Origin of the sequence: Treponema sp. UBA6852 (assembly GCA_002449305.1) — a bacterium.
Classification (GTDB): domain Bacteria; phylum Spirochaetota; class Spirochaetia; order Treponematales; family Treponemataceae; genus Treponema_D.
The window spans coordinates 1-56,157 of record DKDI01000044.1; the positions used below are offsets into that span (position 1 = coordinate 1).

Sequence of the window (56,157 nt, forward strand, 5' to 3'; positions counted from 1 at the left end):
AGTCTCTATTGTACCCCCCCCCGGGATTTGTCAAGTACTTTTATAAATTTTTGTTAATTTTTTTCTGCTTATTCATTGGCATTAAACAAAACTTTTTTCCTAAACATCCGCTTTATTTTTTCCGAAAATCAGAACAAGGGAATCTTTTTATTCAGAGGGTGCAATATGAAGTCTATTGGAATAAAACTCGCAGACGGAACTTTCTATCCGCTTTTGGAAGAAGGAAATCCAGAAAAGAAAACTATTGACCTAACGACGGTCATGGACAACCAAACAAAAGTTCAGGTTGACGTATATAGAACAGAAACTGGAACGCTCGAAGGCGCAGAATATGTGGACACACTTGAAATTACAAATTTGAATCCGCATCAAAACGGAGAGCCGACTTTGTGCCTTGCAATCGACGTGGACAAAAACAACGAGCTTTCCGCAGAAATCCGTGACCTTGAAACTGGAAAGAAAAGCGAAATCCAAGTTACCCTCGCATCCCGCACTCATTCAGAGGCAAACCAGATAGAAAAAATTTCCCAGGAAGAAGATGCGCCAGTTACAATTTCTGACAGCGATCTTGCAAATGCCGGACTTGCAGATTTTGTTGCAGAGCAGGCAAAAAAAACAAATGACGACGACTTTCACTTTGACGACCTGAATAATTCTGAGCCGCAAACTTCACCAGAATCTTCTGCGGACGAAGAAATTTTTGGCAAGGACAGTTTGGACCTTCCAGAGTTTCCTTCAGATGCAAATGAAGAAATTTCTGCGGATTCATTTCTTGATGAAGAGGACGACAAAACTTTTGTGCCGGACAACACAAAGCTTCATCCTGAAATTGAGGAAATAGAAAATTTCGACACAGAAGTTTTTGAAGAGCCGGACACAAGCATTCAAGAAGAATTCACAGACGAGCCAATTGAAGCAGAAGAACAAGAAATTCCAGAGCAGGAAATTTCAGAAGCTCCTTCAGAAGACAATGTGATTGACGTTGACCACACGGAAGTTGAACTTCCAGATGACCAGACAGAAATAAACGACCTTCCGGATTTTGACAGCACAGAATCAGTTGAAGATGAAGAACCGAAAGAAAATGAAACTCAACTTTCAGAAGAAAGCAATGAGCTGCCTGATTTTGATGACACAGAATTTTCACTTCCAGATTTTGAGGATGAAAAAACAGAAGAGTCTCTTTCCGATGAGGATTTTTCTCTTCCGCCGGAATTTGACGATGAGTCAGAACTTCCGCAAGAAAACGAAGAGCAGCCAAAAGATCCAACGTTTCAGCCAAACACAAATATGTTCAGCAATCTTTATGACAAAGAAACAATGCAAGGCTCGTCATCTTCATATAGCGAGGAAGACGAAATAAAAAGGAAAACAAAAGCGCCTGTAATAATCTGCGTGGTCTGCGCAATAATTTGCGTGATTGCGGCACTACTTGTGCTTTTTGTAATTCCATCCAAGCTGAATATTTTTGGAAAGCACACTGAAAAAATTTCAGAACAGGAACAAGTAACAAATCTTCCTTCTGAAGAAATTAATCAGCAAACAGAAATTGCAGAGCTTCCGCCTGAACCAGAGCCAATTCCTGCGAAAGAAGATGAAATTGTAATTGCAGAAATTCCAGAAGCTGTTGTGCCAGAACCGCCAGAACCGGCTCCAGAACCAATTGAAGACATTCGCTACAAAATTGTCTGGGGAGACACTTTGTGGGACATTTCAAATGCCTACTATAAAACTCCTTGGAAATACAAGCGAATTGCAAATTATAACGGCATAAAAAATCCTGACCACATTATTTCCGGGCATTGGATTCTTATTCCGGCGGAGTAATTTTTTGGCATTTAGTTTTTTATATTATTGATGAAAAAAGTACGTGTATTTATTTCCTGCCTGATTGTCTTGGTGAGCTTTACAGGATTTGGATGCGCACAAAATAATTCTCTGCAAAAAAAATATGGACAAGATTCCGCATATTTTATGGCGCTTCTTTCTCTTGAAAACGGAAACCAGCGTCAGGCGGAACATCTTTTAAAGCAAGCTGAAAAAAAAGCGTCTCCATTAATTGCAAGACGTTCAATGGAAAAACTTTCGCAGCTTGGAAATGTTCAGGAACGCATAAACAGAAGCTACAGTTTGTACAAAAAATTTCCAGATGAAGAGACAAAACTTGCAGCCGCAAAAGAATTTTTTGAAAACAAGGAATATGCAAGAGTAATCCGCTTTACAGAAAAAATCGATTTAAAAAATTGCCTGAATGAAACCGCGTACTACAGGCTTTCTTCAATGCATAAAAAAAGCGACTCAAGATTCAGCAAGGAATTTTTTGAATGGTGCGTATCAAGAACATTTACAGATTTGCATTACAAGCTTTTTTGCGAAACATTCAAATCCGAAGAAACGGAAGAATCAAAAGTTATCCAGCTGCGTGCCGATGTCTTTACAAAAAATTATGTCGCCGCATATTCAAATGCAAAATCACTTCTTGAAAATAAAAAATTTCTTTTTCCGCAAATTTTAAGCGATGCAGGAAAATCATTTTTATACGGCTCAAACAGTTTTTTTTCAAATGCGATTTATCTTGATTCCATAAAAAACAGTTTGCCTGACGATTGCAAATTCTACGCAGACTTTTATTCAGGGCGGCTTTATGACAAAGCAGATGCCTACAAAACAAGAGCTTTAAACAGATTTGTTCTTGCAATGCAAGAGTCTTTGTCGGACGCAAATTTTGACAATGCGCTTTGGTATTATTTAAATTGCCTTTTAAGAATTTCAGTTCCAAAAACAATCGATGCGATTTCTCAATACAAAGATGAATGGAAAACCCCATCTTACTTTGATGATTTTTTTGAGACACTTTCTGTGAGGCTTCTTTCGCTTCATGCTTGGAATGATTTTTTTAAAACTGCAGATCTAATTTATGGAAAAGCAAGCCCGGAAATTTCTGCAAAGTATTCATATATTTCTGCCCGGCTCATTCAGGAAAATTTTATCAAGCCTTCAAAAGAAAAATCAGAAGAAGAACATAGGCTTTTTTCGCAGGCACTTCAAAGCGGAAGCGATTTATACTACAGATTTCTTGCAATAGAAAAATTGGAGTTGGACAAAACAAAAGCAGAAGAAATTATTTTTTCAGTAGGAAACAAAAAAGAAATTCAGCCGGACATTCAAGCTGAAAAACTTTTGCTTGGATATGCAGACTTCGGACTTAAAGAATTTATTTATCCTGAATACCAAAAACTTCAAGATAAAATCGGAATCGAATGCGCAGAAAAAATTGCAGAATTTCTAAGTCAGTGCGGAAAAGGACAAGAAAGCATCCGAATTGCTTCCAGACGATTATTTTCAAAAGATCAGCCTTTTCAAAAAAAACTTCTGGAACTTTCATTTCCGCAGTATTTTAAAGAGAGCGTTCAAAAATCTTGTCAGGATTTTTCGCAGCCGGAATATCTTCTTTACGGATTAATCAGAAGCGAAAGTTTTTTTAATCCAAATGCAAAAAGCAACGCCGGCGCAAAAGGACTTACTCAGCTTATGGAAGGAACCGCCGCAGACGTTGCACGAAAACTTAAAGTAGCGCAATTTGATTTAACAGACAGCGAGACAAATATAAGATTCGGCTCATTTTATCTTGAAGAACTCAGGCGCAGGCTTGACGGCTCTTCCATACTTGCAACTTTTTCTTACAACGGCGGAATTTCAAGAGTGCGTTCCTGGGTAAAAAGCGCGAACCTTGAATTCGGAACTTCAAATTTGCCAAAGGATTTATTTTTAGAAGCGATTCCATTTTCTGAAACAAGAGAATACGGACGCAAAGTTGTTTCCGCGGCGGCGATGTACGGCTATCTTTATTACGGACTAAGCACATCGCAAGTTGTTGAAGAAATTATGAAATGAAACTAGAATACATTGCGCTTTAAAAAGCTCTAAAAATATTTTTATTCTTTTTAATTTTATAAACGGAGACAAAATTATGACTGACCCGTTTGCACAAGTTCTGCCTCAGGCATTTCATTTTTCACATTTGCAAGGAACGCAGTTTGTTCTTTTGCTCGGAATCATCATGTTTTTTGGCGCGCTCGGCGGACGCATTTTTCAAAAGCTGAAAATTCCGCAAGTCGTAGGATATATTGTAATCGGAATTTTAATCGGCTCTTCTGGCTTTCAAATTTTGCGTCTTGAAACAATAATCGCATTGAATCCCGTAAATACAATCGCGCTTTCTCTAATAGGATTTTTAATCGGTGCGGAGTTAAAAATCGATGTAATAAAAAAATACGGCAAACAGTTCATTGGAATTTTAATCGGCGAATCTGTAACTCCATTTTTTGTAGTTGGAATTTTCGTCACGTTGGTCGCATACATTTTTATGAAAGATTTCAAGACCGCTGTTTCTTTCGGACTGATTCTTGGTGCAATATGCGCCGCTACAGCTCCAGCCGCAACAACTGATGTTTTAAAGGAATACAGAACGCGCGGACCTTTAACTACAACGACTCTTGGAATTGTTGCAATGGATGACGCAGTCGCACTGATTTTGTACGCAGTCGCATCTACGGTTGTTTCGCCCTTGCTTGGCGGACAAGGACAATCGTTTGGAATGCAGATGCTGAATATTGCAAAAGATATTTTTGGTTCTATCATAGCCGGAAGCATTTTTGGCGCGCTTGTAACTTTTGTTGTAAAAAACCTTATGAAAGATGAAGGCAGAGTTCTTTCATTCGGGCTTGGAGGACTTTTTCTTTCCACAGGAATCTGCATAATTTTAGGGCTTGACAATATTCTTGCTGCAATGTCCTTGGGATTTTTTATGGTAAATTTCGCACCTGCAAAAACACGCCCGATATTCAGCCTAGTTGAAAAATTCACGCCTCCGATTTACGTCTTATTTTTTGTGCTTGTGGGCGCAAAACTGAATATTTGGGTTGTTACGCCGGTCTTGGGAATTCTTGCAATTGTCTATGTTGCAGGAAGAACTTTAGGAAAATCAATAGGCGCACGTCTTGGTGCAAAGATAACAAAAGCTCCTCAGACAGTCCACGATTTTTTGCCATGGTGTCTTCTAAGCCAAGCCGGAGTTGCAATCGGACTCAGTATTGCAGCAAGCAACGATTTTGAAAATTCAATTGGTCCGTCCGTAATATTGATAATCACGGCGACAACTTTTATCGTACAGCTAATTGGTCCAGTCTGTGTAAAACATGGAGTTACAAAAGCCGGCGAAGTTGGTCTTGCCATAACAGAAGACGACATTTTAAAATCCTCAAAAGTAAAAGATGTTACTTGGGGAAGTGAAAAAATATGTTGCGCCGACAGCCATGCAATTGTCAGTGAAACAGAAAAAATTTGCCATATTCTTAAAAATTTTGAAACTCACCACAATCAGTCATTTGCAGTCGCTTCAAGTGAAACTGGAAAACTTTCAGGTATAATCACGCTTGAGCATTTAAAAGAAACTCTAATGATTGGAGAATTTGCAGACACGCTTCTTGCCATTGATATTATGGATAAGCCGATTTGCACTTGCAGCCCTGAAGATTCACTTCCTGATGTCTATAAAAAATTCAGCGACGCAGACACAGAATCAATGCCAATTGTAGACAACGATGGAAAGCCTCTTGGCATTATGGAAAAATTCGCCGCTGATCATTATCTTCACACAAGAATTCTTGAAATAAACCGCAAGCTCGAAAACATGGCATAAGCAAAAAAAACGAATCATTGCATAAATCTGCCAAATTTTGTATCTTTAGAAAAATAAAATTTTAGAGGTAGAAATGGCAGACGAAGCTCTCATTGCAAAAGTAAAAGAAACTTTGGAAGCATTCCGCCCGCAACTTAATGCAGACGGTGGCGACATGGAATTTATAAATATCGATGATGAAAATAAAGTTCATCTAAAACTCACTGGAGCCTGCGGATCATGTCCAATGGCAACAATGACTCTTAAAATGGGAATTGAACGCTACTTAAAAGAAACCTGCCCCGAAATTTCCGAAGTTGTACAGGACTAAGCAATGACAGTTGAAAATGACAAATATGTTTCTATCCATTATGTATTGAAAAATGATGAAGGAGCAGTCCTAGATTCTTCCACTGAAAAAACTTTGGATTATGTTCACGGACGCGGATACCTTCTGCCTAAGCTAGAAGAGCAGTTAACAGGAAAAAATCCCGGAGATAAATTCAGCGTAGTTCTTGAACCAAAAGACGGCTACGGAGAATACAGGAAAGAACTTGTTACAGATGTTGACCGTTCAAATTTTGAAGACGGAGTTCCTATAGAAGTTGGAATGGCTTTTCAGGCAATGACTGCTTCCGGACCGCAGATTGTGCATGTTACAAAAATCAGTGATGACAAAATAACAGTTGACGCAAACCACGAGCTTGCTGGAACACGGCTTCATTTTGAAGTTGAAATTGCAGACGTGCGCAACGCAACAGAAGAAGAACTGAATCCACCATCTTGCGGTTGCGGCGGAAATTGCGGTGGCGGCTGTGGAGGCGAATGTTCTGACGGAGGATGTGGCGGCTGCGATGGAAACTGCGGCTGCGAAAATTAAAATTTAGCAGAAACAGTTTCGATTATTTTTGCAGCGTTCGCTTCTTTTGAAGAGCCGGACATATCAATAACAACATCAGCTAGCTGTTCGTAAATAAGTTCACGTTCAATAAAAAAGTCATGGAAAATTTTTTTTGCATCGACTATTGAACGTGGATTTTTTTTTGCTATAAAAGCAGGAACATTTAAAAGCATTCCGTCTTGAGCAACAGAAATTTCCCTTAAAACACGAAAACTAGCAATTCTTTCTGGAGTCTTTAAAAAAACAAAAGTTCCTATTTTTTTTAAAATATCGAGAGCTTTTTTATTTGTGCAAATTCCACCGCCAGTCGCTATAACTGCATTTTTTTTAGCGGAAGAATTTATTTTTTCCTGCAAAAGCAAGCAAGCTTTTTGTTCAGCTTCCTGAAAACCTTCATTTCCAAGTTCTGTATAAATTTGCCTAGGAGTTTTTCCTGTCATTTCAAAAATCACATCGTCTGTGTCAAAAAATGGCACTGAGAGTTTTTTGCTTATTATGCGACCTTGAGTTGATTTTCCGCAATGCTTAATGCCCATTAAAATTATGCTCAATTTTTATCCCCGGTAAATTAAAAAAATTGCTGGGACTTTGTTTATAGGCGGCTCATTTGTTTTTTTCCATTCAGCAACAGAAAGCGTCCTGATAAATTCCTGCTCAGTTGTAAGACCGGCGGCGACACAAACCCGGGTTTCATTCCGGCAAGAATTTAAAATGGATTCCAGCATCTTTAAATTTCTATACGGAGCCTCTATAAAAAGCTGAGTCTGTTTTTCATTCCAAGCGCGGTTTTCAAGCTGCCTTATTTTTGCAGCACGTTCATTCGGCTTAACAGGAAGATAGCCGTTAAAAGCAAAACTCTGTCCATTCAGTCCGCTTGCCATTACAGCCATAATCATCGAAGACGGACCGGAAAGCGGAACAACTTTCAAGCCTTTTTTCTGCGCAATTTCAACAACAGTAGCTCCCGGATCGGCAACAGCAGGACATCCAGCCTCTGAAATAATTCCCATCGGCAGTTTTCTCTTTAAAAGCGGATCAAGATAATTTGAAATTTTTGCAAGGTCTGAATGCTCGTTTAGTTCAAGAAATTCCAGCGAATCAATATCAATAGATGAATCACTAAGCTTTAAAAAACGGATTGCAGAACGCCGGTTTTCAACAATGAAATTTTTTATTCCGAGGATAATTTTTCTGTTATATTCAGGAAGAACTTTTTGGTATTCAGTTTCACCCAAAGTTACAGGAATAAGATAAAGTGCAGGCTCAATTTTTTCCATTGCAAATCACCGTGTAAAAATTGAAATAAAACTTGCGCCGCCAATAAAAGTTCCAATGCTGCTTCCAATTGAAGACAAAAAGAAAACAAGCAGAACGCGAAGAATTCTATTTTTATAAAAGCCTTTTAAACTCGAAGCATCAGCCTGCAAATTTTCCATGTCTTCAACCGCCGGCTTTTTTACAAGAGCCTGAACAATTCCAGAAACAAATCCAATTCCAATAAACGGACAAAGCGAAGTAAACGGCGCTCCAACAGCAGAAGCTAAAATTGCAAGAATGTGTCCGCCTGCAACAGCAGCTCCAATAGCCGCAAGAATTCCATTCCACAAAACCCAGCTTCCAATCAAATCCGCGCCTTTTTCAATTCCGCCTACAATAAAGCCAGCAGCAATAAGTCCCAAAATCAAAATCGGAATTATCCAAGAAGCAACTTTTGCTCCAGCTGATTTTTCTGGAACTTTCTCAATTGCACTTACATCAGGAATTTCTTTTCCAGCCGCAATTTTTTCAAGATGAGAAGAAACTCCAGGCAAATGTCCTGCTCCTAAAACCGCAAGAATATTTTTTTGGGGACAAGACCAAATTTTTGAAGCAAGATAAAAATCACGTTCGTCAATCAGAACTTCTTTTACAGCCGGAAGATAAGACGAAAGTTCCTGCATCATTGTATCCATTTCGCTGGACTGCTTTAAATTTTCAATTTCAGTTTCTGAAACTTCTTCCTTGGAAAAAGCAGTGGCAATAAGCAGAGAAAGCAGTTTGCATTTTCCCATAAAAGAATTTTTTGCCCAGGCACGGCGCAACGTAACTGTTACAGGACGGTCAACCATTATTTGCGGAATTCCAAGCTCCTTAGCTTTTTTGATTGCGGCCGCCATTTCGTCTCCGGGCTTTATTCCAGCGTCTTCTCCCATTCGTTTCTGATAAGCTGAAAGGACAATGTTTGCAAGCAAAAGAAATCCTTGTTTTTTCTTGAGAATTTCAATTATGTCCATTTTTTTCCAGGACTCTTTATCCTCCATGTTTTTCAAGCGGTTTTCGTCAAGCTCAATTGCAACAGAATCCGGCTTCTGCTCTTCAATAGCTTTTTCAACTTCTGAAATACTAGCTTTTGAAACGTGCGCTGTGCCAATGAGAATAAATTTTCTTCCATTAAGCTCAAGAATTTTTTGTGTTGACTTGTTTTCTTCCATAAAAAATTATTTTAAAGGAACTTTTCCTTTTGTTCTCCATTCTGCCAAACGAAATTCAAAAAACATTGGGCTGTTCATGCTGACAACCTTTGCATAATATTCATTGGCAAGTTCTGTTCCACCAAACATATCATAAAAAAGCGCAAGATAATAGTACATTTTTCCCTGCAAATTTCTATTCGTCATTGCTGAAATTCTCTGCGGCAAAGGACGCTCTCCAGCCCTATCATGGAAAACCCGGAGCATAGAATATTCAATCGAATTTCTGTCCATTTTTCTAAGAACCTGATTGCTGAAATTTTTTGCTTCAGTTCCGTTGCCTTCTTTGTAATAGCAGTAAGTAATCATTAGCGGATAAGAAATATTATTCTTGTTGGAATCATAGCACTTCATAAAAGCTTCGCGCGCAGTTGTCCAATTTTCTTCGTGAAGGGCAAGAATTCCAAGGCTTTCGTAAGCGTAGTAATAATTTGGATTCAACTCAATGACTTTTTTGTAGTCTGCCATTGCCTTTGCAAAAATATCCTGCTCATCATAAAGCCCCGCTCTGTATGCGTAAGCTAAAAAATAATCCGGTTCAATTTCGATTGCCTTTGTCCAGGCAGCTTCAGCATTTTTATAGTGCCCAAGATAACGCTCGTACATTCCGTAATCCATGTTGCATTCATAGTTTTCAGAATCTGTATCGAGAGCCTGCTTTGCATAATCAGAAGCGATTTTATATTCATTTGCAGCGTATGCAAGTTTTCCTAAATACAAAAAAGCCTGAGTGTTTTTCGGGTCAATCTCAAGAATTTTTTTGAAAGTTTTTTCAGCTTCATCATCATTTTCAAGATAATAGTCGCATTGTCCAGCACCGCGCAAAGCATCAATATTTTCAGGCTCGCGGACTAAAGCTCTTTTATAATAAATTTTTGCCTGCTTGTAGTTTTTCTTTAAAAACATATCTTCGCCAAGCTCCACATTTGCGGCGGAATTCAGCTTGTCTTTTGCCAAAAGCGAATTGACTTGTTTTGCACGCTCGGCATTGTCGCCTTTCATTTTTGCAATTGCAACCGCAAGAGACGCAACATCATCATTCTGTGGATCACGTTGTGAAAGTTCATTGCAAAGAGCCTGAGCCTCATCAAGATTTTCCGCGCTCACATTTATCGCAGCCTTTAAAAAAAGCAAATCAAAATCATCCGCATATTTCGCCGGAAGCTTGGTTTCATAAAGGGAAAGAGCCGCTTCTGGTCCGTCTTTGTTCAAAACCGACTGCAAATCTTCCATAAAATCAGTTTTTGAATATTCAGCTTTTTTCTTTGTTTCTGATTTTTTTTCAGTTTCAGCAGCTTGAGCCGGCTCTACAGGTTTTTCAGTTGAAGCGCAAGAAGAAAGCCCCATGCTCAAAATAACAGCAACTGCCACAACAAGAACAACCGCAGCCAAAAGCTCCGTCAATGTAGTTTTTACCGAACTTTTCATAATTCCTCATATTCCAGAATGCTTATTGCCTTTTACACTTTTTAAATATAAAATAGCAAAGTTATGCGTAAACATCCTGTAAGAAAGTTTTTTGGACTTACACTCCTTTATTCAGCTATTATTGTCGGCATTTTTGTTATTCAATTTAAGTCCAACTCTGTATTTTCCAAATCTTTGGGAGACTTGAATTTTTCAATTTCCCAGATTCAAACAGAAAACAACGGGACAAGTTTAAAAAATCAAATAAAAGTATCTTTTAAAGGCATCACATTTTCAGCAGACGACAAAAATCCGGTGACTGCAAAAGATTCTAACGGAAACTTAAGGCCTCTTTTCCTTGAATCCTATGAAGAGCTGGCTGATTCCGTGGAATTTTCGTTTAACGGAGGCGCGCACATAATGTTCCGCCAAATTCAGGATGAAGAAAATTCAGCTGCGCTTTCGATTCTTGCAGTTCCGCCTGAAAACTGCACGGAAATTTTCCTTCCATATAAAATTGCGCAAACTTACAGCACAGAAAATGTTTCGCCGACAAACATTCTTGTTACTTCAAAAGACGGAATTTTCAGTTTTACCTCCCACGGATTCAGCGCGGAAAAAATTGCATTTACAAAAAAAGATTCCGCGGCGCAATATTCGCATTACAATCCTACAAAAAAATTCACATTTGATCTTGTTGCCGACCTTAAAGGAACCAACGACAGCGAAATCAAGGAGCTTACAACAAAAATCCGCTACAGCCTTGTTGAAAAAATTCAGTCTGCATTGGCGCAGGCAAAAATCGACTCGCTTTCGGAAATAGACATAACGGCTTATGTTGCGGAACTTGCTTCACAAGGAAAATACAATCAGGCAATCGATTCAATTCCAGACTCGTTCAAAAAGGGAAACAAACGCACTTACATTTCTTCTCCGTATTTTGACAATCTCGTTTCAATGAGCAGAAGCCTTTCAGTTCAAACTGAAAAATATGCGTCTCTTGTGCAGTCGAATTCGGCGGAAGTTTTTACAGTCGAAGGAATTTCCGATTATATTTTGCGCGAAAAAAAATCTCTAGCAATAAAAAATCTCATAGAAACTGTTTCAAAGGCAAGCGAATTTTCTCCGTTTCAGGCAGCCGGAATTATAAGTGTCTATGCAAACCTCAAAAACAAAGACTCCGCGCTCGTTCAGCCGCTTGAAGCCGTACTAGAAAACTGCGTAAATTCAATTCAGGAAAACTGCAAAATTGAAAATGGAATTATAAAAATTCAAAAAGATGCAGAAAATTCAATGGATATTTATGAAACGGTCTTTACTGGAGACGCTTTGCAAAAACTTGGAAACTTGCAGAAAAACAAAGTTCTGGTTCAAGCCGGAAATTTAATGATTTATTCAAGCCTTTCTGGAGCAGACGCAAGCATAAGGACAATCGCAAATATTTATCCTATTATAGTAAAAAATAATTATTTTTATCCGCACACAGAAATTCTTGGCTGGTACGGAAACACTTGTGTTTGGGCATGGACTTGCGCGAAATCGATTTTTTACACGCAGGAACCGGCAAACACAGCAAATATTTTTATAGACTTCCCGTTGTCGCTAACGCATTACATTATGCTGAATGGAATTCCTAATTTCCACGGAAAAATTGAAATCCAAAGCCAAATGTTCAGAACTGACCCGCGTTTTGAAACTTACAATTCATCTGGCTATGTTTACCAGAATTCTTCACGCTCGCTATTTATAAAATCGCGCCATAAGTCAAAAATGGAACTTATAAGGCTTTTCTATGATGTCCCAAGAACTTTTGAGACAACCGCAGATTTGTCAAAAGTTCCACAGCTGCCAAAACCGCCAGCACCAGAGCCTAAAAAAGCAGAGCCACAAGCACAAAATCCAGTTTCCGCAGAAGAAAATCCACCGGAACTTTCAAATTCTGAAAGCAACGCGGCGAATTTAATTTCCGAAGAACAGTAAAAATTCTTTGCCAATCTAAATCCTCGAAACTGAAGCGAAAAAAAATAAATTTTTTCACTATTTTTTGTCATTTTAAAGAAATATGTGCTATAATTACCCAAAATGCCGTTATATCAACTTTTTGAAAAAAAGCAGCAGGAGCAATTGTGAACAAACGTGATTTCCCTAAAATCCATTTTTATGATCAGGATTTTGTAGATATTTATGATAAAACTTGGAACTGGCTTTCTGAATATTGGATTAACACAGAAACAGGCGAACAAGACAGCGAAGGGCTTTTTGTTTATCCTGTAAATGGAAAATATATATTAGATCAGCTTGAAACAATTTTTTCATCGTTTTTCCTCGTTTACTCAAATAGAAATTATCCGGCAAGTAAAAACATAGATTATTTTTACGCGCGCCAAGAAGAAAACGGAGCAATCAGATGGAAATATGACGCGGCTACAAACAGTCCCATTATTGACAAAAAAAATCCAGAGGGAATAGGACTTCCGCTTTTTGCCTGGGCTGAATTCAATTTGTATCACAAAAGCGCAAACAAACGCCGCATAAAAGAAGTAATGCCGGTACTGCAAAAATACATGGAATGGATTGACAGAACTTTCAAACAGCCAAACGGACTTTATTCAGTTCCTCACGAATGTTCAACAATGTTCAATTCTCCGCGGAAAGGCGCATTTTATCCGGTCGACTTCAACAGCTGCATGGCAATCAATATGGCGCACATGTCAGCTCTTGGCGATATTCTGAATGACAAGGACTTGAGCTTTCAGTATAAAAAAATGTATTTCAGCCTAAAAACCAGAATAAACAGCCTTATGTGGGATGTAGAAAGCGGTTTTTACTACGATTTGGACAAAAATGAACAGCGTCTTTCGCAAAAAACTATAGCCGGATTCTGGCCTTTGCTTGCGGAACTTCCTAATGCGGACAGAGCGGACACTCTTATTGCGCATTTGAACAATCCAAAGACATTCGGCACAGACCATCCATTTCCTACTTTAAGCGCAGATAGTCCTGATTTTAAAGAAAACGGAGAAGGATTCAAAGGCTCTGTTTTGGCTCCATTCAATTTTATGGTTATAAAGGGCCTTGAAAAATACCAGCGTTACGCATTTGCACGCGAATGTTCAATCCGGCATTTGTATTATATTCTCGAAGCATTAAGTCCAGCGGATTCAAAGCGGAAAGGCGACTTGTACGAAGCATATCTTCCATGCCAAGAAGGTCCTGCAACCTGCCGAAGCGAAAAAGATTTTCCACGCAAACGTTTTTTGCATTTTACCGGACTTTCAACAGTTGCTCTCATGATTGAAAACGTAATCGGACTGAACATAAGCCTTCCTAGAAAAACTGTAGACTGGATTATTCCAAATCTTGAAATCATGGGAATTGAAAAGCTTTCATTAAAACGAAACCTTATCACAATTCTCAGCAACAAAAGCAAACGCGGCTGGGAAATTCAGATGGAAAGCGAAAAACTTTACTATTTTACAATCAATATTTTGGATCAAAAGAAAAAAACGCTTCCTATTCCAAGCGGAAAATGTTCGATGCTTATCGACAAACTGTAACATATTCCGCTCTGAATGTTTTTAGAGCTAAAAATGCAAAATAGTTTTTAGAAAACGCTGAATTTAACATTAAATTAACACAAATCAAAGCGTTTCTGAAAATTAATGGAATAAGGTAATTTTTAAATGAACACACCTCAAGCTGTAATTGAGATTGGCTCAACAGGAATAAGGCTTCTTGTTGCAGAACCAGTTGAAGTCCAATCGCAAAAAAAATTTAACATTCTCGACCGAAGCGATCAGCCTGTAAATTTGGGACGCGATGTTTTTACCACACGCTCAATAAGCCGCGAAACTCTTTTAATATGCCTTCATATTCTTGAACGTTACGCAGAGCAACTGGCAGCCTGGGGAATCAGCCGGGAAGAAACAATTGTAATTGCCACAAGCGCAGTCCGCGAGGCAGAAAACAGAGATCCATTTGTTGACCGAATAAAAGTAAAAACAGGCTTTATTATCCACGTAATCGACGGAATTGAAGAAAACAGGCTCATGTACCTTGCCGTAAGCGAATGCATAAAAGAAGGAAGCGTTGCAATACGGCAAAACGACTCTATTTTCCTAGACATTTCCGGCGGCGCAACAGAAATGATGCTCATGGAAAAAGGCAGAATAATCGGAGCGCACAGCATGAGGCTTGGAACTGTAATCATTGAACAGATGATTCATTCCATGATGGGAAACCTTGACGATGCCCGAAGATTCATTTCAGAATTTATACGTAATACAAAAAACACGCTGAACGCAGAAATAAATTTGGACAAAATCCAGCAGTTTATTGTTCTGGGCAACGACATGAAAATTGTTTCACTTTTTGTCGGAAAGCCAATTTCACCTTTTTTGTGGGAAGTTGAGCGCGGAGCATTTGAAAATTTCGTGGATGAAGTTCAGCATTACACGCCTGAAGAATGCATTGCAAAATTCAAAATGAGCTACAATGAAGCTCAGACATTTCAAATTTCTTTGGTTGCCTACAAACTTTTCATTCAGCTTACAAATGTAACAAAATTTATTGTTCCAGATACTTCAATCCGCGAAGGAATTCTTTTAAGCCGGAATCAACTTTCCAATCCTGAAATTCAAAACGACTTTACTCAGCAAATTTTAGCAGGCGCAAGGGCGATTTTGAAAAAATATCAGGGCGACGAAAACCACGCTGAATATGTTCGCAAAACCAGCCTTGAAATTTATGATGCGCTCCAAAAGGAACTTGGCTTTGATTCCCATGTCCGTGTGCTTCTTGAAATAAGCGCGATTCTTCACGATGTTGGAATGTTTATCAGGGCAGAAGATCACAATATCCACGGAAAATACATTGTAAACAATAGTGAAATTTTCGGACTGAACCGCGACGACAAATCCATTGTTGCGCAGATAATAAGTTTTCACCGCGGAAGCAAAATGCCGCAGGAAGACGAGGAGTTCAGGCTTTTATCCAGAAGCAGAAGAATGACCGTTTTAAAGCTAAGCGCAATTCTCCGTGTAGCAGACGCTTTGGACAGAACGCATAAACAGCATTTGTACAACTTCAACATTTCTTTTGCAAAAGACAGCATAACATTCAGAACAAAAGGACATAACAATCTTTCCTTGGAAAAACTTGCCGTTTCAGAAAAAGGCGACTTGTTTGAAAATATTTTTGGCTACAAAATAGTATTGGTATAGCTTATGGCAAAAACAAAATTTTTTAACAGAGAATTAAGCTGGATTGAATTCAACGCAAGAGTTCTAAATGAGTCATTAAGAAAAGAAGTTCCGCTTTTGGAGCGCCTTCGATTTCTTGCAATAACAGAAAGCAACTTTGACGAATTTTTTCAAGTAAGAGTCGCAAGTATAAAACGCCGCCTTCAAAATTCCCAAGGAAAAAATTTTGCTGACTCAAGCGGACTGACTGATTCCGCTGTGCTCAAAAAAATTTCAGAAAAAACACGCGCGCTTATAAAACTGCAATATTCAACGCTTATGAACGATGTCTTGCCGTCTCTTGCAAATGAAGGCTTTGTTTACGTTCCTTCAAAAAACTACACGCAGGCGCAGGAAGCATTTGCAGAAAATCTTTTCAAGCATGAAATTTTTCCGCTTTTAACGCCATTAAGAACTGACACAGATGTTTTTCCTCACGTAGGCGCGCTTTGCCTGACCGCGGCATTTCTTCTTGAGCCAATGGAAGGCGTAAGAAAAATCAAAAATGCGCTTTCAACTTCGCAGGAATCAGATATTGTTGCGCTGGTTCAAATTCCATCTGCAATCAACAGAATTGTGTGGCTTCCGTCTTCAGGAGGAACAAAGCAGTTCGCGCTTATTGACGACATAATCCGGCTTTACGGAACAAAACTTTTTCCGGGCTACAAAGTTCAGGAAACAATGCTGTTTAAAATAGCACGAGATGCGGATTTTGCAGTAAATGAAGATTCCGGAGAACATTTTATTCAGGCAATGGAAGAAGTTCTTGAAAAACGTCAGTCTTCATTCGCAGTAAGAATGACTTACGATTTTGCAAGTGAAAAGCTTCTAAAATTTTTAAAGCAACAGCTTAAGCTTTCAAATGAAGATGTTTACGAAGCCTGCGGAATTCTTGATCCTTCATCTTTGGACGATCTTTTTAATATTGAAGGTGCGGAAAAATACATTTATCCTGAATGGGAGCATTTCTTTCCAAATTCGCTTCCAGAAGAAGGAACTTACTGGAACGTTTTCAGGCAGCAGGATATTCTTTTAAATGTTCCTTACGAAAGCTATGATCCGGTTGTAAATTTTATACATCAAGCGGCGCACGACGAGCAGGTTCTTGCAATAAAAATGACTTTGTACAGAACAGGAAGCAATAGCCCGATTGTAAAAGCGTTAAAAGAAGCGGCTCAAAACGGAAAGCAAGTTACAGTTTTTGTTGAACTTAAAGCCCGTTTTGATGAAAAACGGAACATTTCCTGGGCAGAAGAACTTGAAAAAGCAGGTGCGATTGTTGTCTACGGAATTGTAAATTTAAAAGTCCATGCAAAAATATGTCTTGTTGTAAGACGTGAAAGCGACGGAATCCGACGTTATGCGCACATAGGAACAGGAAACTACAACCCAAAAACTGCAAAGCTTTATCAAGACTTGTCAGTTTTTACAACAAACCACGAGCTTGTAAACGATGCAACTTTATTCTTTAATGTAATCTCTGGATACAGCGCGCTTCAGACAATGCATCATCTTTACATGGCGCCTGTAACTTTAAAAAGTCGTCTTCTTGAGCTTATCGAACGGGAAATTCAGCAAAGTACAAAAGAAACTCCAGGGCATATTGTTGCAAAAATGAACAGCCTTTGCCATCCGCAGATAATTGAAGCGCTTTATAAAGCAAGCAATGCAGGCGTAAAAATAGAGCTTAACATCCGCGGAATCTGCACATTAGTTCCCGGTGTAAAAGGCATGAGTGAAAACATAAAAGTTGTAAGCATTGTGGACAGATACCTTGAGCATTCAAGAATTTTTTATTTCCAAAACGGCGGCTCTGAAGAAATCTATTTAAGCAGTGCAGACTGGATGGAAAGAAACCTTGACAAGCGTATTGAACTCATGTTCCCTATTTCTGACAAAAAAGTATTCAAAACAGTCAAAGAAATTTTGTTTTTGTATTTCCAAGACAACACGCACAGCCACATTTTGCAAAAAACAGGACTTTGGAAACAACTTTCTCCAGAAAAAAATGAGCAGGCAGTCCGAGTTCAGGAAGTCCTTTATAAAAAATATAAGAAAAAAGCTGATATAAAAAAGAATACGCCACGTGCAGAATTTATTGTACGTCGCAAATAAAACTGTCATTCCTGCACTTGATACGGAAATTTCTTGCTGTATGCAAACAAAAAAAACTGTCCAGATTTTTGGACAGTTTTTTCATTTTAAATAAACTTTTCTTTTTTATCTTTCGCGGAAAATAATACGACCGCGGTTCAAATCATAAGGCGAAAGCTCTACTTTTACACTGTCGCCAGGAACAATACGAATATAGTGCTTGCGCATTTTTCCACTAAGATGTCCCAAAATAATATGGCCATTTTTTAATTCAACACGGAACATTGTGTTAGGCAATGCTTCTTTTACAATTCCTTCAACTTCTATAGCCTCGTCTTTACTAGCCACAATTCCTCCAAAAAAATGTTTGCCTTTTTGACAAAATATTCGTATACTATTATGAACAAAACATTTAAGACTGTCAACATCAAACACTGAAATCAAAGACAGTTTTACAGGGGAAGGCTCAAATGAAAAAAGAATTTGTAGATAAACAGAAAAAAAAGTTAATCGCAGAAAGAAATGAAATCCTTGATTCACTGGCAGGACGCAATGAGCAGCTTACAAAGCTTGTTGACACATTGGAATCCGGCGATGATGTAGACATTGCATCTGACACAATTGATAGAACACTTCTTAACTCGCTTGGAGAAGCTGACCAGCGCAGGCTTACAATGATTGACAGGGCATTGGATAGAATCCGCCAGGAAACTTACGGACAGTGCTTGTCATGCGGAAAACAAATTCCAGAAGCTCGCCTTGAAGCTCTTCCGTATGCAGTTCTTTGCGTAGAATGCCAGGCAAAAGAAGAGCGCAAAAACCGCTAGCAAATTTCTTGAGTTTTTAAAGATCCGTCTTCATAGTACGAAAGTTCTGTGTAGCCGGATTTTTTTACGTATTCAATAGCCTCATCAAACCACCAGTCAATTCCAGAAGCAGAATGCGCATCAGAAGTTATCGTAACAGGAACATTTTTTTCTTTTAAAAGCGACAAAAAATATGGCGACGGATAAGGAAGTTGCATTCCGCTTCTTAAAATTCCGCCGGTATTCACTTCAACGCAAACTTCAGCCTTTGCAACAACTTTTGCAACTTCTTTAAGCTCGTTTTTATACCACTGCGAATTTTCGTCAAAAAGATTTCTTCCACCTAAATTTTGCTTTCTAATCAAGTCCGCATGACCTAAAAAAGTAAATGAAGATTTTTCAAGCATTTCGCGTTCTAAAGAAAAATATTCCTGAACAGCTTTTTTTACGTTTCCACCAAAACATTCTTTTATTTTTTCGCAAACTGAATCTTGATTTCCGTCAGCTTCAAAAAATCCTTTTTTTCCGAGAACAAAATGAACAGAGCCAATCAGAAAGTCAGGATTAAATTTTTCATAGTTCTTGAAATCCGGACTGCAAACTCCCGCAATATAGTCAGCCTCAAATCCTGCATAAATTTTTATTCTGCCGGAATATTTTTTCTTCAGACGCAAAATTTCTTTTATATATTCTTCGTGGGAATTGGACGGAATGTGCCAGTCGCTTGAAAACGGATACATTGAATGGCTTGAAAATCCCAAGATGCCTATTTTCTTTTCGATTGCGGATTCAACCATTTCTTCAGGCGTATTTTTTCCGTCGCAAAAAGTTGAATGCGTGTGAAAATTTGATTTTATCATAAAATATTCCGTTTTTTTTAGGAATTGGAATGCAAGATTTCTATAACTTTGCCCAAAACTACAGACGGTTTTTGTGGCTTAACAAGGTAGCTTCTTGCGCCCAAAGAAAGCGCCTGCATTACAACTTCTTTTGCTGCAGCCTTTGAATATACAATAACAGGAATCTGCAAGCCTTTCCGCTGAAAATTCTTAAGAACATTGATTCCGTCCATATCCGGCAAATACAAATCCATAATAACAGCGTCGTATTCTTTTTCAGTTGAAAGCGAATCAAAAAAAGCAGCGGCTGTTTCAAAAAGGTCAGTTTCACCGCTTACAGAAGAAAATGTATTTTGCAAAAGCTTGCGCACAACAATGTCATCGTCAATAACTGCAATGCGCATCATGCTTCCAAAATTTCCTTCGAGATTGCTTTTAGAATCAATAAATCCCAAAACAGATTCTTCTGCAGTCTTGTCAGAAGTCAAAACTTTATCACAAACAAATTCCTTGATATTATAATTTGAATCTTGGTCAACCATAAATCCAACAATAGATTCAATGTCACTGGAAACTTGAATTCCAAAATATTCAGGATGCCCTTTTACAAGCTCTTTTGTAAAAACATCATTTGTCAGAATTTTTATATATTTGTTCGGGATTCTTCCTTCCGCGGAAATATTGTCAATCAAAAGCTCAAGGTTCATGCCGTCAACAAAGCTAAGCTGAATATTTGTCAGCATCAGGATAACCTTGGGAACATTTATTTTGTAATGGTCAATAAGTTCCGCAAGCCTGTATTTTAGAAGCATGAGTTTTTCACGGTTAAGCCCAAACGCAACTTCAATAAAAATCAGACTTCCGTTCAAATGGACATCAAGAATGCAAGACGTTTTGTCCATTGAAAATTCAATCTGAAGAATTTTTCCCACAGCCTCAAAAAAGACATCAAACTTAACCGGCCTGGAAAAATATTTTACTACATTGTATTCAACAAGATTTGCAATTTTTGAGCGTTCAATTACAGGACCCGTAATTATTATGGGAATTTTGCGCGCATTTGGATCAACACTCTTTTTTTCCAAAAGGTGCATTACATCTTCTGAAAGTCCGTCTTCCGCCTCAATGATTATCAAATTAGGAAGCAGAGTTATCATTTTTGTATAGGCTTCTCTACTAGAAACTGACTCAAGCGAAATTTGCTCAGTTGAAAATTTGTCATGCAAAAAACCGCCGAATAAAGAAGAGCAGTCTATAAGAAGTACCGATTTCATAATATACATAATACTTCATAAATTGTATAATTTCAATTATAAACACAGTCTGAACCACTTGCACAAATGCAGTTCAACTCACGGAGGAAAAATGAAAAAAGCAGTAATTCTTTTGGCAAACGGATTTGAAGAAATAGAAGCTCTTTCACCGGCAGACTATCTTCGCAGGGCAGGGGCTGAAGTTATAATCGCAGCAACCGGAACTTCTTCCAGAAATGTTGAAGGCGCGCATAAAATTCTTGTAACTGCCGACATGACGCTGGACACATATTTTTCAACTGAAAAAGAACTGCCTGACGCAGTCGTTATTCCAGGCGGAATGCCCGGGGCAAAAAATATAAGCGAATGCGCAAAAGCAATGGAATTTATAAACCAAATGTTCAAGGCAAAAAAACTTGTGGCTGCAATTTGCGCTTCTCCAGCAGTCGTTCTTGGCAAAACTGAAATTCTCAACGGAAAAAACTGGACTTGCTACCCGGAAATGGAAAAAAGCCTCTCAAAAGAAATTCAAAAAAATCACAAAATTCAGCCGGTTGTTACAGATGAAAATTTAGTAACAGGAAGAGGTCCTGGAACTGCGGAACAATTTTCAATGGAAATTGTAAGAATTTTATTTGGCGAAGAAACAAAAGAAAAAATTATGGAATCCTCTGTCCAAAGAAAATGCTAGTCTAGTTTTCTCTTTTATGTGTTTGAAAAGTGCCGCTGTTAAGATTTCCACTTGAATTCAACTTGAACGAAAATCCATTGTACGTTGTAAGAAATTCTGTGCGGGTTTTAACATCGAGCATTTTGTAAAGCTCAACCATGCGGGCTTTTATAGTGCTTTCAGAAACACCATGAAGCAAGGCGATTTTGCTGTATTTTTTTCCTTCTAAAACAGAAGACAAAAATTCAATGTCGCGAGAAGAACATTCTGAGCTATCAAGAATTTTTATTCGCTTTACTGATTCCGCCTTTTTAAAAATCGGATAAAGAACTGCAAAAGCAACAAAGCCCATATAAACAGCCCCGGCAATATGCGCAAGCGAAAGTAAAAAAACAAGCGAGCCTGATCTAAAAAATTGTGTTGTCAAAGAAACCACAGGAAGAATCATAAAAACACAAGTCTTAATGCTTCTGTAACTTTTGAAAAAATTAGAAAAGTTCAAAAACAAAAACGAAAGTCCAAGGCACAAAACACCAAGAATATTTCCGTTATCAAAAAAATTTCCTATTCCGTAGCAATAAAAAAGAACTGAATAGCAGCGAAAATCTAAAGGGTCAAAACAAAGACGCAAAAAAAGAAGAAATGCAGAAATATTTATAGCGATTCTAATAAACTTTCTTATATCGTCAAGATTTTGTGAATCGTCAGTAAAAAACTGAAACAAACTTACAATCAGACAAAACGCTGTAATTGTAGCTCCAATCCGACCTAAAATTTCCCATAATTTTTTTTCGTCAAAATCCATTTTTGTTTCTGCGGATTCATTTTAAGTCCCTTGATTCCGCCAAGACTTTTGCAATCTCTCCTATATAAATTGTATGAAAATCATTTTTTCTATAATACTGATTACAAAATTTCTCTTCCACAAATTTAAATGGATCTAACTCCTGCGAATAAAGTTTTTGGCAAAACAAGACAAGCCGAGCCTGCTTTATCCAGGGAGTTCCATTCATATATTCAACATCGAGTTTCGTCGCGCGGAATTTATCTTCGTTGCGTCCTGAATGGCAGCCACAGTAATCAAGGGCAGTTTTGTATTTTTCAGGAAGAAAACTCAATGAAAAAGTATCTGTTTCGTCTATAATTTCCTTTGTATATCTTGAAGGACGAATGTAAACCGTCGCCACATTTTTGTTCCAAAGAACACCCAAACCGCCCCAGTTCGCTGTCATTGTATTCGGACGCCCTGTAATAATATTTCCGTCATCTGAAATTTTTTTTGTGCAAGCTGTAATAAGCATCTGGTCTTTTCCAATCAGCTTGAACGGATTATCTAAAATCGCCTCTGGCTTTATAACTTTCAACATAAATTTTCCACTCCTTTTAAAAAAATTCGACTTTCAGTTTTAAAATACGTTTGGGCAAGACACGCTTATTCTCAAGGACTTGACTCACCCGTTTTTACGGTTTGGATAAACCCATAAATAAAAAAAGCCGGTCTGAACTTATCAAACCGACTTCCACTCAAATTTGGAGATGACCGGACTTGAACCGGTTACCTCTTGCATGCCATGCAAGCGCTCTAGCCAGGTGAGCTACACCCCCTTAAATATTTTTAAATTTTACCAAAAAATAATAACAAGGTCAATACATCAAAAAAAGTTATTCCCAAAGGTTTTGCCTAGAATCTTTGGGAAACTTCCTTGTTAACAGCGAATTTCTAAACTGATCTGATGTCCTTTATTTCAGCGTTATTGGATTCAAGCAAAGATTTTAATTCCACTTCGGAAATATTTGAAACTTTTACAGTAACAGTTCTGTGCTTGGAATCGCTGGCATCAGAAGTTACAAGTGAAACAATGTTTCCATTTTTTTCCGCAATAGCCGCAGCAAGTTTTGCAAGTTCGCCAGGGATTTCATTGACAACTGCAACTGCTCGCACGCCAGGAGTTCTTGTGTTGAACATATCGATAAATGTCGCAAACAAATCGGATTCAGTTACAACACCAACAAGAAGATTTTCCTTTACAACTGGAAGACAACTGATTCCGTAGTCATTCATAAGACGGGCGGCTTCTTCAACAGTTTGGTTTGCTGTTGTTGTCTTTACAGATTTTACCATTGTTTTTTCAACTGAAAGCTTGCTTAGCAAATATCCAAGTTCAAACATATCAAGGCTTGTTGCCGCGCTAGGAGAAGCTTTCGCCAAATCAGTATTTGTAATAATTCCAACGAGTGCGCCGCTTCTGTCAACAACAGGAAGCTTTTTTATTTTGTTTCTGCTCATAGTTTCTTTTGCTTCAAGAACAGAAGCTTCTGGTTCGATTGTTATAGGATTTTCAGTCATAACATCTTTTACTAGCATAATCAGCCTCCTAAATATGCAGATTTTACTGCACTGTCTTTTATCAAGTCTTGAGCGTTTCCACTTTTTGAAATCACGCCTGTTTCAAGTATATATGCACGGTTGGCAATTGACAACGCTTTGTATGCATTCTGCTCAACCAAAAGAATTGTTGTTCCTGCCGAGCTGATTTTTTCAATTATGTTGAAAATTTCATCAACAAGGATTGGGGCAAGTCCCATGCTTGGCTCATCAAGCAAAAGAAGCGACGGTTTTGACATAAGCGCGCGGGCCATTGCAAGCATCTGCTGTTCACCGCCGGAAAGTGTTCCTGAAATTTGTCCTATTCTCTCTTTTAAACGCGGAAAAAGCTCAAAGCACCATTCCATGTCAGTTTTGACTGCGTCTTTGTCCTTGCGTGAATAAGCACCCATTTCAAGGTTTTCTTTTACGCTCATATTTGCAAAAACCCTGCGGCCTTCCGGAACTTGAATAAGCCCAAGCTGAACAATTTTGTCCGCGCTCATATTCGTTATGTCTTTTCCTTCAAATTTTATTGTTCCGCTTGACTTTTTTACAAGGTTGCTGATTGAATGAAGCGTTGTGGTTTTTCCAGCTCCGTTTGAACCTATGAGTGTAATGACTTCGCCTTTTTCAACATTGAAAGAAATTCCTTTTAATGCCTTGATTGCTCCATAAGAAACAACAAGATTTTCAACTTCAAGCATGCTCATTTTTTCCTCCAACATCTTCATAGCCAGAACCAAGATATGCTTTTATAACTTCTTCATTTGACTGAATTTCAGCAGGAAGCCCAGAAGCAATTACACGTCCGTAGTTTAAAACCATGAGTCTCTCGCAAATTCCCATTACAAGCTTCATGTCGTGCTCAATCAAAAGAACTGTGAGATTAAATTTTTTGCGGATAAACGAAATCAGTTCCATAAGCTCTTCTGTTTCCTGACCGTTCATTCCAGCAGCCGGCTCATCAAGCAAAAGAAGCTTTGGATTGGAAGCAAGAGCACGGCAAATTTCAAGTTTGCGCTGTTCTCCATAAGGCAAGTTGTGCGCAAGCTCATTTTTCTTGGAATCAAGATGAAAAATAGAAAGTAAAAGATCCGTTTTTTCCTGCATGATTTTTTCGTCATTGCGGAATTTTTTGGTTCTGAGCAAAACATCAAGCGGCGTAACAGTTCTAGTTTGGTGAAGTGCAATTTTTATGTTTTCAGCGGCAGTCAAATGACCAAAAAGCCTGATATTCTGAAATGTGCGGGCTATGCCTATTCTATTTAACTGGGCAGGCGACTTTCCGCTTACAACCTGAATATTTCCGTCGCGTCCAACAAATGTAATTGTTCCAGAAGTCGGCTTATAAATTCCCGAAAGCATATTGAAAACTGTTGTTTTTCCAGCTCCGTTCGGACCAATAAGTCCAATCAATTCGCCCTGATAAAGCTCAAGGTCAAAATCACTTACGGCGCGCAAACCGCCAAAAACAATCGAAATATCTTTTGCACGAAGAAGAAGCTCTTTTTTTTCTGTAGAAACTGCGCTCATTTTCTTCCTCCTTGCTTTTTAAACAATCTGGCAAAAAATCCAGGAATTCCATCGTATATTTTTATAAAGCTCAATTCTTTTGTTCCAAGAAGCCCCTGCGGACGGAAAAGCATTACAAAAATCAGAACAACTGGATAAATAAGCAAACGATAATCGCGCAAGAATCTAAGAGCTTCCTGAAGAATTGTAAGAACAAAAGCCGCAAGAATTCCACCGGTTATGCTTCCCATTCCGCCCAAAACAACGAAAATCAAATCATTAATTGAGTTATTAAAAGAAGCCAAATCAGGTTTTATGAATCCAATAAACGGAGCATAAAGAGCACCTCCAATTCCAGCAATAAATGAAGCGATTACGAAACCTGTCATTTTATAGCGGAAAACTCCGATTCCATTGCTGTTTGCCGCAACTTCATCTTCACGCACTGCAAGAATCGCCCTTCCGTAAGTTGAACGCAAAAAATTCTGAAGAAGAACAACAATCACAACAAGCGAGCCAATCACCGCAAGATAAGAAATTGATGCGCTGTGGTCAAGTGAAGTTGTAAAAATCGTGCTGAATTGTTTTCCATTCGGGCCGCCTGTTATAGACTTTAAATTTATAAGGCAAACTCTGATAATTTCACCAAAGGCAAGCGTTACAATCGCAAGATAATCGCCTTCAAGTTTAAGTGTTGGAAATCCAATCAAGAACCCCAAGAATGCCGCAATAAGACCGCCAAGCAAAATGCTCACAGGCAAAGGAATTCCGGCTTCTGTAAGAATAATAACTGAATATGCTCCAAGCGCCTGAAATCCGGCCTGTCCCAAAGAAAGCTGTCCTGTAATTCCACAGATAACATTTACACTGATTGCCATGATTGCATTTACACCGCCAAGAGTTATAATCTGAGCAGTGTAAGCATCTATCAGAGGCATTCCAAGCGGCAAATCCATAAGAACCGCAGGAACTGCAATGCAGACAAAGGCGATAACAAAAAGAATTATTGTATTTCTAGTAAACTTGTCTTTCATTCCGCCGCTCCTAAACTTTTACAACTTCTTTTTTACCAAGCAAACCTGCTGGCTTAACAAGAAGAATTACAATTAAAATGCAGTAAGAAATGGCATCGGCATACTGTGAAGAAATATAAGCCTTGGTCATAGTTTCCGCAATTCCAAGAATAACACCGCCAACCATTGCGCCAGGAATAGAACCAATTCCGCCTAAAACAGCCGCAACAAATGCTTTGAGTCCAGGAATATATCCCATGAACGGATCAACTTGCGGATAAGCAGTTGCATACAAAACTCCGCCCGCTCCAGCAAGAACTGAACCTATTACAAATGTAATTGCAATCGTTTTATTTACGTTTACACCCATAAGACTTGCGGCTCCAAGGTCATAGCTTACAGCGCGCATGGCACGTCCTGTTTTTGTGTAATTGATTATGTAATTCAAAATTACCATAAGAACTGCTGAAGAAATAATTACAATCAGCTGAATATTGCTTATCTGCACTGAACCAAATGTAAAAAATTTTGTTTCCATTGTAGGGAATTGACGTGGGTTCGGTCCTACAAAAGGAAGAACACGCATAGCATTCTGAAGAATAAGTTCAACCGCGATCGCCGTAATAAGAGAATTTAAACGTGGCGCATTTCTCAAAGGTCTGTAGGCACAACGCTCAATAGCAAGACTTAAAACCGCGCAGACAATCATTGCGCCCAAAAATGCAAGAACAAGCCCAAGCGGAGTCGGACCTGTCGCAGTCAAAACAAAGTATCCTGTATAAGCTCCAATCATCATAACATCGCCATGAGCAAAGTTAATGAGCTTTACTATTCCATATACCATTGTATACCCAAGAGCAATCAAGGCATATATGCTGCCCAAAGAAAGCCCGTTGACAAGTTGCTTAAAAAAAGTATCCAACGTATCCTCCAAGAAAAAAATCCTACTGATTTTACTATAAATTCATAAAAATAAAAAGGGGCGTTCCTCAATTAAGAAGAACACCCCATTGTGTCAGAATGTTAAAAACTGATTTTATTCACTATTTGCTAATATCAACTGTAGCCGCATAAGCTGTAGAAAGTTTTCCGTTTTCCTTTACAAGCTTAATCATTACAGCCGATTTTACAGGATTTCGTTTTTCATCAAATACAATGTGTCCTGTTACGTAGTTTCCGTTAGTCTTTTCAAATGCGTCACGGATTTTTGCAGTATCTGTAGTTGTTCCAGATTTTTCCATTGCGTCCTTGAGCATATAAACACTGTCATATCCAAGAGCAGCAAAAGAGTTAGGAGATTTTCCGTATTTTGCCTTGAAAGAATTTACGAATTTCTGAACAGCAGGACTGTCTGAATCTTCCGCATAGTGATTTGAATAATATCCGTTAAGAACTTCATCACCAGCATTTCCAGTAAGTCCATCCCATCCGTCTGCGCCTACGATTGGAGTGTTTATTCCCTGGGCACGAAGCTGTTTTGCAATAAGAGCAACAGTTCCATAATAATCAGGAAGATAAACTACATCAGGTTTTGCTGATTTTATTTTTGTAAGCTGAGCATTAAAATCCTTGTCGCCAGTATTATAAGATTCCTTTGCAACAACCTTTCCGCCCAAAGAAGTATACTCAGCAACAAAGTTTTCCATAAGACCTACAGAATAGTCGTTTCCAATATCATAAAGAACAGCCGCATTTTTTGTATTAAGATTTGAAAATGCAAATTTTCCGCCGACTTTTCCCTGGAACGGATCGATAAAACAAGTGCGGAAAATGTAGTTTCCCGCGTCAGTTATTGCAGGAGCTGTTGCGGCAGGAGCAATCTGAAGCACTTTCTGAGCCTGAGCCTGCTTTGTAATAGCAATTGTACATCCAGAAGTAAGAGAACCGATTATAATGCGAGCTCTGTCTCTTGTAACAAGCTTTTTATATGCGTTTACTGATTTTGCAGCGTCGCCTTCATCATCTTCGCAGATAAACTGAACTTGCTGGCCGTTAATTCCTCCAGCCGCATTGATTTCAGAAACGGCAAGGTCAATTCCGTTTTTACATTCAACTCCATAAACTGCCACTGCACCAGAAAGAGGTGCAACTCCGCCGATTTTAACAGTTTTTCCCTTTGGTGCGGCAAATGCAACAGCAGAAAAAGCCATTGCGCCTAAAACTAATGCTTTTGAAAATTTACTCATAAATCCTCCTGCGGAATTTTTGCAAATAAAAATGCAACTTCCCACATCTATAATTTATGAGGCAATTTTATACAATTGTTGAAATTTAGTAAACAAGAATTTTAAATATATTTAAAAAAATACAGCCGCCCTTAAAAAAAGGACGGCTTTGAAGCTGAATACAAATAGAATTATGCTTCAGCAGGTGCTTCTGTTTCAGCGGCAGGAGCAGCTTCAGCAGCGGCTTTTTTAGCAAGTTTTGCTTCTACCTGAGCTTTGTTTTTAAGAGCAGCCTTACAGAACTTGCAAATCTTAACTTTTTTTCCGTCTATTTCCTGATCGTACAAAGTCTTAATCTGCTGTTTTCCACAAACAGGGCAAACTCCGCGACCATGATTAGGATCTTTACGGATTCCAGTTCCACGATGAGCTTTAGACATTGCTTACTCCTTATGCGTCAGCTTTTTCAGCTTTTTTTGCAGACTTTTTAGCGGCTTTTTCTTCTTCAGCTGAAGAATCAGGCAGCTTGTAGTCAACCAATTCAAAAATTACAGTGTCTGCCGCATCACCCTGGCGGAATCCAAGTTTAAGGATGCGTGTGTAACCGCCGTTGCGTTCCTTCATGCGAGGTCCGATTTCTGTAAAAAGCTTGTTCAGAATCTTCTCATCAGCAATAAATTTAGCAACAGTTCTTCTGTTGTGAACAGAATCAACTTTTGCACGTGTAATTAATTTTTCTGCGGCTTTGCGTACTTCTTTAGCCTTAGCTTCTGTTGTAGTAATGCGCTCATATCTAAAAAGCGAAGTTACCATGTTGCGAGTCATTGCGCGGCGATGGGCTGTTGTACGTGAAAGCGGATTAAATCCATTTCTGTGGTTCATTCGTTTTCGTCCTTATGTTTACCTAAGTCAACATCTTTAAGGTGGCTATAATCAGTCATTCCAAGAGTCAAGCCATGCTCTTCAAGTTTTGCTTTGATTTCTTCAAGGCTCTTTTTTCCGAAGTTACGAGTTTTTGTAATGTCGTCTTCAGTTTTCTTGGTCAACTCACCAATTGTTCTAATGTTTGCATTCTTAAGACAGTTTGAACTGCGAACAGAAAGCTCAAGCTCTTCTACCGAAGTATTAAGAAGCTGGCGAATCTTTTCGTCCCCTTCATCAAGCTCATCGCTGCCAGAATACTCACTTTCATTAAAGTTGACAAAAATAGCAAAATAATCTTTAGCAATTTTTGCAGCTTCAGCAAGCGCATCTTCTGGAGTAATTGAACCATCAGTCCAAATCTCAAGAATCAGTTTATCATAGTCGTTTCGCTGTCCTACACGGCAAGGTTCAATTGAATACTTAACCTTTGGCACAGGCGTAAAGATACAGTCCATTGCAATTGTACCAACAATTTCAATGTAATGTTCGTTTACTTCAGCAGGAACATAACCTCTTCCAAGGTCAACCTGGAACTCAATCTCAAGATGCGCGCCTTCCATCATGGTAAAGATTTCAAGATCTTTAGACATAATTTCAAGCTGACCTTCTTTCGCCAAGTCATCACTTTTTACAGTGCCAGGTCCTTTGAATTCATAGAAGAAAGTTTCCTGCTCAACGTCCCGCGGCAGGCGCAAACGAATCTGTTTCAAACTGTTCAAAACTTCCAAAGTATCTTCTGAAATATTTGGAATTGTCTCGAACTCGCTGGAAATTACATGAGGAACACCGTCTGCATCATAAGAAGTAATACGAACTGAAGAAATTGCATATCCCTGAATAGAAGAAAGAAGTACACGGCGGAGTGTGTTTCCGACTGTTGTACCAAATCCTGGCTCAAATGGATACGCAGTGAACTTTCCGTAATTCGGATTGTTCTCCAGATGTTCAAATATAATTCCCTTCGGTTTCTTAAAACCCTTAAGCAGATTTTTGCGAGCCAATCTGAACTCCTTATTTATCCCGAAAAACTGAAAAAACAGAATTCCGGGCTTGCATTATCATTAACCGGAACTTAAAGAACCGGTTATCGTCATTACATGCGGCGTGTCTTGCGCGGACGGCATCCGTTATGAGGAATCGGAGTAATATCAGAAATTGATTTTACCTTGAGTCCCAATGTACCAAGAACACGTATTGCGTTTTCGCGGCCCATTCCAGGTCCTTTTACAAATACATGAACTTCACGCAAACCATAGCTTGCCGCACGCTGAACAGCAGTTTCTGCTACAGACTGTGCTGCAAATGGAGTAGATTTTTTTGCTCCTCTGAATCCCAAACCGCCAGAAGAAGCCCAAGCGATTGCGTTTCCTCTTAAGTCTGTGATTGTAACAATAGTGTTGTTGAAAGTAGCCTGAATATAGATATTACCTTCAAAAACGCTTTTTTTCTCTTTTCTCTTTTTTACAGTTGTTGCCATCTGTTACCTCGCTTAAGCCTTCTTCTTGTTAGCAACGGTCTTTTTCTTACCTTTGCGTGTACGAGAATTGGTGCGTGTGCGCTGACCGCGGCAAGGAAGACCCTTACGGTGGCGAAGTCCACGATAGCTTCCAATATCCATAAGACGTTTAATGTTAAGACCGATTTCAGAGCGAAGACGTCCTTCAGTCTTAAAATTCTCATCAATATATTTACGGAGCTTTGTAAGATCATCTTCTGAAAGATCATTCAAATGTGCATGTGGATCTACATTTGTCGCTTCGCAAATCTTATTAGCTGATGAACGGCCAATACCATATACGTATGTCAATGCGATATTGACATGTTTGTTTGGGAGATCAACACCCGCAATACGTGCCATCAGTTACTCCTCAGCCCTGTCTCTGTTTATGCTTTGGGTTTTCGCAGATAATGCGGATAATTCCGTTTCTCTTGATTACCTTGCATTTGTCGCAGATGGGCTTTACGCTGGTTCGTACTTTCATAAAAGTCCCCTTGGAAAACATGTATACATCGAATCATGGCAATCCGAAGTGAAATTTCTACACCATGGATTACAATCCGATGCACCGCTGTAAAAAACAGCAGTGCAATAATATAACATAATTTTCCTAACTTAATCTAGTCCTAATCACGAAATTTTACAAATTACGCGATTTCAATCCCTTCTTTGTAAGTCCGTCATGGTGATGCATTTTAAGAAGAGCCTCAACCTGAGCCATAGTATCAATATCAACACCGACCAAAATCAGCAACGAAGTACCGCCCATCAACATAGAAATTGACGCAGGGAACTTAAATAAAATTTGAATCAATGTAGGAAGCAAAGCAATTGCAGCAAGATACAGTGAACCAGGAAGAATCAGACGGTTCAAAACCTTCTGAAGATATTCCTCAGTCTTGTCAGTTCTGATTCCAGGAATGGAACCGCCGTTTTCACGGATATTCTTAGCGATTTCAGTGGGGTTCAGGGTTACCTGAGTGTAGAAGTATGCAAAGAATACAATCAACAACACTTCGATGAAATTATACCAAAAACCAAGTGGATTCAAAACTGCCGCAACCTTCATAAGCCATGTAGCTTTTGTTGAAAGACTGTTTGCAATCTGAAGAGGGAAAGTCAAGAATGCAGAAGCAAAAATGATTGGAATGACTCCCGACGGATTGATTTTAAAAGGAATGTAAGTGCTCTGTCCGCCATACATTTTGCGTCCAACAACACGCTTTGCGTAATGAACAGGAATTTTGCGTTCACCAGACTGCTCAAAAACAACAAGTCCGATAATAGCAAGAAACAGGAACACTGCAACAACAACGAAAACAACATTTATGTCTTCATTGCGTACACCTCTAATCAATTCATAGACAGCACTTGGAAGACGTGCGACGATACCAGCAAAGATAATCATTGAAATACCATTGCCAATACCACGCGCAGTAATCTGGTTGCCCATCCAAACTGTAATCATAGAACCTGTGGTTACAGTAAGAATAGCAAGAAGATTAAAATAGACCTTGTTATCGAAAATAATCGCTCCAGGAATCTGCTGGTTGATGGAATCAGCATAAACTGTAATGGCCATAGACTGAATCAGACAAACAATTATTGTTCCGACACGAGTCCAGCCCTGCACTTTCTGCTGACCGCCTTCTTCCTGCGCAATTCTCTTGAGCGATGGAAAAATAACAAGTGCGAGCTGCATGATAATCTGTGTAGAAATGTAAGGCATTACACCAAGCATGAACACAGAAAATCTTTCAAATGCACCACCCGCAAAAAAGTCCATGTAACTGGCAAACGCACTTTCTGCGCCACTAGCAAGATTGTCAAAATACTGCAAAAGCAATGTGGCATTGATGCCTGGAATAGTAAGAACACTTCCCAAGCGGAAAACAGCAAGAATGAGCAATGTAAAAAGAAGCTTTGAACGCAATTCTTTTACTTTGAACATATTTACAACTGGATTGTTTGCCATTTAGTCACTCCACGTTTATTTTGCTTTCGCAGACTTTTCAGCAATCACCTTTACTGATCCGCCAGCTTTTTCAATCTTTTCTTTGGCGCTTGCAGAAATTTTTTCAACTTCTACAGTGAGTTTCTTGGAAATTTCACCGTTTCCGAGAACTTTAATTCCGTCAACGATTTTTCCAACCAAACCTTTTTCCTTCAAAGATGTGCGGTTCACAGTTTCGCCGTCAGCAAATTTTGCCTCAAGGTCAACCAAATTGATGATTGCAAATTCCTTTTTAAAAGGTGAATTTGAAAATCCGCGCTGAGCAATACGACGATACAAAGGCATCTGTCCGCCCTCGAATCCAACGTATGGTGTTCCTTTTCCTGAGCGTGACTGCTGACCTTTGTTTCCTTTTCCAGCTGTTGTTCCAAGACCAGAAGAAGATCCGCGACCTACACGCTTAGGTTTTTTATTTGCACCCTCTGGTGCTCTTAAAGTAAAGTCAGCCATTAGTTAATTTCCTCTACTTTTACCAAGTGAGAAACTGCAGCAGCCATGCCTCTTATAGAAGCAGTGTCTTCATGTTCCACACTGGAATTGATTTTTTTAAGGCCAAGGCTACGAACAGTCGCTCTTTTTGCAGGCTTCTGTCCAATAACACTTCTAACAAGGGTAATACGTATCTTTGCCATAATCAGCCCCACATTTCCTTGAGAGTCTTTCCACGGCTCTGTGCTACAGCACGTGCGTCCATAAGATTTGCAACAGCGTCAAATGTGGCACGAACAACATTTACAGATGTGCGAGAACCCTGAGATTTTGAAATAACATCAGTTACTCCAGCCGCATCCAAAACTGCACGGACAGGACCACCGGCAATAATACCAGTACCTGGACAAGCCGGCTTAAGCAATACAGCAGAACTCTTGTACTTTCCAATCATCTCATGCGGAATTGTTCCGTTCTTGAGCGGAAGAGTAATAAGATTTGCTCTTGCTTTTTCAAGGCTCTTTCTGATAGCTTCGGTAACATCGTTAGCCTTACCAAATCCAAAGCCGATGCGTCCTTTCTTGTCGCCAACTACAGTCAATGCCGAAAAAGACATTCTGCGTCCACCTTTTACAGTTTTTGCAGTGCGGTTAAGCTTTACAAGTTTTTCTACAAATTCGTCAGCAGGCTTTTTTTCATAGTTTTTCTGGTGTTCCATAGCCTCTCCTAGAATACAATCCCGGCAGAGCGGGTAGCGTCAGCAAGGGCTTTTACAACACCATGATAAAGGTAACCGTTACGGTCAAACACTACTTTTGTAATGTTCTTTTCCTTGAGGCGTGAACCCAAAGCTTCTCCAAGTTTTGTTGCGCTTTCGACATTTGCCTTGAGCGTAATAAAATCCTTTTCAAGAGTTGAGATGGCGGCAAGAGTTCTGCCTTCATCATCATTAATTACCTGTGCATAAAGGTTACGGCCGCTTTTATACACTGTCAAGCGAGGGCGTTCTGCAGTTCCGTAAACAGACTTACGAATGTGAATCTTTCTATGCAGGCGCTTTCTGTTTTTATCACTAAGTTTCTTGAACATATCAATTCACCTTATTTTACGCCGGTCTTACCGACTTTACGTCTGATAACTTCGTTGTCATAGCGTATACCTTTTCCTTTGTAAGGCTCAGGCTTGCGCAATTTGCGAATCTGTGCGCTGAATTCACCAACCTGCTGCTTGTCAATTCCAGAAATTGTAAGTTTTCCGTCTTTGTCAGCAGTTACAGTAAGTCCTTCAGGAATAACAGCAACGAACTCAGAAGAATATCCGAGGTTCATTATAATTGTTTTTCCCTGAATTTCAGCACGATAACCAACACCTGTAATTATAAGTGTCTTAGAGAAGCCCTGTGTTACTCCCACAACCATGTTGTGAATGAGATTGCGGTACAAACCGTGGCATGCGCTTGCAGCCTTTGTCTCATTTACAGGATTAACAATAACTTCGGCGCCTTTTACTTCAACATTTACAAGACCGTTAATATCCTGCTTAAGCTCGCCCTTTGGACCTTTTACAGTAACCAAATTAGGAGCAACAGTAACAGTAACGCCTGCTGGAATAGCAACAGGAAGTTTTCCAATCTTAGATGCCATTTCTTCCTCCTATTACCATACTTTGCAAATCAACTCGCCGCCGACCATCTTTTCAGAAGCCTTTTTGCCAGTTGTAACACCGCTTGATGTTGAAACGATTAAAGTGCCGTATCCGTTGTAAACGCTAGGCAATTCTCTGTAGCCAGAATAAGCACGGCGGCCTGGTGTAGAAATTTTCTTCATGCCGTGAATAACTGACTTGTTGAAGTCGTCATATTTCAAGAAGATACGGATAATTGTGTGTCCGTTGTCATCCTGAACTTTCTTGAAATTCTTGATATATCCTTCTGTTTTAAGGATTTTTACAATTTCCAGTTTCATCTTAGAAGTAGGAACATCTACTTTTTCATGACCGGCTCTTGCCGCGTTCTGGACTTTTGCAAGCATATCTGCTATTGGGTCTGAAGCTGCCATTTCTATAATCTCCTGTCACTACCAAGATGATTTTGTGACGCCTGGTAAAAGGCCTTCACTTGCTAATTTGCGGAAGCAGATACGACAAATCTTAAACTTACGCAAATATCCATGTGGACGACCGCAAATCTGACACCTATTATATCTACGAGTAGCATATTTTGGTGTACGACTTGCCTTGATAATCATTGATTTCTTAGCCATGAACTTCTTCCTTATTTCCTAAACGGCATTCCAAACTTGGTCAACAGTGCGCGGGCCTCATTGTCTGTGCGTGCGCTTGTAACAATGCTGATGTTCATACCGGCAATCTTAACGATTTTATCGAAATCAATTTCCGGGAAGATAATCTGTTCTGTAATACCAAGAGAGAAATTTCCATGTCCATCAAAACCAGTAGCTTTGATTCCGCGGAAATCCTTTACACGAGGAAGAGCAACATTGATAAGACGATCGAGGAATTCATACATGATATTTCCACGAAGTGTTACCATTGCTCCTACTTCATTGCCTTCACGAAGTTTGAAGTTTGCAATACTTTTCTTAGCTCTTGTTTTAACAGCTTTCTGGCCGGTAATCTGAGTGAGATCTGTAACTGCAGCATCAAGAAGTTTCTTATTCGTGAGAGCTTCGCCAACACCCATGCTTACGACAACTTTTTTTACTGCCGGAATCTGCATTACGGATGTGTATCCGAGCTCCTTGAAGAGCTCTGGAGCGATTTTTTCCTTATAGACTTTCTTAAGCCGTGGTACGTAATTTTCCATTACAGTGCTTCTCCACACTTGCGGCAAACACGAGTTTTCTTGTCGCCATCAAGTTTATATCCTGCTCTGACAGGGCGTCCGCATTTTTTACATACGAGCGCTACATTTGATATGTCCAGAGGTGCTTCGATTTCAGCGATTCCGCCTGCATCCTGCTGGGACTTCCTCTTTATTGCTTTCTTTACAATATTGCAACCGCTTACAATAACACGTCCTTTGTTATTCTTTTCAAATACACGGACGATTGTTCCGCGCTTGCCTTTGTCTTTTCCAGCAATGATTTCAACGTTATCATTCTTATGGATCTTGTATTTATGCTGCATACTGTCCAAGCTCCTTAGAGAACTTCCGGAGCAAGGGATATGATCTTCATAAAGTCCATATCACGAAGCTCGCGAGCCACAGGTCCAAAAATACGTTTTCCCTTTGGATTCTTGTCCGCATCGATAAGAACGCAAGCGTTGTCATCAAAGCGGATATATGTTCCATCTGGACGGCGGTATTCTTTTGCCACACGGACAATTACAGCCTTCTGTACTGAACCTTCTTTAATTGTAGATGTAGGAATCGCTTCCTTTACAGCTACCACAACAATGTCACCAATACCTGCATAGCGGCGGTGTGAGCCACCTAAAACCTTAATGCACTGAACCAATTTAGCTCCGGAGTTATCGGCAACAACCATTTTTGATTGCATCTGAAGCATAGTCTTACTCCTGCCTTATTTGGCTCTCTCGATTATTGTATCGAGACGCCAGCATTTTTCTTTGCTGATCGGACTGCATTCTACGATGCGAACTGTATCTCCAATATGAGCCTCGTTCTTTTCATCGTGGGCCTTGCATTTCTTGGTCCGTGTAACATATTTTTTGTAAAGGCGGTCCATCTTTTTCTTATCAATAGAAACAACGATAGTCTTATCCATCTTGTCGCTAGTGACGATACCTACGAATGAACGTTTTGCACCTTTTTTCTGCACATTCTGTTCTTCCACGGGTCAGCTCCTAGTTTTTTGCAGCAATAGCTTCAGCAGCAGCCGCTCTGAATTTTGCCAGATCCTGCTGATGAATAAGCGTATTAAGGCGCGCAATTTCATGGCGCATTGTACGCTTCTGCATTGGATTATCTACATGTCCAATTACGCTCTGAAAGCGAAAGTCCATGTACTGTTTTTTAAGTTCATTGCGCTTTGCAACGAGTTCATCATAAGAAAGATCTTTATCCTTTTTTTTCTTCGAATCAGCCATTTCTTACTCCTTACTCGACTGTTGGGCGGAATGCCACTTTTGTTTTAATTGGAAGTTTGCTTGCAGCAAGATGCATTGCTTTTTCAGCAAGCTTTTTGTCTACTCCGCCAACTTCAAATAAAATCATACCTGGTTTAATAACAGCGGCCCAGAATTCAGGCGCGCCCTTACCTTTTCCCATACGAGTATCAGCCGGCTTCTTTGAAACAGGCTTGTCTGGGAAAACGCGTGTCCAAAGGTTACCCTGACGGTTAATGCAACGGTTAATGGCAACACGAGCAGCTTCAATATGTTTTGCATTCAACCAAACCGGCTCCATTGCAACAAGCGCTATATCACCAAAGTCAACATAGTTAGTGCGTGTAGCATTGCCTGTTGGACGACCACGCTGAACTTTGCGGTGCGCAACTCTTTTAGGACTAAGCATTTTCTACTTTTCCTCCCTCAGCTTTTGGGGAACGAGCAGACTTACGGTCGCCATTAGAGCGGTCACGACGAGGCTTTCTTACAATATCACCTGCATCTTCATTCTGCTCACGTCCGTAATTCATTCCGTTGTAGACCCATACTTTAATGCCGATCTTACCATAAGTAGTAAGAGCTTCATAAGTACCATAATCGATGTCAGCACGAAGAGTATGAAGAGGAACGCGTCCTTCCTTAAGCTCTTCTGAACGTGTCATGTCAGCTCCGCCAAGACGGCCAGAGATACGGATTTTTATACCCTGAGCTCCGCCCTTCATAGCATTTGAAGCAGACTGCTTGAGAGCCTTGCGGAAAGAACCACGGCCAGCAAGCTGACGGCCTACATTCTGCGCAATAAGAGAAGCGTTGATTTCAGGACGTTTGATTTCCTTAATCTTAATCTGAACTTTCTTTGTCAGCTGCTTCTGAATATCTGCGCTGATTTTTTCAATAGTAGCGCCTTTAACACCAATAATAACACCCGGGCGTGCTGTGTGAATTACAATAGTAACACGCTGCGGATGACGAACAATTTCAATTTCAGCAATATCTGCGTTCTTGCATTCAGGAAGAGATCCAACAAGCTTGCGGATTTTCATATCTTCCAAGAACAAGTCTGCATATTCACGAGAATCTGCATACCAACGAGACTGCCAAGTTTTGTTTACACCAAGGCGTAAACCGATAGGATTAACTTTCTGACCCACTTTATTTTCCCGCCTTTTCGTCAACTACAACAGTGATATGACACATCCGCTTCAAGAGCTGATCAGCACGTCCGCGTCCACGGAACCATACTCTTTTAAGTCTTGGACCTTCGTCAATACGAATTTCCTTAATGTAGAGCATATCTTCATCAAGTTGCTTATTCTTATTGAGAGCATTCGCTACTGCAGATTTTAATGTTCCGCTGATAAGACGAGCGCCTTTCTGCGGCATTACATCAAGAATAGCCATAGCTTCAGAGCAAGACTTTGTCTTTACAACATTAGCTACAGGACGAACCTTTGTAGGAGATGCAATGAGAAATTTAGTTGTGGCTACATAACCTTTCTTTTCAGCCATAATATCCACTCCTATTATTTACCAGCTGATTTGTCTGAACCGCCATGTCCCTTGAATGTGCGTGTTGCAGCAAACTCGCCAAGCTTGTGGCCTACCAAGTTTTCTGTAATGTACACAGGAATCCATGACTTACCGTTGTGCACTGAAATAGTATTTCCTACCATTTCAGGGATGATTGTTGAGCAGCGGGAATAAGTTTTAATCATTTTCTTATCAGCTGCTGATGCTTTGTTCATTTCTAAAACCTTTTTGTAAAGAGATTTCTCTATAAAAGGTCCTTTCTTAACTGATCTTGACACGATTAACTCCTACCCTACTTCTTGCGGCGACTAATAATGAAACGACTAGAAGTCTTTCTCTTATTGCGTGTTTTATAACCACGGCAAGGCTGTCCCCAAGGAGTAACAGGCTGATGTCCTTTTCCAGCGCCTTCACCACCACCAAGCGGATGATCAACAGGGTTCATTGCCATACCACGTACAGTCGGGCGAATACCACGCCATCTGTTGCGTCCAGCTTTACCAAGCTTAGTATTCATGCGGTCTTCATTTCCAACAATACCGATTGTTGCATAGCACTTTCTGTGAATACGGCGAAGCTCTCCTGAAGGAAGCTTTATAGTTACGTAATCACCTTCTTTTGCAGCAACAAGAGCTCCTGTTCCAGCTGAACGAACAAGCTGTCCGCCACGGCCAAGAGTAAGCTCAATATTGTGTACAGTGAATCCGATTGGAATAACATCCAGTGGAAGAGCATTAGCTACAGTAGGAGCTGCATTTTCACCAGACATAATTTTCTGTCCAACTGTAAGACCTTTTGGAGCAATGATGTAGCGTTTTTCACCATCAGCATAAGCAATCAAAGCAATGTTTGCACTGCGGAATGGATCATATTCAATTGTCTTTACAGTTCCAGGAATACCATGCTTATCGCGTCTAAAATCGATTTCACGGTATTTTCTTTTATGACCGCCGCCCTGATGACGTACAGAAATACGTCCGCCTGCGCCACGACCAGCTTTTGATTTGCGGCCATGAGTCAAGCTCTTTTCGGGTTTATCGGCTGTCAATTCTTCGCGAACCAAGTCAACACGGCCGCGTGTACCTTTTGAATAAGGCTTGTATATCTTAAGAGCCATATGGTTCCCCTTACTTACAGTTCAAAGGCTTAAACACCTTCAAACACCTTGATTGTTTCGCCAGCGGCAAGCTTTACGATTGCTTTTTTGTAGCCAGCAGTTCTTCCAGGTCTTCCGCGAAGACGCTTGATTTTTCCTTTTACATTGATAGTTTTGCAGTCTTCAACATTTACATTAAAAAGCTTGCGTACAGCTTCTTTAATCTGAAACTTTGTAGCTGCAGGATCAACAATAAAAGTATATTTATTCTGTTCACGGAGTGCTGTTGCTTTTTCAGAAAGAACAGGTTTAATAAGAACATCATTGAATGTCATTATTTTGCCTCCTTGTCTTCAGCATAGAAATCAGAAAGATTTTTTGCAGCACCTTCAAGCATGATGATTTTTCTTCCGTAGAAGAGATCATGCGCACGAAGACGGTTGTAAGAGAGGAAATAAACATTCGGAAGGTTTCTTCCTGCCTGCTTGATTTTTGCATCGTCATCTTTAAGGAGAATAACAGTGCGCTCGTCTTTTACAAAATTCTTAAGGATTTTTACCAAGTCCTTTGTCTTTCCGCTTTCAATAGTAAAATCTTCAACAACAGTAAGTCTGTCTGCCTGAGCCTGAAGACTCAAGATAGACTTCATTGCGAGACGTTTTTCTTTCTTTGGAATTGCATAGCTGTAATCACGTGGTTTCGGTCCAAAAATTGTACCACCGCCAACTGTAATTGGAGATTTTTTATCACCACGACGTGCATTACCAGTTCCCTTCTGCTTGTAAGGCTTAGCATTGCTGCCATGAACTTCTGCACGTGTTTTTGTACATGCTGTTCCAACACGTTTATTTGCTAATTCGTTAGTGATGGCATAGTAAATAACATCTTCGTTAATTGGAAGTCCGAAAATTTTGTCATCAAGATTGATAGTCCTGAGTTCTTTGCCATCGATTGAATAGACTTTCTTTTCCATACTATTCCTCGACCTTATTTCTTAACCGCAGCCTTAACGATAAGAGTACAGTTTCTTACACCAGGAACTGCACCACGAACCATCAAAACATTGAGCTCAGGGTCAACTTTCACAACCTTGAGGTTTTGTACTGTAACGCGATCAAACCCCATGCGGCCAGGCATCTTAACATTTTTAAGACAATGTCCCGGAGTTGTACAGCATCCAGTGCCGCCAGCTTCACGATGGAATTTTGAACCGTGTGTAGCACGTCCGCCGTGGAAGCCCCATCTCTTCATTACACCCTGAAAACCTTTACCCTTTGAGGTAGCAGTTACGTCGATGAAACGAACCTTTTCAAACAATTCTACACCAATCTGGTCGCCAACTTTAACTTCACCTTCAAAGTCTCTGAATTCTTTAAGATGACGCTTTGGTGTAATGTTCTCTGGAAACTGCTTTGCGTATGGCTTTGTAATCTTGTGAGGCTTCAAATCCTCAAGTCCAAGGACAACAGCTTCATAGCCGCACTTTTCCTGTGTCTTTGTAGCAACAACAGTGTTTGGCTCGACGCGGATCACGGTTACTGGTGTCAGATTGCCGTTTTCATCGAAAACCTGTGTCATTCCTACTTTTTTTGCTATCAGACCTTTCATCTGAATCTCCTAAACTTGGCCGCCATCCCCGATCCAAGGGGACCGTTACCTTTATTTTACAGAAACCGAATTCTATTCCGATTACTGCTTAATTTCTACATCAACACCTGCTGGAAGTTCAAGTTTCATCAAAGAATCCATTACTTCTGAACTCGGTTCAAAAATGTCAATAAGGCGTTTGTGAGTTCTCATTTCAAACTGTTCACGTGACTTCTTGTTAACGAAAGGTGAACGGAGAACTGTAACTTTATTGATTCTTGTTGGAAGCGGAATTGGTCCTGAAACCTTTGCTCCTGCCTTCTGAACCTGCTGCACGATGTCTTTTGCGCTCTGATCGATAAGAGCTACGTCAAAAGCACGAAGTCTTACACGAATCTTGCCATTTGCCATGATATTCTCCAAATAGGGCAGAAAGCTAAGCCTTCTGCCCTTCAATAACTATTCGATAATCTTTGTTACCTGTCCAGAAGCGATTGTGCGTCCACCTTCACGGATAGCAAGCTTAAGACCTTCATCCATAGCGATTGGGTGAATAAGTTCACCGATAATCTTAACATTGTCGCCAGGTTTTACCATGTCTGTTCCTGGTTCAAGCTCAACAGTACCAGTAATGTCTGTTGTTCTGAAGTAGAACTGTGGGCGATAACCTGTAAAGAACGGGCTGTGGCGTCCACCTTCTTCCTTTGAAAGAACGTAAATCTGAGCCTCGAACTTTGTGTGTGGGTGAATGCTTCCTGGAGCAGCAAGAACCTGTCCACGAATAACATCTTTCTTTTCAACACCACGAAGAAGAATACCAGCATTGTCACCAGCCATACCTTCGTTAAGAGTCTTGTTGAACATTTCGATTCCAGTTACAGTAGAAGACTGTGTTGGGCGGATACCAACGATTTCAACAGCGTCACCCATGTGGATAACACCACGCTCGATACGACCAGTAACAACAGTACCACGTCCTGTGATTGTGAAGATATCTTCAATTGGCATAAGGAATGGCTTCTGATCATCGCGAACTGGATCATCAAACCATGTGTCCATAGCTGTAAGAAGCTCTTCAATGCATTTTGTGTTTTCTGGATTGTCAGATTCATTCAAAGCCTTGAATGCAGATCCCTGGATAATTGGTGTATCCTCAGAGAAGCCGTATCCTTTGAGAGTTTCTTTTACTTCATCAACAACGAGCATAAGAAGATCTGGATCATCAACAAGGTCAACTTTGTTAAGAAATACAATAATCTTTGGTACGCCAACCTGACGAGCAAGAAGAAGGTGCTCTTTTGTCTGTGGCATAACTGAATCTGGAGCAGAAACAACGAGGATAGCTCCATCCATCTGAGCAGCACCAGTAATCATGTTCTTGATGTAGTCAGCATGTCCTGGGCAGTCAATATGTGCATAGTGACGCTTGTCAGACTGATACTCAAGGTGGCGGCTGTTGATAGTGATACCACGAGCCTTTTCCTCTGGCGCATTGTCGATTTCATCGTACTTCAAGAGCTTATCACCGTATTTTTTTGCACAATAAGCAGTGATAGCAGCAGAAAGTGTAGTCTTACCATGGTCAACGTGACCGATAGTACCAACGTTCATGTGAGGTTTAGTTCTGTTGAACTCTTCCTTTGCCATGATTTTCTCCTTGCCTTGCAGTGTTTTACTGCGGCATTATGTTGTATTTTATGTGTTGCACTTTAAGCCAGAAAATATGCCTCTTAAAAAGCAGACAATATTTTCGCATACACACTTGACCAATTTAACTAGGACGATTCTATACGTGAATGGACAACATCAAAAATTCTGTTTCATCTATTCGAAGCAGCTGGCCTTTTCCACCTAGCATCATCCGGGCTGACGATTGGTTTGGAATTCAGAACCTTTTTTAGCTGAAACAAAACTGTGGGAGCAATTCTTTCAGCCAGTCAGAAGCCTGAACACGCAACCATTTGTATAGAAAGTTTCAACGAAACTTTCTGCACATTCAGGGTGTGAAACTCTACAGCCGCACTGCGGAAGTTTTACGATTTTCACCAGACAGTTTTAACTGTCCGTCCGACTATCAAACACTCTGTCTGCAAAAATGCAGAATACGCCTTATAAAGGCATAAATGTTCTGTATTTATATACTTTTTTCAAAAAAAAATCAAGAGGCTAAAAACTTTTATTTAGAAAATAATTGAAAATATCTGATTTAAGACGAATTTCAATAAAAATCGTAATTTTGTCACTTTTATAAATATATAAAAAAACCGCCTTGGAAAACCAAAGCGGCTGTTCTGAACAAGCAAGAACTACCAGCGGTAATGAGCAAAAGCCTTGTTTGCTTCTGCCATTTTGTGTGTATCTTCCTTCTTCTTATAAGCAGAACCTGTGTTGTTGAAAGCATCAAAGATTTCAGCGGCAAGAGTTTCTGCCATTCCGTGTCCGTTGCGTGAACGGGCAGCGTTAATCATCCATCTCATTCCAAGAGCTTCGCGGCGTGCGTCACGAATTTCAATAGGAACCTGATATGTAGCTCCACCAACGCGGCGGCTTTTTACTTCCACCATTGGCTTTACATTTTCCAAAGCCTTAAGGAATACTTCAAGTGGATCCTTGTCAGTCTTTGTCTTCAATTTGTCCAAAGCATCATAAACGATTTTCTGACAAATCTGTTTTTTTCCATCAAGCATCATGCGTGTTACGAATTTTGAAATAACTACGCTGTTGTATCTTTCGTCTGGCATAACCGGACGGTTAACTGATTTCTTATGTCTTCCCATAGTATTAACCTCCTATTATGCCTTTGGTTTTTTAGCACCGTATTTTGAACGGGCTCTTTTGCGTCCATCAACACCAAGAGTATCTTTTGTACCGCGGATAATGTGGTAGCGTACACCAGGAAGATCCTTTACACGTCCACCGCGAACAAGTACAACTGAGTGTTCCTGCAAGTTATGTCCAATTCCTGGAATATATGCAGTAACTTCGATTCCGTTGCTCAAGCGAACACGGGCAATCTTACGAAGAGCCGAGTTCGGTTTTTTTGGAGTCATTGTCATAACACGTGTGCAAACACCGCGTTTCTGCGGGCAAGACTGAAGTGCGGGGGCCTTAGTTCTTTTTGCAGAAGACTGACGTCCTTTACGAATTAATTGGTTTATTGTAGGCATCGCCTATTCTCCTATATTATTGCCGAGCAGCACCTCGGACAGAATAACAAAATAAGTATCTAATTCTACAGAATTCAAACTATTTTCGTCAAGGGAATTTTGCCAAAGCCGCCAGAAAAAGTTGAATTTTCCTAGCGACTGGCAATTTTTAATCCTCGTCCGATGCGGAATCCATAGCCGGAACAACAGCAGCTTCTTCGGCTTCCTTCATTTCAAGCATACGCTGCTCAAGAATTTCCTTCACCTTGGCATCCAAGTCAGCACTTGAATTGTCTGAAAGTTTTACATTGTTGTACTGGCGGATTCCTGTACCAGCAGGAATTCTGTGTCCGATAATAATATTTTCCTTAAGACCATGAAGATTATCCACAGAACCTGCAATTGCAGCGTTTGTAAGAACACGGGTTGTTTCCTGGAACGAACAAGCCGAAATGAATGAATCAGCAGCAAGAGCGGCTTTTGTAATTCCCTGGAACATAGGGCACGCAACAGCTGGCTGTCCGCCTTCCGCAACAACTCTGTCGTTTTCTTCACGGAATGTGTACTTGTCAACCTGCTGACCGTAGATAAATCTTGTGTCGCCAACTTTGATGATTTCGACTTTTTTAAGCATCTGGCGGATAATAGTTCCGATGTGCTTATCGTTAATATCTACGCCCTGAGCGCGGTAAACAGACTGAATTTCATCCATAAGGAAGTTCTGAAGACGGTCTTCGCCAAGAACAGAAAGAACATCGTGTGCGTCTACTGCTCCATCGCAAAGTTTTTCTCCGGCTTCAACCTTATCGCCATCACGAACAAGGAGACGCTTAACCATAGGAACAAGGTGGCTGTGCTCCTTTCCGTATTCGTCAACAACGATAACTGTTCTTTTTCCTTTTACAATCTTGTCAAATTTTACAGTTCCAGTAATCTTTGCTATTACAGCAGGATTCTTTGGTTTGCGTGCTTCGAAAAGCTCAGAAACGCGAGGAAGACCAAGAGTAATGTCGTTTGCCTTTGCAGCGTCTTTAGCCATTTTTGCAAGAGTTGTTCCAGCTTCAACCTTTCCCTTGTCCTTGATGTCGTTGCTCAAAATAGCTCCAACCGGCATGTGGTAACTTCCAAGCTCGTTTCCATCTTCATCCGTAATAATAATACGAGGCTGCTTTACATCAAGATGAAGATCAGAAATACGGCGTTCAACAGCTCCAGTCTGAATATCAGTCTTTGTTTCAAGAGTTACGCCGTCAATGATGTCTTCATAATGAATGTAGCCAGAAACTTCCGCAATAATCGGCTCGCTATAAGGATCGAACTCTCCTACAGGCTCGCCAGCTTTTGCAATGCACGAAGCTTCTGTGAATTTTGCATATACAGTCGAACCGTTGGAAATTTCAACTTTCTGGTCATTGCTTGTAAGATAAACAACATTGTCTCTTATGATAATGCGGCCAGAATCAGAAGCAAGAACTTCCTGTCCTTTGTGTTTCAAAATCGGATTATCCTTGCGGACATAAGCGCCGTCTTCAACAAGAACTTCATCGGAAGAATCAAAAGCATAGGACTTGAACAGCTTTGTAACAATCATTGAGCCACGGCGTGTAAAGAGCCAGTCGCCATTTTTTGCAACAACATGAGTTCCTTCAAGGCTTTTGATATAAACATCGTATTTCATTGCGATGTGGTTATCTTTCTGTCCACCTTCCGCAGCACCACCGGTATGGAATGTACGAAGTGTAAGCTGTGTACCAGGCTGACCAATTGACTGAGCCGCAATAGTTCCAACTGCTTCACCGATTTCAACAATCTTGTTGCGGGCAAGGTCTTTTCCGTAGCATTTTACACAAATTCCGTGTTTGCTTTCACAAGTGAGAACTGTGCGCAGCTTAACTTTTTCAACTCCAGCCTTGTCAATTTTTTCAGCAAGACTTTCATCTATATACTGGTTTACATCGCAAAGAAGCTCGCCGGAAACAGGGTCGATTACGCGCTCGATTGTATAATGGCCTGCAATGCGTTTTGCCAAAGGAACTGTAACAGTGTCTCCGTCCTTTATTGCAGAATAGTCAATTCCGTTGATTGTTCCGCAGTCTTCTTCATTTACAACAACATCCTGGGCAACATCTACAAGGCGGCGTGTCATGTAACCGGCATCAGCAGTCTTCAAAGCTGTATCAGACAAACCTTTGCGCGCACCGTTTGTTGAAATAAAGAACTCAATAACTGAAAGTCCTTCCTTAAAGTTTGCACGGATTGGAAGCTCAATGATGTCTCCGTTAGGCTTCTGCATAAGTCCACGCATTGCCGCAAGCTGGGAAATCTGCTTTTTAGAACCACGGGCACCGGATGTAGCCATCATATAGATAGTATTGAATCCGTCTTTATGCTTTGCAAGGTTGTCCATCATGAGGTTTGTAAGCTTTTCGTTTGTGTTTTCCCAAACTGTAACAGACTTGTTGTAGCGTTCATCGGCTGTAATAGCACCGCTGTTCCACTGTCCAACAATTTTTTCAACTTCCTTGTTTGCTTCTGCAACCATAGCCTCTTTTTCTTCCGGAACAAGAATGTCGTCCATTGAAAGAGTTGCGCCATAGAATGTAGCGTTTTTGTATCCGCAAGCCTTGATTGCATCAAGCATCTGAATTGTAAGCCAGCCACGGTCAATAGCGTAAAGACTCGGAAGAATTTTTCTGAGCTTGTATTCTTCAAGCGGAGTTTCTCTATTGTAGATTTTATCAATCTGTTTTCTGAGGGAAGCGTCTTCAATAACTTTATCCAATGTTTCCGCATCAAAAGTTTCAAACTGATATTTTTCTTCAATAAGACTCTTTATACGCTTGTCGCTTGTCTGCTCGTTGTGGTAAACGCTTTCAATCATCTTCTTGAGTTTTTTGTCGCCGAGCTGCTCGTTGTAAAAGTCAACTTCGTCCGGCATTGACTCATTGAAAGCCATGCGGCCTGCTGATGTAAGAATGTACTTGCTGTCAGGCTCTTTGTCGTTGTTTACGCACTTATTGAGAATATTTTTGTGAACCTTGATTTCCGCTTGCCATTCAATTGCTCCGCTAGAAGCCGCAAGACGAACTTCATCTGCGCTAGAGAAGAATTTTCCTGTGCCCTTTGCATTCGGCTTTATAGAAGTCATGTAGTAAATTCCCAAAACCATGTCCTGAGAAGGAGCTACAATAGTGTTTCCGTTTGCCGGGTCAAGAAGGTTGCGGGCAGAAAGCATAAGTGTCCAGCATTCCATTTGAGCTGCCTGAGTAAGAGGCACGTGGATTGCCATCTGGTCTCCATCGAAGTCGGCGTTAAATGCTTTACAAGCCAAAGGATGAAGCTTCAATGCTTTTCCAGGAACAAGGACTGGTTCAAATGCCTGAATTCCCAAACGGTGCAAAGTAGGAGCACGGTTAAGCATTACAGGATGCTCACGGACTACTTCATCAAGAATTGCAAAAACTTCTGTGGATTCACTTTCTACAAGTGAACGAGCCTTTTTAATATTAAATACAACGCCCTTGTCAACAAGTTTCTTCATTATAAACGGCTTGAAAAGTTCCAATGCCATTTTTTCAGGAAGACCGCACTGCCAAAGCTTAAGCTCAGGTCCAACAACAATTACAGAACGTCCAGAGTAATCAACACGTTTTCCAAGCAAATTCTGGCGGAAACGTCCCTGCTTTCCTTTAAGCATATCGCTGATTGATTTAAGCGGACGGTTTGCGGCGCCTTTTAGAACACGCTGTTTGCGCTTAGAATTGTCAAACAATGAATCAACCGCTTCCTGAAGCATGCGTTTTTCGTTGCGGATAATAATGTCCGGCGCAGACAAAGACTGAAGCTTCTTTAAACGGTTGTTGCGGTTAATAACACGGCGATAAAGGTCATTCAAGTCGGAAGTTGCAAAGCGTCCTCCGTCAAGCTGAACCATAGGACGCAAATCCGGCGGAATAACCGGAATAACATCCAAAATCATCCAAGACGCTTTGTTTTCTGAAGTGCGGAAATTCTCTACAATTTCAATTCTCTTCAAAAGACGCTTATCGCTCTTTGGACCTTTTTCAATCATTTTTGCACGAAGTTCAGCAGCAAGAGCGTCAAGGTCAAGGTTTTCAAGTAAAGTCTTTATTGCCTCTGCTCCCATTCCTGCTGTAAATGCGCCGCCATAACGTTCCTGCGCTTCAAGATATTCATCTTCTGTCAAAAGCTGATTTTTCTTTAAATCCGTGTCGCCCGGCTCAATTACAATGTACTTTTCATAGTAAAGAATTGAGCGGAGAGCTGCCACCTGCAAATCAAGCAAAAGTCCCATGCGGCTAGGAACTGAATGATAATACCAAATGTGGCTAACAGGAGCCGCCAAGTCAATGTGTCCAGTGCGCTCACGGCGGACTTTAAAGTGTGTAACTTCAACTCCACAGCGGTCGCAGACAACGCCTTTATAGCGGATTGACTTGAATTTTCCGCAGTAGCATTCCCATTCTTTTGTTGTACCAAAGATACGCTCGCAGAAAAGACCGTCCCTCTCCGGGCGAAGAGTGCGGTAATTTATAGTTTCCGGCTTTTTTACTTCACCGTAAGACCATGAACGGATATTTTCCGGGGAAGCAAGTTTAATTTTAAGGCTTGTGAAATCCTGAATATCACGCATTTTCGTTCTCCTTGTCAAAACCAGCGCCTACTTTGTCAATAAGCTCCTGATCACGTTCAGTAAGGGCAATCTGCTTGCCTTTGTCATCATAAATAGTAAAGTCCAACGCAAGTCCACGAAGTTCCTGAACCAAAACATTGAATGATTCCGGCACTCCAATTGGAGCAGTTGGCTCACCCTTGACAATCGACTCATAAACTTTAGAACGTCCGTTCATATCATCAGATTTGATTGTCATCATTTCCTGCAATGTATTTGCAGCGCCATAAGCCTCAAGTGCCCAAACTTCCATTTCTCCAAGACGCTGACCACCAAACTGGGCTTTTCCTCCCAATGGCTGCTGTGTAACAAGAGAATAAGGACCTGTTGAACGAGCGTGCATCTTGTCGTCAACCAAGTGGTGAAGCTTCATAAAGTATATAACACCAACGAAGATTGGGTTCAGGAAAGGCTCGCCTGTAAATCCGTCGTGCACAATCTGCTTACAGTCCGGCGAAAGTCCAGCCTGAACAAGTTTTTCTGCAATCTGCTCCTGACTAGGTGTCTGGAACGCAGGCGAATTGTACCATTCATTCAAAACAAGACCGGCTCTTCCAAGCTCAGATTCCATAATCTGTCCAATATTCATGCGCGAAGGAACACCAAGAGGGTTCAAGCAAACATCGAGCGGAGTTCCATCCTCAAGGTAAGGCATATCCTCAACAGGAAGAATGCGTGCAACAACACCTTTGTTTCCGTGGCGTCCGGCCATCTTATCACCAACAACAAGCTTGCGTTTGTCTGCGATAATAACTTTTACCTGCTCATCTACGCCAGGCTGAAGCTCATCGCCTTCACTTCTCTTAAGACGCTGAATGTCAATTACAACGCCCTGAACTCCATGAGGAAGTTTAAGTGAAGAGTCGCGGACTTCTTTTGCCTTTTCACCGAAAATAGAATTCAAAAGCTTGAATTCCGGTGTAGTTTCAGTTTCGCTTTTTGGAGTAACTTTTCCAACAAGAATATCTCCGGAGCGGACTTTTGCGCCGATGCGGACAATTCCTTCAGAGTCGAGATTGTCAAGAATCTTTTCTGAAGTGTTTGGAATGTCGCGTGTAATGCGCTCTGGTCCAAGTTTTGTTTCGCGGATTTCAGTCTGGAACTCGTGGATATGAACAGAAGTATACATATCCTCTTTTACAACGCGCTGACTGATCAAAACAGCATCCTCGTAGTTGTATCCATTCCACGGAACAAATCCAACAAGAATATTGCGTCCCAATGCAAGCTCGCCGTTGAAAGTAGCAGGACCGTCTGCGATGACTCCGCCAACTTCAACGTGCTCGCCAACCTGAACTGTAGGACGCTGATGATTTACAGTATCGCTGTTTGTCTTCTGATATTTGAGCAACGGATATTCATCAAATACATCGCCTTTGACTCCATCCGGCTTAATTTTAATAAGATCGCTTTCAACCCATTTTACAGTTCCAGCACGGCGGGCTTTTGTAAGAACTCCAGAATCGTAAGCTGTCTTCTGCTCCATTCCAGTACCAACATGAGGAGGCTCCGGGAACAAAAGCGGAACAGCCTGACGCTGCATGTTACAACCCATCAACGCGCGGTTAGCATCGTCATGCTCAAGGAACGGAACAAGAGAAGCTGAAACAGAAATTACCTGGCGCGGTGAAACGTCCATATACTGAATGTCTTTTGGAGAACGGCTTGTGTAATCTCCACGGTGGCGGCAAGAAACCAAGTCTGTAGGGAACGAACCGTCAGCCTTCATTCCTTCTGTAACCTGACCAACATAGTATTTATCTTCATCCATTGGATCAAGATATTCAACTTCATTAGTCGCCTTTCCATTTACAACTTTGCGGTAAGGCTCTTCAAGGAATCCATATTCATTTACGCGGGTAAAAATAGCAAGAGAAACAATAAGACCGATATTCGGACCTTCAGGAGTTTCAATAGGACACATTCGTCCATAATGAGTATAGTGAACGTCGCGAACTTCAAAGCCTGCTCTGTCACGTGAAAGACCGCCCGGTCCCAATGCGTTAAGACGGCGTTTATGAGTAAGTTCTGCAAGCGGATTACACTGATCCATGAACTGAGAAAGCTGGCTTGAACCAAAAAACTCACGGATAGAAGAAATGATCGGCTTTATAGAAATCAAGTCGCCTGGCTTAAGAGTTTCTGTTTCCTTTAAGTTCATGCGGTCCTTTGCAATACGCTCCATGCGTGCAAAAGCTGTCTTGAACTGGTTTGTAAGAAGCTCGCCAACAGAACGAACACGGCGGCGTCCCAAGTGGTCAATATCATCGAGAGGTTCATCGCCAATGTAAACTTCTATAAGATGCTTCATTGTGTTGATGATGTCTTCCTTTGTAAGAGTTACATCTTCAACTGGCTCTTTATAGTCAAATTTTTTATTAAGCTTGTAGCGTCCAACACGTCCCAAGTCGTAGCGGCGGACACTAAAGAACATAGTTGTAAGGTCGCGTTCTGCAGCCTCAACAGTAATCGGCTCGCCCGGCATCAATACAGCGTAAACTTTTGAAAGGCACTCTTCCTTTGTAGGCTCATCCGCTGTAGAAGAACCTTCCTTGGAGAATACAATTTCTTCACGCTCAAAGCAGTTCACAATCATTTCGCTGTCCAAAGAGGGATTTTTTTCCTCTTTGTCGTCAGGGCGTTTTTTCATGTTGAACTTTATTACATTTATTTCCTTGATTCCGTTTGCAACAAGGTCATCAATATCATGCGGATGAAGCTTGTCTCCTGCTCGGAACAACTTTTTTTCTTCACCGGTTTCTTCATCTTTTATGATTACTGGTTTTCCAAGAACTCTTCCTGAAAGCTCGTCACGTTTTTCTGCATCTGAAGGAATTTTTACATCTTCCGTAACATAGAAGCAATTTATAATTTCTTCACGTGTCGAATATCCAAGCGCGCGGAGAAAAATTGTTCCCAAGATTTTTTTCTTGCGGTCAATTTTTGCGTAAATAAGTTCTTTTTTCTGGTCGATTTCAAATTCAAGCCAAGAACCGCGGTAAGGAATTATGCGGCTAGACAAAACGCCCTTGTCGCGCTGAAAAATAACTCCAGGCGAACGGTGAATCTGGCTTACAACAACGCGTTCTGCTCCATTGATAACGAAAGTTCCCCTGTCTGTCATAAGAGGAACATCGCCCATGTAAATATCTTTTTGGAGAATAGCTCCAGTTTCTTTAAAATTAAGATTGATGCGGGCTTTTAAAGGAACTGCATAAGAAACACCTTTTTTCTTGCATTCCTGTTCAGTGAATTTCATGCCATCGTAGTCAAGCTCATAAAATTCATATTCAAGCGACATATCACCAGCCGGACTTTCAATAGGGAAAGTTGAAGTGAAAACTTCCTGAAGTCCTTGATTTAAAAGCGGCTCACCTTTTTCAATTCTGTCTTTTTGAATGAATTCTTCATAGGAAGAAAGCTGAATGTCGATAAGATTAGGAAGCTCCATGAAATCCTGGATGTCTTTTCCTATGTACTGGCGAACAATTTTCTTGCTCTTTGCGAACATCAAATACCTCTTTAGGGGTTATGAACTGGTACGCCCAAACCGCTACAAGCAAAGACTTTGCTCAGCACGAGAAAAAGCGCCCTATCGGAAATCTCTGTCCCGGCAGATTTGTTTTTATTTTCAAGCCAACCTGCAGGCTCTTTTGACAACAAAAGCCTCAGGAAAAGGAAAACCTTTCCCTGAAGCTAGAGTTCAAGTTTTATAAATATCTTGAAGAAAAACAATCAAGCATCTGCCAGATTATTTCTTGCTAACTTTTCCACCAGCAGCAGTGATGTCTGCGATAAGCTTGTCAGCATCAGCCTTAGATACTCCCTCTTTAACAACCTGTGGAGCACCAGTAACGATTGCCATTGCTTCTTTAAGACCAAGACCTGTTGCAGCCTTAACAGCCTTAATAACATCCATCTTCTTTGCTGGATCAATAGATTCAAGAGTAACAGTAAATTCTGTCTGCTCTTCTTCAGCTGCCGCTGCTGGACCTGCTGCTACTGCTACAGGTGCTGCTGCAGAAACACCGAATTTTTCTTCCATTGCTTTTACGAGATCAGCTGCCTGCTGAACTGTCATGTTTGCAATTGCTTCAAGAATTTCATCATTTGTAAGAGCTGCCATATTGTCTTCTCCGTAATCAAATATGATTAGTAATTTCCGTGCAGATAAAAACAAACTGTTTCTAAACCCTGCATCGGTTTGTCTGCGGACAGTCGACAGCTATGAAGCCTGACCGCAGGGAAAAATTCCGCTCTGGGCATCGCAAAAAGCATTTGCCCTACTGAATTTACTCAGCTGCTGGAGCTGGAGCCGCTTCGGCTGCTGGAGCCTCTGCCGCAGGAGCTGCCTCTTCCGCTTTTGGAGCTGCAGAAGCCGGACCTTCTTTTTCCAGTTTTTCAACATATGCTTGCAATGTTCCGGCAAGTTTTCTTGCAGGTCCATTGATTGCAGACATAAGCATTGCGATAAGCTGTTTCTTTCCAGGGAGTTTTGCAAACGCCTCGATTTTTGCAGCATCATAAAGCTCGTCTTCTACCCATGCGCCTTTTACAACGAGAGCTGGAGCTTCTTTTGCAAAGTCAAACAAAACTTTTGCAGATTCATTAGCCTCTTCCTTGATCATGGCAATAGCCGTTGGTCCAGAAAGATACTGAGCAACTGCATCATTCTTCATTTCGTCAAAAGCTACACGCGCAAAGTTATTCTTGATAACCTTGAACTGTGAATTCTTTTCGCGCAAAGAATGGCGGAGCTTTGAAATCTGCTCAACAGTAAGTCCTCTGTATTCAACAAAGATAAAATCTTTATATTCACTAAGAACTTTCTTTGCTTCTTCAATAGCCTGTGCTTTGCTAGGCTGAATCTTTTTTGCCAAAATAGCCATTATTCTGCCTCCTTAAAGTCAATCCAAACGCCAGGTCCCATTGAAGAACTGATTGAAACAGAACGTACAAATCCAATTTTTGCATCAGCTGGCTTTTTGCGCTCAAGTTCTGTGAGGAAAACTTTTACGTTTTCAGCTGTGTCTTTTGAATCCATAGAAACTTTTCCAACAGGAATATGAACAACACCAGTCTTGTCTGCGCGGAATTCTGTACGTCCTTTTTTAAGTTCAGCGACAGCCTGCGCAATGTTTGGTGTTACAGTTCCTGTCTTAGGGTTAGGCATAAGACCTTTGCGTCCCAAAACCATACCAAGACGACCAACGTCTTTCATCATGTCTGGAGTAGCAACAGCAACATCAAAATCAAGCCAGCCGCCCTTTACTTTCTCAATGTACTCTGTACCTGCATAAGTTGCACCTGCATCAAGAGCTTCTTTTACACGGTCATCTTTACAGAAAACAAGAACGCGTTTTTCAGCAGTAAACTGATGCGGGAATACAAGAGTATCGCGTACAGTCTGGTTTTTTTCCAGTTTAAGGGAAACTGAAAGCTCAACTGTTTCATCGAACTTTACATAGTGAAGATCTTTTACAAGCTGGCAAGCTTCTGAAATTCCATAAGCCTTTGCCGGATCATATTTCTTCAATGATTCGCGGTATTTCTTTCCGTGCTTCATTATTCAGCCTCCACTTCTACGCCCATACTGCGAGCAGTACCAGCGATGATTTTCTTAGCAGCCTCAATGTCGTTTGCATTAAGATCAGGAAGTTTCTGTTTTGCAATTTCTTCAAGAGACGCCTTTGAAAGTTTTCCAACCTTGTTACGAAGCGGGTTTCCAGAGCCTTTCTGGATTCCAACAGCCTTCTTAATAAGAACAGCTGCAGGAGGAGTCTTGAGAATAAATGTGTAAGATTTGTCCTGATAGACAGTGATGACTACAGGGATAATAAGTCCCTTTTCCATGCTCTTTGTGCGGTCATTGAATTCCTGAACGAACTTAGGCGCAGAAACTCCGTGAGGTCCAAGAGCCGGTCCAATAGGTGGAGCTGGTGTAGCAGCGCCGGCAGGGCACTGAAGTTTAATAACAGCTGTAACCTTCTTTGTGGCCATAATGTATCTCCTTACATTGGTGGTGGGCATCAGATTTTCTGACCCCTAGCGAAATGCCTATGTCCAACGGACTTGCACTTCTCCCAAATTAAGAAAAAAGCATTCATTGCGAATGCAAAATTCTATCAAACATCAGAGCCAGCTTTAAAAATGCTGCTTAAAACTGGCATAAAACTGCTTAACTGAAAAGAGCAGCTTATATTTTTTCAACTTGAAGAACATCAACTTCAACAGGAGTTGCTCTTCCAAAAATCTGAACATTAACACGAAGCTTGTTCTTTTCTGTATTTATGTCTTCGATAGCTCCGCTGAAAGTTGCAAAAGGACCTTCTGTGATTTTTACAGTCTCGCCGACTTCAAAATTCTGCTTAATGCGAACCTGTTTTTCACCTTTAAGCTCGCCAGCCATCTGCAAGATATTTTTTGCTTCTTCTGTGGAAATTGGACGCGGTTTTTCAGAAGGCTTAACACCAACAAAACCTGTTACACCCTGAACGCGGCGAATTAAAGAGCAGGTGTTCTTCCATCCAATCTGCGGAAGATCCATTTCAATCATAATGTAGCCAGGAAGAATCAAGTTGTTGCGGACGTGTTTTTTTCCATTTGAAATTTCAACAACTTCTTCCATTGGAACTTTTACTTGAAAAACAACATTTGAATCAAGTTTCTGCTCTGTGAGCATAGTTGCCA

Annotated in this window: 64 protein-coding genes and 1 tRNA gene (1 of these 65 only partly in view); 11 read left to right on the top strand and 54 right to left on the bottom strand. The window is 40.5% G+C overall.

Annotation, left to right across the window (positions count from 1 at the left end):
- The first annotated feature begins 165 nt into the window (after positions 1-165).
- From B3209_RS09650 to B3209_RS09670, 5 genes are all read left to right on the top strand, one after another.
- A complete protein-coding gene (locus B3209_RS09650; protein ID WP_296662280.1) occupies positions 166-1,827 on the top strand; it encodes an Hsp70 family protein in 1,662 nt (553 codons plus the stop codon).
- Positions 1,828-1,857: 30 nt separating this feature from the next.
- Entirely contained in the window at positions 1,858-3,894 is a 2,037-nt protein-coding gene (locus tag B3209_RS09655; protein WP_296662281.1) for a flagellar assembly lytic transglycosylase, read from the top strand.
- A gap of 76 nt (positions 3,895-3,970) precedes the next feature.
- The gene (locus B3209_RS09660) at positions 3,971-5,701 is read left to right on the top strand and encodes a cation:proton antiporter (protein WP_296662282.1); all 1,731 of its coding nucleotides are present in this window, start codon (positions 3,971-3,973) and stop codon (positions 5,699-5,701) included.
- Between the two features lie 73 nt (positions 5,702-5,774).
- Positions 5,775-6,011, top strand: a complete 237-nt coding sequence (locus tag B3209_RS09665) for a NifU family protein (RefSeq protein ID WP_273353452.1) — start codon at positions 5,775-5,777, stop codon at positions 6,009-6,011.
- A gap of 3 nt (positions 6,012-6,014) precedes the next feature.
- Complete coding sequence (locus B3209_RS09670) at positions 6,015-6,560, top strand: FKBP-type peptidyl-prolyl cis-trans isomerase (RefSeq protein WP_296662283.1); 546 nt, start codon at positions 6,015-6,017, stop codon at positions 6,558-6,560.
- Here B3209_RS09670 and B3209_RS09675 read toward each other — a convergent pair.
- The 4 genes from B3209_RS09675 to B3209_RS09690 are packed head-to-tail and all read right to left on the bottom strand — an operon-like array spanning position 6,557 to position 10,519.
- Positions 6,557-7,132 carry a shikimate kinase gene (locus B3209_RS09675; protein ID WP_296662284.1) on the bottom strand — a complete coding sequence of 192 codons (576 nt, stop codon included), beginning with the start codon at positions 7,130-7,132 and terminating at the stop codon, positions 6,557-6,559. The two genes, B3209_RS09670 and B3209_RS09675, sit on opposite strands and share 4 nt — an antisense overlap.
- 3 nt (positions 7,133-7,135) lie before the next feature.
- Positions 7,136-7,858 (bottom strand): SAM-dependent methyltransferase, encoded by a 723-nt coding sequence (locus B3209_RS09680; protein WP_296662285.1) that lies wholly within the window; start codon positions 7,856-7,858, stop codon positions 7,136-7,138.
- 6 nt (positions 7,859-7,864) lie between these two features.
- Positions 7,865-9,052 carry a TraB/GumN family protein gene (locus B3209_RS09685; protein WP_296091802.1) on the bottom strand — a complete coding sequence of 396 codons (1,188 nt, stop codon included), beginning with the start codon at positions 9,050-9,052 and terminating at the stop codon, positions 7,865-7,867.
- A gap of 6 nt (positions 9,053-9,058) precedes the next feature.
- Positions 9,059-10,519, bottom strand: coding sequence for a tetratricopeptide repeat protein (locus B3209_RS09690; protein WP_296662286.1), 1,461 nt, complete (start codon positions 10,517-10,519; stop codon positions 9,059-9,061).
- A 63-nt stretch (positions 10,520-10,582) separates the two neighbouring features.
- Between B3209_RS09690 and B3209_RS09695 the strand changes: the two genes are divergently transcribed.
- The 4 genes from B3209_RS09695 to ppk1 all read left to right on the top strand — a co-directional run bounded on the left by B3209_RS09695 (position 10,583) and on the right by ppk1 (position 17,853).
- Complete coding sequence (locus B3209_RS09695) at positions 10,583-12,478, top strand: hypothetical protein (protein ID WP_296662287.1); 1,896 nt, start codon at positions 10,583-10,585, stop codon at positions 12,476-12,478.
- Between the two features lie 146 nt (positions 12,479-12,624).
- Positions 12,625-14,055 (top strand): MGH1-like glycoside hydrolase domain-containing protein, encoded by a 1,431-nt coding sequence (locus B3209_RS09700; RefSeq protein ID WP_296662288.1) that lies wholly within the window; start codon positions 12,625-12,627, stop codon positions 14,053-14,055.
- A gap of 126 nt (positions 14,056-14,181) precedes the next feature.
- Positions 14,182-15,720, top strand: a complete 1,539-nt coding sequence (locus tag B3209_RS09705; protein ID WP_296662289.1) for an HD domain-containing protein — start codon at positions 14,182-14,184, stop codon at positions 15,718-15,720.
- 3 nt (positions 15,721-15,723) lie between these two features.
- On the top strand, positions 15,724-17,853 hold the full coding sequence (ppk1, locus tag B3209_RS09710) for a polyphosphate kinase 1 (protein WP_296091797.1): 2,130 nt from the start codon (positions 15,724-15,726) through the stop codon (positions 17,851-17,853).
- Positions 17,854-17,958: 105 nt separating this feature from the next.
- Here the strand turns inward: ppk1 and infA are convergent, their stop codons facing one another.
- Positions 17,959-18,180 (bottom strand): translation initiation factor IF-1, encoded by a 222-nt coding sequence (infA, locus tag B3209_RS09715; protein ID WP_013702528.1) that lies wholly within the window; start codon positions 18,178-18,180, stop codon positions 17,959-17,961.
- Positions 18,181-18,302: 122 nt separating this feature from the next.
- Here infA and B3209_RS09720 point away from each other — a divergent pair, with 122 nt between their 5' ends.
- Complete coding sequence (locus B3209_RS09720; RefSeq protein ID WP_013702529.1) at positions 18,303-18,659, top strand: TraR/DksA family transcriptional regulator; 357 nt, start codon at positions 18,303-18,305, stop codon at positions 18,657-18,659.
- Here B3209_RS09720 and B3209_RS09725 read toward each other — a convergent pair.
- Positions 18,656-19,498, bottom strand: coding sequence for a histidinol-phosphatase (locus B3209_RS09725; RefSeq protein WP_296662290.1), 843 nt, complete (start codon positions 19,496-19,498; stop codon positions 18,656-18,658). The genes B3209_RS09720 and B3209_RS09725 overlap by 4 nt on opposite strands.
- A 17-nt stretch (positions 19,499-19,515) precedes the next feature.
- A complete protein-coding gene (locus tag B3209_RS09730) occupies positions 19,516-20,751 on the bottom strand; it encodes a response regulator (protein WP_296662291.1) in 1,236 nt (411 codons plus the stop codon).
- Positions 20,752-20,842: 91 nt separating this feature from the next.
- Between B3209_RS09730 and B3209_RS09735 the strand changes: the two genes are divergently transcribed.
- Positions 20,843-21,421, top strand: a complete 579-nt coding sequence (locus B3209_RS09735; RefSeq protein ID WP_296662292.1) for a DJ-1 family glyoxalase III — start codon at positions 20,843-20,845, stop codon at positions 21,419-21,421.
- A 1-nt stretch (position 21,422) separates the two neighbouring features.
- Here B3209_RS09735 and B3209_RS09740 read toward each other — a convergent pair whose 3' ends face one another.
- The 47 genes from B3209_RS09740 to nusG all read right to left on the bottom strand — a co-directional run.
- Positions 21,423-22,205 carry a hypothetical protein gene (locus B3209_RS09740; protein ID WP_296030759.1) on the bottom strand — a complete coding sequence of 261 codons (783 nt, stop codon included), beginning with the start codon at positions 22,203-22,205 and terminating at the stop codon, positions 21,423-21,425.
- 16 nt (positions 22,206-22,221) lie between these two features.
- On the bottom strand, positions 22,222-22,767 hold the full coding sequence (locus B3209_RS09745; protein ID WP_296662293.1) for a flavin reductase family protein: 546 nt from the start codon (positions 22,765-22,767) through the stop codon (positions 22,222-22,224).
- Between the two features lie 164 nt (positions 22,768-22,931).
- Positions 22,932-23,005, bottom strand: a tRNA-Ala gene (locus tag B3209_RS09750).
- Between the two features lie 115 nt (positions 23,006-23,120).
- A complete protein-coding gene (locus B3209_RS09755; RefSeq protein ID WP_296662294.1) occupies positions 23,121-23,765 on the bottom strand; it encodes a CBS and ACT domain-containing protein in 645 nt (214 codons plus the stop codon).
- Between the two features lie 2 nt (positions 23,766-23,767).
- Complete coding sequence (locus B3209_RS09760) at positions 23,768-24,472, bottom strand: ABC transporter ATP-binding protein (protein WP_296091844.1); 705 nt, start codon at positions 24,470-24,472, stop codon at positions 23,768-23,770.
- Positions 24,465-25,301 carry an ABC transporter ATP-binding protein gene (locus B3209_RS09765; RefSeq protein ID WP_296662295.1) on the bottom strand — a complete coding sequence of 279 codons (837 nt, stop codon included), beginning with the start codon at positions 25,299-25,301 and terminating at the stop codon, positions 24,465-24,467. The genes B3209_RS09760 and B3209_RS09765 overlap by 8 nt, the downstream gene beginning before the upstream one ends.
- The gene (locus tag B3209_RS09770; RefSeq protein WP_296091788.1) at positions 25,298-26,314 is read right to left on the bottom strand and encodes a branched-chain amino acid ABC transporter permease; all 1,017 of its coding nucleotides are present in this window, start codon (positions 26,312-26,314) and stop codon (positions 25,298-25,300) included. The genes B3209_RS09765 and B3209_RS09770 overlap by 4 nt, the downstream gene beginning before the upstream one ends.
- A gap of 10 nt (positions 26,315-26,324) precedes the next feature.
- On the bottom strand, positions 26,325-27,215 hold the full coding sequence (locus B3209_RS09775) for a branched-chain amino acid ABC transporter permease (protein ID WP_296091785.1): 891 nt from the start codon (positions 27,213-27,215) through the stop codon (positions 26,325-26,327).
- 121 nt (positions 27,216-27,336) lie between these two features.
- Positions 27,337-28,479, bottom strand: a complete 1,143-nt coding sequence (locus tag B3209_RS09780; protein ID WP_296662296.1) for an ABC transporter substrate-binding protein — start codon at positions 28,477-28,479, stop codon at positions 27,337-27,339.
- A 170-nt stretch (positions 28,480-28,649) separates the two neighbouring features.
- Positions 28,650-28,898: a hypothetical protein gene (locus B3209_RS09785; protein WP_295795683.1), complete on the bottom strand. Its 249-nt coding sequence runs from the start codon at positions 28,896-28,898 to the stop codon at positions 28,650-28,652.
- A gap of 10 nt (positions 28,899-28,908) precedes the next feature.
- Positions 28,909-29,340, bottom strand: coding sequence for a 50S ribosomal protein L17 (gene rplQ / locus B3209_RS09790; RefSeq protein ID WP_273353425.1), 432 nt, complete (start codon positions 29,338-29,340; stop codon positions 28,909-28,911).
- Positions 29,337-30,383, bottom strand: coding sequence for a DNA-directed RNA polymerase subunit alpha (locus B3209_RS09795; RefSeq protein ID WP_013702544.1), 1,047 nt, complete (start codon positions 30,381-30,383; stop codon positions 29,337-29,339). The genes rplQ and B3209_RS09795 overlap by 4 nt, the downstream gene beginning before the upstream one ends.
- Positions 30,384-30,475: 92 nt before the next feature.
- Complete coding sequence (rpsK, locus tag B3209_RS09800; protein WP_013702545.1) at positions 30,476-30,859, bottom strand: 30S ribosomal protein S11; 384 nt, start codon at positions 30,857-30,859, stop codon at positions 30,476-30,478.
- A gap of 12 nt (positions 30,860-30,871) precedes the next feature.
- On the bottom strand, positions 30,872-31,240 hold the full coding sequence (rpsM, locus tag B3209_RS09805; protein ID WP_013702546.1) for a 30S ribosomal protein S13: 369 nt from the start codon (positions 31,238-31,240) through the stop codon (positions 30,872-30,874).
- Between the two features lie 10 nt (positions 31,241-31,250).
- A complete protein-coding gene (gene rpmJ, locus B3209_RS09810; RefSeq protein WP_013702547.1) occupies positions 31,251-31,364 on the bottom strand; it encodes a 50S ribosomal protein L36 in 114 nt (37 codons plus the stop codon).
- A 156-nt stretch (positions 31,365-31,520) separates the two neighbouring features.
- Positions 31,521-32,855 (bottom strand): preprotein translocase subunit SecY, encoded by a 1,335-nt coding sequence (secY, locus tag B3209_RS09815; protein ID WP_013702548.1) that lies wholly within the window; start codon positions 32,853-32,855, stop codon positions 31,521-31,523.
- Positions 32,856-32,870: 15 nt separating this feature from the next.
- On the bottom strand, positions 32,871-33,344 hold the full coding sequence (gene rplO / locus B3209_RS09820; protein WP_294014524.1) for a 50S ribosomal protein L15: 474 nt from the start codon (positions 33,342-33,344) through the stop codon (positions 32,871-32,873).
- Entirely contained in the window at positions 33,344-33,526 is a 183-nt protein-coding gene (gene rpmD, locus B3209_RS09825; RefSeq protein WP_013702550.1) for a 50S ribosomal protein L30, read from the bottom strand. Before rpmD ends, rplO begins: the two co-directional genes overlap by 1 nt.
- A gap of 2 nt (positions 33,527-33,528) precedes the next feature.
- Positions 33,529-34,041: a 30S ribosomal protein S5 gene (gene rpsE / locus B3209_RS09830; RefSeq protein ID WP_013702551.1), complete on the bottom strand. Its 513-nt coding sequence runs from the start codon at positions 34,039-34,041 to the stop codon at positions 33,529-33,531.
- A gap of 8 nt (positions 34,042-34,049) precedes the next feature.
- Positions 34,050-34,412 (bottom strand): 50S ribosomal protein L18, encoded by a 363-nt coding sequence (rplR, locus tag B3209_RS09835; protein ID WP_013702552.1) that lies wholly within the window; start codon positions 34,410-34,412, stop codon positions 34,050-34,052.
- An 11-nt stretch (positions 34,413-34,423) separates the two neighbouring features.
- Positions 34,424-34,966: a 50S ribosomal protein L6 gene (rplF, locus tag B3209_RS09840; RefSeq protein ID WP_296662299.1), complete on the bottom strand. Its 543-nt coding sequence runs from the start codon at positions 34,964-34,966 to the stop codon at positions 34,424-34,426.
- A 12-nt stretch (positions 34,967-34,978) separates the two neighbouring features.
- Entirely contained in the window at positions 34,979-35,380 is a 402-nt protein-coding gene (gene rpsH, locus B3209_RS09845) for a 30S ribosomal protein S8 (RefSeq protein WP_295795674.1), read from the bottom strand.
- A gap of 18 nt (positions 35,381-35,398) precedes the next feature.
- Positions 35,399-35,584: a type Z 30S ribosomal protein S14 gene (locus B3209_RS09850; protein ID WP_294014533.1), complete on the bottom strand. Its 186-nt coding sequence runs from the start codon at positions 35,582-35,584 to the stop codon at positions 35,399-35,401.
- A gap of 11 nt (positions 35,585-35,595) precedes the next feature.
- Positions 35,596-36,147 carry a 50S ribosomal protein L5 gene (gene rplE / locus B3209_RS09855; protein WP_013702556.1) on the bottom strand — a complete coding sequence of 184 codons (552 nt, stop codon included), beginning with the start codon at positions 36,145-36,147 and terminating at the stop codon, positions 35,596-35,598.
- Positions 36,147-36,470: a 50S ribosomal protein L24 gene (gene rplX / locus B3209_RS09860; protein WP_013702557.1), complete on the bottom strand. Its 324-nt coding sequence runs from the start codon at positions 36,468-36,470 to the stop codon at positions 36,147-36,149. Before rplX ends, rplE begins: the two co-directional genes overlap by 1 nt.
- Before the next feature lie 14 nt (positions 36,471-36,484).
- A complete protein-coding gene (rplN, locus tag B3209_RS09865; protein ID WP_294014536.1) occupies positions 36,485-36,853 on the bottom strand; it encodes a 50S ribosomal protein L14 in 369 nt (122 codons plus the stop codon).
- 15 nt (positions 36,854-36,868) lie between these two features.
- Positions 36,869-37,141, bottom strand: a complete 273-nt coding sequence (gene rpsQ / locus B3209_RS09870) for a 30S ribosomal protein S17 (protein WP_013702559.1) — start codon at positions 37,139-37,141, stop codon at positions 36,869-36,871.
- A gap of 10 nt (positions 37,142-37,151) precedes the next feature.
- Positions 37,152-37,394 carry a 50S ribosomal protein L29 gene (rpmC, locus tag B3209_RS09875; protein ID WP_013702560.1) on the bottom strand — a complete coding sequence of 81 codons (243 nt, stop codon included), beginning with the start codon at positions 37,392-37,394 and terminating at the stop codon, positions 37,152-37,154.
- Positions 37,395-37,404: 10 nt separating this feature from the next.
- Positions 37,405-37,821 (bottom strand): 50S ribosomal protein L16, encoded by a 417-nt coding sequence (gene rplP / locus B3209_RS09880; RefSeq protein WP_013702561.1) that lies wholly within the window; start codon positions 37,819-37,821, stop codon positions 37,405-37,407.
- On the bottom strand, positions 37,814-38,566 hold the full coding sequence (rpsC, locus tag B3209_RS09885) for a 30S ribosomal protein S3 (protein WP_013702562.1): 753 nt from the start codon (positions 38,564-38,566) through the stop codon (positions 37,814-37,816). The genes rplP and rpsC overlap by 8 nt, the downstream gene beginning before the upstream one ends.
- Before the next feature lies 1 nt (position 38,567).
- Positions 38,568-38,924, bottom strand: coding sequence for a 50S ribosomal protein L22 (gene rplV, locus B3209_RS09890; RefSeq protein WP_013702563.1), 357 nt, complete (start codon positions 38,922-38,924; stop codon positions 38,568-38,570).
- Between the two features lie 14 nt (positions 38,925-38,938).
- Positions 38,939-39,223, bottom strand: a complete 285-nt coding sequence (gene rpsS, locus B3209_RS09895) for a 30S ribosomal protein S19 (RefSeq protein WP_013702564.1) — start codon at positions 39,221-39,223, stop codon at positions 38,939-38,941.
- A gap of 14 nt (positions 39,224-39,237) precedes the next feature.
- Complete coding sequence (gene rplB / locus B3209_RS09900; protein ID WP_013702565.1) at positions 39,238-40,062, bottom strand: 50S ribosomal protein L2; 825 nt, start codon at positions 40,060-40,062, stop codon at positions 39,238-39,240.
- Between the two features lie 29 nt (positions 40,063-40,091).
- Positions 40,092-40,376: a 50S ribosomal protein L23 gene (locus tag B3209_RS09905; protein ID WP_013702566.1), complete on the bottom strand. Its 285-nt coding sequence runs from the start codon at positions 40,374-40,376 to the stop codon at positions 40,092-40,094.
- Positions 40,376-41,014 carry a 50S ribosomal protein L4 gene (rplD, locus tag B3209_RS09910; protein ID WP_277078684.1) on the bottom strand — a complete coding sequence of 213 codons (639 nt, stop codon included), beginning with the start codon at positions 41,012-41,014 and terminating at the stop codon, positions 40,376-40,378. Before rplD ends, B3209_RS09905 begins: the two co-directional genes overlap by 1 nt.
- A gap of 14 nt (positions 41,015-41,028) precedes the next feature.
- The gene (gene rplC, locus B3209_RS09915; RefSeq protein ID WP_013702568.1) at positions 41,029-41,649 is read right to left on the bottom strand and encodes a 50S ribosomal protein L3; all 621 of its coding nucleotides are present in this window, start codon (positions 41,647-41,649) and stop codon (positions 41,029-41,031) included.
- An 81-nt stretch (positions 41,650-41,730) separates the two neighbouring features.
- On the bottom strand, positions 41,731-42,039 hold the full coding sequence (gene rpsJ, locus B3209_RS09920; protein WP_013702569.1) for a 30S ribosomal protein S10: 309 nt from the start codon (positions 42,037-42,039) through the stop codon (positions 41,731-41,733).
- A 48-nt stretch (positions 42,040-42,087) separates the two neighbouring features.
- The gene (gene tuf / locus B3209_RS09925; protein WP_013702570.1) at positions 42,088-43,275 is read right to left on the bottom strand and encodes an elongation factor Tu; all 1,188 of its coding nucleotides are present in this window, start codon (positions 43,273-43,275) and stop codon (positions 42,088-42,090) included.
- 659 nt (positions 43,276-43,934) lie between these two features.
- The gene (rpsG, locus tag B3209_RS09930; RefSeq protein WP_277299596.1) at positions 43,935-44,405 is read right to left on the bottom strand and encodes a 30S ribosomal protein S7; all 471 of its coding nucleotides are present in this window, start codon (positions 44,403-44,405) and stop codon (positions 43,935-43,937) included.
- Positions 44,406-44,420: 15 nt separating this feature from the next.
- A complete protein-coding gene (gene rpsL, locus B3209_RS09935) occupies positions 44,421-44,795 on the bottom strand; it encodes a 30S ribosomal protein S12 (protein WP_013702572.1) in 375 nt (124 codons plus the stop codon).
- Between the two features lie 148 nt (positions 44,796-44,943).
- The gene (gene rpoC / locus B3209_RS09940) at positions 44,944-49,428 is read right to left on the bottom strand and encodes a DNA-directed RNA polymerase subunit beta' (RefSeq protein WP_296662303.1); all 4,485 of its coding nucleotides are present in this window, start codon (positions 49,426-49,428) and stop codon (positions 44,944-44,946) included.
- Positions 49,421-52,978, bottom strand: coding sequence for a DNA-directed RNA polymerase subunit beta (gene rpoB, locus B3209_RS09945; RefSeq protein WP_296662305.1), 3,558 nt, complete (start codon positions 52,976-52,978; stop codon positions 49,421-49,423). Before rpoB ends, rpoC begins: the two co-directional genes overlap by 8 nt.
- A gap of 240 nt (positions 52,979-53,218) precedes the next feature.
- Positions 53,219-53,593: a 50S ribosomal protein L7/L12 gene (gene rplL / locus B3209_RS09950; protein ID WP_013702575.1), complete on the bottom strand. Its 375-nt coding sequence runs from the start codon at positions 53,591-53,593 to the stop codon at positions 53,219-53,221.
- Positions 53,594-53,759: 166 nt separating this feature from the next.
- Positions 53,760-54,356, bottom strand: a complete 597-nt coding sequence (rplJ, locus tag B3209_RS09955) for a 50S ribosomal protein L10 (RefSeq protein WP_273353404.1) — start codon at positions 54,354-54,356, stop codon at positions 53,760-53,762.
- The gene (gene rplA, locus B3209_RS09960; protein WP_294014553.1) at positions 54,356-55,033 is read right to left on the bottom strand and encodes a 50S ribosomal protein L1; all 678 of its coding nucleotides are present in this window, start codon (positions 55,031-55,033) and stop codon (positions 54,356-54,358) included. The genes rplJ and rplA overlap by 1 nt, the downstream gene beginning before the upstream one ends.
- Positions 55,033-55,467, bottom strand: coding sequence for a 50S ribosomal protein L11 (gene rplK / locus B3209_RS09965; protein ID WP_013702578.1), 435 nt, complete (start codon positions 55,465-55,467; stop codon positions 55,033-55,035). Before rplK ends, rplA begins: the two co-directional genes overlap by 1 nt.
- Positions 55,468-55,663: 196 nt before the next feature.
- A protein-coding gene (nusG, locus tag B3209_RS09970) for a transcription termination/antitermination protein NusG (protein WP_296662308.1) crosses the window boundary here: on the bottom strand, positions 55,664-56,157 show its 3' portion. Its footprint extends 64 nt past the window's final position; the window shows 494 of its 558 coding nt (coding positions 65-558); the start codon falls outside the window, past its right edge — the gene reads right to left on this strand; the stop codon is at positions 55,664-55,666.

What these genes read in the sequence shown, in the direction of transcription:
- B3209_RS09650 (WP_296662280.1), top strand. Translation starts at nt 166, where the DNA reads ATGAAGTCTATTGGAATAAAACTCGCAGACGGAACTTTCTATCCGCTT.
- B3209_RS09655 (WP_296662281.1), top strand. Translation starts at nt 1,858, where the DNA reads ATGAAAAAAGTACGTGTATTTATTTCCTGCCTGATTGTCTTGGTGAGC.
- B3209_RS09660 (WP_296662282.1), top strand. Translation starts at nt 3,971, where the DNA reads ATGACTGACCCGTTTGCACAAGTTCTGCCTCAGGCATTTCATTTTTCA.
- B3209_RS09665 (WP_273353452.1), top strand. Translation starts at nt 5,775, where the DNA reads ATGGCAGACGAAGCTCTCATTGCAAAAGTAAAAGAAACTTTGGAAGCA.
- B3209_RS09670 (WP_296662283.1), top strand. Translation starts at nt 6,015, where the DNA reads ATGACAGTTGAAAATGACAAATATGTTTCTATCCATTATGTATTGAAA.
- B3209_RS09680 (WP_296662285.1), bottom strand. Translation starts at nt 7,858, where the DNA reads ATGGAAAAAATTGAGCCTGCACTTTATCTTATTCCTGTAACTTTGGGT.
- B3209_RS09685 (WP_296091802.1), bottom strand. Translation starts at nt 9,052, where the DNA reads ATGGAAGAAAACAAGTCAACACAAAAAATTCTTGAGCTTAATGGAAGA.
- B3209_RS09690 (WP_296662286.1), bottom strand. Translation starts at nt 10,519, where the DNA reads ATGAAAAGTTCGGTAAAAACTACATTGACGGAGCTTTTGGCTGCGGTT.
- B3209_RS09695 (WP_296662287.1), top strand. Translation starts at nt 10,583, where the DNA reads ATGCGTAAACATCCTGTAAGAAAGTTTTTTGGACTTACACTCCTTTAT.
- B3209_RS09705 (WP_296662289.1), top strand. Translation starts at nt 14,182, where the DNA reads ATGAACACACCTCAAGCTGTAATTGAGATTGGCTCAACAGGAATAAGG.
- ppk1 (WP_296091797.1), top strand. Translation starts at nt 15,724, where the DNA reads ATGGCAAAAACAAAATTTTTTAACAGAGAATTAAGCTGGATTGAATTC.
- B3209_RS09720 (WP_013702529.1), top strand. Translation starts at nt 18,303, where the DNA reads ATGAAAAAAGAATTTGTAGATAAACAGAAAAAAAAGTTAATCGCAGAA.
- B3209_RS09725 (WP_296662290.1), bottom strand. Translation starts at nt 19,498, where the DNA reads ATGATAAAATCAAATTTTCACACGCATTCAACTTTTTGCGACGGAAAA.
- B3209_RS09730 (WP_296662291.1), bottom strand. Translation starts at nt 20,751, where the DNA reads ATGAAATCGGTACTTCTTATAGACTGCTCTTCTTTATTCGGCGGTTTT.
- B3209_RS09735 (WP_296662292.1), top strand. Translation starts at nt 20,843, where the DNA reads ATGAAAAAAGCAGTAATTCTTTTGGCAAACGGATTTGAAGAAATAGAA.
- B3209_RS09740 (WP_296030759.1), bottom strand. Translation starts at nt 22,205, where the DNA reads ATGGATTTTGACGAAAAAAAATTATGGGAAATTTTAGGTCGGATTGGA.
- B3209_RS09745 (WP_296662293.1), bottom strand. Translation starts at nt 22,767, where the DNA reads ATGTTGAAAGTTATAAAGCCAGAGGCGATTTTAGATAATCCGTTCAAG.
- B3209_RS09755 (WP_296662294.1), bottom strand. Translation starts at nt 23,765, where the DNA reads ATGCTAGTAAAAGATGTTATGACTGAAAATCCTATAACAATCGAACCA.
- B3209_RS09760 (WP_296091844.1), bottom strand. Translation starts at nt 24,472, where the DNA reads ATGCTTGAAGTTGAAAATCTTGTTGTTTCTTATGGAGCAATCAAGGCA.
- B3209_RS09765 (WP_296662295.1), bottom strand. Translation starts at nt 25,301, where the DNA reads ATGAGCGCAGTTTCTACAGAAAAAAAAGAGCTTCTTCTTCGTGCAAAA.
- B3209_RS09770 (WP_296091788.1), bottom strand. Translation starts at nt 26,314, where the DNA reads ATGAAAGACAAGTTTACTAGAAATACAATAATTCTTTTTGTTATCGCC.
- B3209_RS09780 (WP_296662296.1), bottom strand. Translation starts at nt 28,479, where the DNA reads ATGAGTAAATTTTCAAAAGCATTAGTTTTAGGCGCAATGGCTTTTTCT.
- B3209_RS09785 (WP_295795683.1), bottom strand. Translation starts at nt 28,898, where the DNA reads ATGTCTAAAGCTCATCGTGGAACTGGAATCCGTAAAGATCCTAATCAT.
- rplQ (WP_273353425.1), bottom strand. Translation starts at nt 29,340, where the DNA reads ATGAACCACAGAAATGGATTTAATCCGCTTTCACGTACAACAGCCCAT.
- rpsK (WP_013702545.1), bottom strand. Translation starts at nt 30,859, where the DNA reads ATGGCAACAACTGTAAAAAAGAGAAAAGAGAAAAAAAGCGTTTTTGAA.
- rpsM (WP_013702546.1), bottom strand. Translation starts at nt 31,240, where the DNA reads ATGGCACGTATTGCGGGTGTTGATCTCCCAAACAAACATGTCAATATC.
- rpmJ (WP_013702547.1), bottom strand. Translation starts at nt 31,364, where the DNA reads ATGAAAGTACGAACCAGCGTAAAGCCCATCTGCGACAAATGCAAGGTA.
- secY (WP_013702548.1), bottom strand. Translation starts at nt 32,855, where the DNA reads ATGGCAAACAATCCAGTTGTAAATATGTTCAAAGTAAAAGAATTGCGT.
- rplO (WP_294014524.1), bottom strand. Translation starts at nt 33,344, where the DNA reads ATGGCTGACTTTACTTTAAGAGCACCAGAGGGTGCAAATAAAAAACCT.
- rpmD (WP_013702550.1), bottom strand. Translation starts at nt 33,526, where the DNA reads ATGGCAAAGATACGTATTACCCTTGTTAGAAGTGTTATTGGACAGAAG.
- rpsE (WP_013702551.1), bottom strand. Translation starts at nt 34,041, where the DNA reads ATGGAACACCAGAAAAACTATGAAAAAAAGCCTGCTGACGAATTTGTA.
- rplR (WP_013702552.1), bottom strand. Translation starts at nt 34,412, where the DNA reads ATGTTCAAGAAACTTAGTGATAAAAACAGAAAGCGCCTGCATAGAAAG.
- rplF (WP_296662299.1), bottom strand. Translation starts at nt 34,966, where the DNA reads ATGGCATCTAAGATTGGAAAACTTCCTGTTGCTATTCCAGCAGGCGTT.
- rpsH (WP_295795674.1), bottom strand. Translation starts at nt 35,380, where the DNA reads ATGGCAGCTTCAGACCCAATAGCAGATATGCTTGCAAAAGTCCAGAAC.
- B3209_RS09850 (WP_294014533.1), bottom strand. Translation starts at nt 35,584, where the DNA reads ATGGCTAAGAAATCAATGATTATCAAGGCAAGTCGTACACCAAAATAT.
- rplE (WP_013702556.1), bottom strand. Translation starts at nt 36,147, where the DNA reads ATGGAAAATTACGTACCACGGCTTAAGAAAGTCTATAAGGAAAAAATC.
- rplX (WP_013702557.1), bottom strand. Translation starts at nt 36,470, where the DNA reads ATGCAGCATAAATACAAGATCCATAAGAATGATAACGTTGAAATCATT.
- rplN (WP_294014536.1), bottom strand. Translation starts at nt 36,853, where the DNA reads ATGCTTCAGATGCAATCAAAAATGGTTGTTGCCGATAACTCCGGAGCT.
- rpmC (WP_013702560.1), bottom strand. Translation starts at nt 37,394, where the DNA reads ATGGCTGATTCGAAGAAAAAAAAGGATAAAGATCTTTCTTATGATGAA.
- rplP (WP_013702561.1), bottom strand. Translation starts at nt 37,821, where the DNA reads ATGCTTAGTCCTAAAAGAGTTGCGCACCGCAAAGTTCAGCGTGGTCGT.
- rplV (WP_013702563.1), bottom strand. Translation starts at nt 38,924, where the DNA reads ATGGCTGAAAAGAAAGGTTATGTAGCCACAACTAAATTTCTCATTGCA.
- rplB (WP_013702565.1), bottom strand. Translation starts at nt 40,062, where the DNA reads ATGGCTCTTAAGATATACAAGCCTTATTCAAAAGGTACACGCGGCCGT.
- B3209_RS09905 (WP_013702566.1), bottom strand. Translation starts at nt 40,376, where the DNA reads ATGACATTCAATGATGTTCTTATTAAACCTGTTCTTTCTGAAAAAGCA.
- rplD (WP_277078684.1), bottom strand. Translation starts at nt 41,014, where the DNA reads ATGGAAAAGAAAGTCTATTCAATCGATGGCAAAGAACTCAGGACTATC.
- rplC (WP_013702568.1), bottom strand. Translation starts at nt 41,649, where the DNA reads ATGAAAGGTCTGATAGCAAAAAAAGTAGGAATGACACAGGTTTTCGAT.
- rpsJ (WP_013702569.1), bottom strand. Translation starts at nt 42,039, where the DNA reads ATGGCAAATGGCAAGATTCGTGTAAGACTTCGTGCTTTTGACGTAGCT.
- tuf (WP_013702570.1), bottom strand. Translation starts at nt 43,275, where the DNA reads ATGGCAAAGGAAGAGTTCAACAGAACTAAACCTCACATGAACGTTGGT.
- rpsG (WP_277299596.1), bottom strand. Translation starts at nt 44,405, where the DNA reads ATGGGAAGACATAAGAAATCAGTTAACCGTCCGGTTATGCCAGACGAA.
- rpsL (WP_013702572.1), bottom strand. Translation starts at nt 44,795, where the DNA reads ATGCCTACAATAAACCAATTAATTCGTAAAGGACGTCAGTCTTCTGCA.
- rpoC (WP_296662303.1), bottom strand. Translation starts at nt 49,428, where the DNA reads ATGCGTGATATTCAGGATTTCACAAGCCTTAAAATTAAACTTGCTTCC.
- rpoB (WP_296662305.1), bottom strand. Translation starts at nt 52,978, where the DNA reads ATGTTCGCAAAGAGCAAGAAAATTGTTCGCCAGTACATAGGAAAAGAC.
- rplL (WP_013702575.1), bottom strand. Translation starts at nt 53,593, where the DNA reads ATGGCAGCTCTTACAAATGATGAAATTCTTGAAGCAATTGCAAACATG.
- rplJ (WP_273353404.1), bottom strand. Translation starts at nt 54,356, where the DNA reads ATGGCTATTTTGGCAAAAAAGATTCAGCCTAGCAAAGCACAGGCTATT.
- rplA (WP_294014553.1), bottom strand. Translation starts at nt 55,033, where the DNA reads ATGAAGCACGGAAAGAAATACCGCGAATCATTGAAGAAATATGATCCG.
- rplK (WP_013702578.1), bottom strand. Translation starts at nt 55,467, where the DNA reads ATGGCCACAAAGAAGGTTACAGCTGTTATTAAACTTCAGTGCCCTGCC.